The sequence below is a fragment of the Terrabacter lapilli genome (assembly GCF_039531305.1).
GTDB classification, from domain to species: Bacteria; Actinomycetota; Actinomycetes; order Actinomycetales; family Dermatophilaceae; genus Terrabacter; species Terrabacter lapilli.
On the sequence record NZ_BAAAPU010000011.1, the window covers coordinates 448313 to 503645 of the forward strand.

A 55333-nucleotide genomic window follows, 5' to 3' on the forward strand; every position below is an offset into this window, starting at 1 on the left:
CATGTCGAGGTCGACGAGCCACCGCGCGTCGTACTTCGACGACTTCGGGTAGCCGTCGCGGGTCAGGTGGTCGAGCGCAGGCATGACTCGATCGTGCGGGATCTGGGGCGCGCGCGTCGTCACGTTCCACCCGTCGGGCGACGGCCACTCGTGGCCACTCGACGGTCGGAGAGCGGCCGAACGTGGCCTCTCGACGGCCCGGGAGCGGCCGAACGTGGCCTCTCGACGGTCGGAGCCGGTGGTCAGCCGGCGGGAACGAGACGGTCCGGGGTGAGGTCGGCGAGCGACGTGCAGCCGGTGAGGGCCATCTGGAGGTCGAGCTCGGCGCGCAGGTTGCGCAGCACCTCCGAGACCCCTTCTGCTCCCGCGATCGCCAGGCCGTAGACGTGCGGTCGCCCGATGCCGACCGCGGTTGCGCCGAGGCACAGCGCGACGTACGCGTCCGCCCCGCACCGGATCCCGCTGTCGAAGAGGACCGGCACGTCCGAGCCGGTCCCGCGCACCGCCTCGACCACGCGGGGCAGCGCATCGAGCGCGGCCACCGAGCGGTCGACCTGCCGACCGCCGTGGTTGGAGACGTAGACGCCGTCCACCCCCGCGTCCACGGCACGGCGGGCGTCGTCGGGGTGGAGGATCCCCTTGAGCACGACCGGCAGCCGGGTCAGCTCGCGCAGGCGCGGCAGGTCGGCCCAGGTGAGCGAGGGCCGGCTGAAGACGTCGAGGAACGTCTCGACGGCCGCACGCGGCTCGGGCGCGCGCAGGTTGTGCCGCAGCTCGCCGGGGTGGTTGCGGCTCATCGAGAGCAGCGTCCCCACCGCCGCCGGCGTGGGCCGGGGCCGGGCCGACGCCGGCGCGTCGCCGCCGGCCGCCAGCCGCTCCGCGACGAGGCGCCGGAACACCGGGTCGCAGGTGTACTGCGCGATGCCCTCCCCGCGGGCGAAGGGCAGGTGCCCGAGGTCGAGGTCCCGCGGACGCCAGCCGAGGTATGCCGTGTCGAGCGTCACGACGATCGCCTCGCTCCCGCATGCCTCGGCACGCGAGACCAGGCTCTCGACGAGGTCGTCGTCGCTGCTCCAGTAGAGCTGGAACCAGTGGCCCGAACCGCCCAGCGCCCGGGCGACCTGCTCCATCGGCACGGACGCCTGGGTGCTGAGGATCGGGGTGACGTGCTGCTCGCGGGCAGCCCGGGCGACGGCGAGGTCCGCCTCGTCGTGCGCCATCGACAGGACGCCGATCGGCGCCACGAGGAAGGGGCTCTCGTGCCGGCGTCCGAAGAGCTCTACGGAGGTGTCGCGCGCGGTGGTGTCGACGAGCAGCCGCGGGACCACGCGCCACCGCGCGAAGGCGGCGGTGTTGGCCTCGGCGGCGGCCTCGGAGCCCGCCGACCCGGCCACGTAGGCAAACCCGCGCTTCGTCATGGCCTTGCGGGCGGTGGCCTCGAGCTGCGTGCCGTCGGTGGGCACCTCCGGTCGGCGGCCGAACGCGCCGGCGCGGTAGATCGCGGACTGCACGACCCGGCCGAACCCGGCCGCCGGCACACGTGCTCCTTCTCGTGCCACGCCGGCTACCACTTCACCGACACGGAGCGGCGCCACCAGTGCTGCAGCTCGTCGGCGGGCTCGGCGGGCCCCCGGTTCCACAGGCGCAGGTAGAGCTCCACCGGGGAGCCGGAGACGAGGTGGTCGGCGGCACCGGAGGAGGCGGGGTCGGCGCGCCGGGTCGTCACCTGACCTCCTGCGTCGACCGCCAGCAGCCAGGCGACGTCGGCGTCGTCGGGACGCACGAGCACCCGGGTCCCGCCGGACGGGGGAGGCGGCAGCGGGCGACGCGGCACGAAGCCGACGAGCAGCTCGTCGATGCCGTCGAGCGCGATGCGCGGACGGATCCACGTCTCCTCGGCCCGGGCCGGGCGCCGCAGCCGCGCGCCGAGGGCATCGACCGCGTGCATCGTCGTCTCGTGGCACTGCCGCCGGGCCCAGAAGCGGCGGGGTGCGGGTGCGTCGCGGAGGAAGACGAGGGCCTCGAGGTCGTCCGGGGCGTCGACGATCGCCTGCAACAGGGCGGTCGCGCCCTCGTCGAACCAGTCGAGCACGTCCCGAGCCTCGCGTCCGTCGCGCTCGAACAGCTCCGGTGGCTCCGGCGCCCCGGAGAGGTGGCTCGCGGCCCACCGGTGCACCATCCCCTGGTGGACCACGAGGTCGCGCACCGTCCACCCGGGGCAGGTGGGGACGGCCGAGCCGAGGTCGACGGCCATGGCGTTCGCGCGCAGCACCGTCGCGGCCGCCCCGAGCCCCTCACCGAGCTCGTCCAGGCTGGGCTCGTCCAGGCTGGGCTCGTCCGGGCTGGGCTCGTCCATGGGAGCGAGTCTGCCGCATGTCCTCCGGCCACGGACGGCCCGGCGCTGGCGCGGTCGGCACGGCGGTAGATTTGCGGCGGGACGCTGGCCACCGTCAGCCACCCGTGACCCAGCCACCCACCGTGCACCCCCGGAGGCCCCCGTGGACGCCAGCGACCTGCTGCGCAACTCGCTCCTGCAGCTGTCCAAGCAGGAGCGGATCCGAGACGTCATCGAGAAGGCGCCGGTCTCCCGCGCGGTCGTGCGGCGGTTCGTCCCCGGCCCGGAGCGCGCCGACGTGGTGGCCGCCGCCACCGAGATCGCCGGGTCCGGACGCCTGTCCACCATCGACTACCTCGGCGAGGACACCACCGACCTGGCGCAGGCCCAGCACACCCGCGACGCCTACCTCTCCCTGCTGACCGCCCTGCGCGACCAAGGACTCACCGAGGGCGGCACCGTCGAGGTGTCGCTCAAGCTGAGTGCCCTGGGCCAGGCGCTGCCCGGCGACGGCAACAAGATCGCCCTCGACCACGCCCGCGAGATCTGCGAGCTGGCCAAGGGCGCCGGCACCACCGTGACCCTCGACATGGAGGACCACACGACGACCGACCTCACGCTCGAGGCGCTGCGCGAGCTGCGCGCCGACTTCCCGACCGTCGGGGCGGTGCTGCAGGCGTACCTCTACCGCACCGAGGCGGACTGCCGCGACCTCGCCCACGCCGGTTCCCGCGTGCGTCTGTGCAAGGGCGCCTACAAGGAGCCGGAGTCGGTGGCGTTCCAGTCCGGCGCCGAGGTCGACAAGTCCTACGTCCGCTGCCTCAAGATCCTCATGCAGGGCGAGGGCTACCCGATGGTCGCCTCGCACGACCCGCGCCTGATCGAGATCGCCGGCGCGCTCGCCGGGCAGGCCGGCCGGGACCCGAAGTCGTTCGAGTACCAGATGCTCTACGGGATCCGGCCGGAGGAGCAGAAGCGGATCTCCGACCGCGGCGACCAGATGCGGGTCTACATCCCCTACGGGCAGGAGTGGTACGGCTACCTCATGCGCCGCATGGCGGAGAAGCCGGCCAACGTGATGTTCTTCCTGCGCGGCGTCGCGACCAAGAGCTGACACCCGGAGCGAGGGGAGCCACCCGATGACGACGACGGCCATCTTCGGTGCAGGCGTGATGGGCGAGACGCTCGTCTCGGGGCTGATCCGGTCCGGGCGCGAGCCCTCGGACCTCGTCGTCACGGGCCGCACCCCCGACAAGGTCAACGCGCTCGCCGAGCGCTACGGCGTACGCGTCCTGCCCAACGTCGAGGCGGCGGAGGTGGCCGACACGCTCGTGCTCTGCGTCAAGCCCCAGGACATGGGGGCGCTGCTCGAGGAGATCCACCACCACGTCTCGGCCGGCAACGCCGTCGTGTCGCTCGCGGCCGGCATCACCACCGAGTTCCTCGAGTCCCGGCTGCCCGGCGGCACGTCGGTCATCCGGGTCATGCCCAACACGCCGGCCCTCGTCGACCAGGGCATGGCCGGCATCTCGCCCGGCACCCACTGCACCGACGCCCATCTCGCCGAGGCCGAGGCGCTGCTCAGCTCGTGCGGCAAGGTGGTGCGGCTGCCCGAGAAGCACCTCGACGCCGTCACCGCCATCTCCGGCAGCGGCCCGGCCTACATCTTCTACGTCGTCGAGGCGATGATCGAGGCGGGCGTCGTGCTCGGGCTGCCCCGCGCGACGTCCACCGAGCTGGTCGTCCAGACGCTCTTTGGCGCCGCGACCATGCTCAAGGAGACCAAGGAGCACCCGACGGTGCTGCGCGAGCAGGTCAGCTCGCCCGGCGGCACGACCGTGGCAGCCCTCCGCCAGCTCGACGACCACAAGGTGCGCGCCGCGTTCGTCACGGCCATCGAGGCCGCCGCCGCCCGGTCCAAAGAGCTGGCGTCCGGGCAGGCCTGAGGGCACTGTGGGGTGATGGCCGAGCCCCACACGCCGACGAACCCGCCCCTGCACCTGCACCGCGTCTCACCCGACGACTGGGAGTCGCACCGTGACGTGCGACTGGCCATGCTGCGGGACGCCCCCGACGCGTTCTGGTTCACCTACGCCGACGAGGCGGTCTACGACGAGGCCGACTGGCGTCAGCGCATCGAGGGCGCCTGGCTGGTCCAGGCGCGCGACGCCGACGGGGTCCTCGGGAGCGCCGGGCTGGGGTCCCACTGGGAGCCCGAGCGGGCCACCACCGCAACGCTGTTCGGCCTGTACGTCGCGCCCCGGGCCCGAGGCCGTGGGGTCGGCGAGGCGCTCGTGCAGGCGGTCCTGGACGAGGCGCGCGGGCTCGGCAAGTCCGAGGTCGTCCTCGAGGTGACGCGCAGCAACGGCACCGCCGAGGCGTTGTACGCGCGGTGCGGGTTCGTGCGCACCGGCGCCGTCCACGACCACCCGCGCCGGCCCGATCTGCAGGAGATCGAGATGGTCCACCGGCTCTGACCGGCCGTCGCCGGCGGGTCGGCGGTCTCGGCACCTGATGTTCACCGGTCTGCGGATGCAGTCCGAGCACCTGACGTGCGATCGTGGGTCCCATGACCGACATCACCGTGCGTCCCCTCGGCGAGGACGACTGGGCGGACTACCGATCCGTCCGGCTCGCCGCACTGCGTGAGTCGCCCGAGGCGTTCGTGGCCACGGCCGAGGAGGAAGAGGCCTACGACGAGGCCCTGTGGCGCGAGCGGATGCGCCGTTCCGCGCGTCTCGTGGCCGAGCGGGAGGGCCAGGCCGTCGGCGTCGTCAGCGTCGGCACGGCGAAGACGAGCGAGGTGCCGGCCGGCGAGCTGTTCGGCCTCTGGGTCCGTCCCGAGGCGCGCGGGTCGGGGGTGGCCACCCGACTGGTCCAGGACGGCGCCTCCCTGGCCGCCAGGCGCGGCCAGACGCACCTCGTCTACTGGGTGGGCACCGAGAACGGCCGCGCCGTCGCCTTCGCCAGCGGGATGGGCTTCCGGCCCACCGACTACCGCCGCCCGATGGGCGTGGTCAGCGAGGAGGACGGCGAGGAGGAGGTCGCGATGGTCCTCCCGCTCGGCAGCGAGGTCGACCCCGCCCTGCGCCTCTGACGCACGCCCGCACCGATCCGACCAACCACGTATGCCGTCCCGCGAGCCTCGCGGGACGGCATACGCTCGCGTGCCGCCGGGTCAGGGGCGGGCGGCGAAGCGTTCGATGAGCTCGACCGGCCCGCTCACGATGAGCATGTGGTGCGCCGAGATCTTCGTCTGCGGGACGGCATACGTGAAGTCCTCGCCGGGGGCCTTGACGCCCACCACGGTGACGCCGTACTTGCGCCGGATCTGGCTCTGCTCGAGCGTGAAGCCGATCGTCTCGGCCGGTGGCCCCAGCTTGACGATGGCGAAGCCGTCGTCGAACTCGATGTAGTCGAGCAGCTTGCCGTTGACGAGGTGGGCCACGCGCCGGCCGGAGTCGGCCTCGGGGGAGATGACGTGGTGCACCCCGATGCGCTCGAGGATGCGCTTGTGCTCGGGCGAGAGCGCCTTGGCCCAGATGGAGGGGACCTCGGCGTCGACGAGGTTGGCCGCCGCCAGGACCGACGACTCGACCGACGAGCCGATGCCGACGATGGCGATCTTCGGCGCCGCGTGGCGGATCATCTCGAGCCCCGTCGAGTGCGCCATGTCGGCGTGCACCACCTTGGAGACCTTGTTGACGTAGCTCTCGGCGATGGCGTTGTCGCGCTCGACGGCGATCACCCGGTGGCCGAGCCTGGTCAGCTCGAGGGCGACGGCCGAGCCGAAGCGGCCGAGCCCGATGACGATCACGTCGTCACCGAAGAGCCGGTTGCGGCCCATGCGTGTTACCTCCGTCATCCGTGGCGCGTTTCCGCGATAGCGTCTCAATCATGCCAACTCAGGCCCGGGTCGTCTGGGACGCCTCCTTCACCGGCTACGACTTCGGCCCCACCCACCCGATGGCCCCGGCACGCCTCGACCTCACCGCCCGGCTCTGTGAGGCCCTCGGCGTCTTCGACTCCGACGGTGTCGAGGTCGTCGGCGCGGAGGTCGCGACCGACGAGCTGCTGCGGACCGTCCACGACGACGACTACGTGGCGGCCGTGAAGGTGGCCTCCGAGGACCCCAGCCGGGCCGACGAGGCCTACGGGCTCGGCACCGAGGACGATCCCGCGTTCGCCGGCATGCACGACGCGAGCGCCCGGGTGGTGTCCGGCACGGTCGACAGCGTGCGCGCCGTCTGGGAGGGCGCGGCCGAGCACGCCGTGAACTTCACGGGCGGCCTGCACCACGCGATGCCCGACAAGGCGAGCGGGTTCTGCGTCTACAACGACATCGCCGTCGGCATCCAGTGGCTGCTCGACCACGGCGCCCAGCGCGTCGCGTACGTCGACGTCGACGTCCACCACGGCGACGGGGTCGAGCGGATCTTCTGGGACGACCCCCGCGTCCTCACCATCTCCGTCCACGAGACGGGCCGCGCCCTCTTCCCCGGCACGGGCTGGCCGACGGACGTGGGCGGACCCCATGCCGAGGGCACCGCCGTCAACGTGGCGCTCCCGCCCGGGGTGAACGACGCCGGGTGGCTCCGCGCCGTCCACGCCGTCGCCATGCCCCTCGTCCGGGCGTTCAAGCCGGACGTCCTGGTGACCCAGCACGGCTGCGACACGCACACCGAGGACCCGCTCGCGCACTTCGCCGTCAGTGTCGACGCCCAGCGGGCGGTCGCCGACGCGCTGCACCGGCTCTCCCACGACGTCTGCGGCGGCCGGTGGGTCGCCCTGGGCGGCGGGGGCTACGAGGTCGTCGACGTCGTGCCGCGCACGTGGACCCACCTGACCGCCATCGCCGCCCATGCCCCGATCAAGACCTCCGTCGAGATCCCCGACGACTGGCGCGCCCACGTGGAGCACTTCTTCGGGCGGCCGGGTCCCCGGCGCATGGGCGACCTGACGGCCGAGGACGGCCCGCTGTGGTGGCGCTCGTGGGAGATGGGCTACGACCCGGCCAACGAGGTCGACCGCGCGGTGATGGCCACGCGGACTGCCGTCTTCCCGCTCCACGGCCTCGACGTCCACTTCGACTGAGTTGTCTGCGCCTCGCTTCGCTCCGGCGCGTGCCGCGGCGCCCTCCAGGCGTCGCCTTCCTCCGCTGCGCTCGCTCGTTCCTCGCTCGCTGCGCTGCGTCCAGGCGACGCCGGCGCCGCGGCCTGCTGGTGACTGGTGACGCATCGCTCCGCTCGCGCCGAAACCGGTTGGTGGGTGCCGGCCTGAGCGCCTAGCCTTGGCGCACGGCGACGACGGGCCTGACGATCCTGAGCCGAGCTCGACCAGAGGCCGACCGCGATCCGCGGCGGCGAAGGTGTGGTGGCACAGCGACAATCCCCATCGCCCACACCTCCGGGGCACGAAACCCACCGGAGGTGAACGGAATGCAACCAACCCCACCCACGACCCTCGCGCCGCGCGTGCTCGCGCGGGACCTCGCGTCCGTCGAGCCCGGCGAGCAGGCCACGCTCGCCGGCTGGATCCATCGACGCCGCGTCCTGGCGAGCGTCACGTTCCTCGTCCTGCGCGACCGCTCGGGCCTGGCGCAGGTCGTCGTCAGGGACCGTGAGACGGTCGAGCAGCTGGCCGGGCTCCCGGAGGAGACGGTCGTCCAGGTGTCCGGAACGGTCTCGGCCAACGGGTCCGCGCCCGGAGGCGCCGAGCTCGTCGAGCCGGTCATCACGGCCCTGACGGAGCCCGCGGTGCCGCCGCCGACCGAGCTGTGGCGCCCGACCTTCGGGGCGGGGCTGCCCACGCACCTCGACCACGCCGCGGTCACGCTGCGGCACCCACGCCACCGCGCCGCGTGGCAGCTGGCCAGTGCCTCGATGCGCGGATTCCGTTCTGCGTTGGGCGCGCTCGACTTCACCGAGATCGCGACACCCAAGCTCGTCGGCACTGCCACCGAGTCGGGTGCCAACGTCTTCACCGTCGACTACTTCGGCCGCACGGCCTACCTCGCGCAGAGCCCGCAGCTCTACAAGCAGATGCTCGTCGGGGTCTTCGAGCGGGTCTTCGAGGTGGGGCCGGTCTTCCGCGCCGAGCCGCACGACACGGTGCGCCACCTCGCGCAGTACACCTCCCTCGACGCCGAGCTCGGCTTCGTCCGGGACCACCGCGACGTGCTGGCCGTCCTGCGTGAGGCCGTCGCCGGGATGGTCGCGTCCATCGGGGAGTATGCCGCCGACGCCGCTGCGCTCCTGGGCGTCGAGCTGCCCATGGTGCCCGACGAGCTTCCCGTCATCCACTTCCGCGAGGCCCTCGCCCGGGTCGGCGCGGACCCCGACGAGCCGGACCTCAGTCCCGCGCACGAGCGAGCGCTCAGCGAGTGGGCCAGGGCGGCATACGGCTCGGACTTCCTTGCGGTGGAGGGGTATCCGATGGCGAAGCGCCCGTTCTACACCCACCCGCAGCCTGGCGACGAGCGCTGGAGCAACAGCTTCGACCTGCTCTTCCGCGGTCTCGAGCTGACGACCGGTGGCCAGCGCCTGCACCGGCCGTCGGACTACGCCGCCGCGATGCGTCGGACCGGCACGGACTCCTCGGTCCTGGCCGGCTACCTCGACGCGTTCGCCCACGGCATGCCGCCGCATGGTGGATTCGCGATCGGTCTGGAAAGGTGGGTCGGGCGCCTCACCGGCGCCGAGAACATCCGGGAGGTGGCCCTCTTCCCGCGCGACCTGCACCGGCTGGAGCCCTGAGGGCCGGCCGGAACAAGATCAATCCACAGGATCGCGACGGCGTGTCGAGTTGCGTGTGGCGGATTCGTTGATCCGATCGCTTCCCCTCCAGTCACAACTGCCCCTAGTGTTGCTTCTTGCACCTGCGTACAGTTTCGCCGGAGGGGAAGCCGTCGACGCGCGGGTGCACCCACCGAAGATCGGGGTCAATACATGTCGAACGAGCGCCAGCTCAACGAGGTGCGGTTCCTCACCGTCGCCGAAGTCGCCTCGATCATGCGCGTGTCGAAGATGACCGTCTACCGGCTCGTCCACGGCGGGGACCTCCCTGCCGTGCGGGTCGGCCGGTCCTTCCGGGTTCCGGAGGACGCGGTGCACAAGTACCTGCAGACGTCCTACATCGACACCGCGTGACGGCAGCGTCACCACGCACCGAGGGGGCGGCCACGACCACCGGGTCCGGCCGCCCCCTCGGTGCGACGCGGCCGGACGGCCGTCGGTGCAGGTCGGCGCAGGTCGGCGCAGGTCAGGCCGTTCCCGCGCTTTTGGGGTCGAGGCCCCGCACCCGCTAGGGTGGGGGTCCTGTTCGGCTCGTGAAGTTCGACCTACCCTTCTCCGAGGTGTGTCGACGCAGGTCGGCACCAGCTCAGTTCAAGGACACGTCTCACGACAAGGACAACCATGGGTTCTGTCATCAAGAAGCGCCGCAAGCGGATGGCGAAGAAGAAGCACCGCAAGCTGCTGCGCAAGACGCGCCACCAGCGTCGCAACAAGAAGTGACCTGACCAGCTCAGGAACCGGCGGCATCGCCCCGCACGCTCTCGACCCTCACCACCGGTGGGGGTCGTTCGCGTTTCCGGGGAGGGGTCCGAGCCGATGGGCACCGAGAGCCTCGCCACATCGGTGGTCTCGCACAGCGTGCGCCCGGGCACAGGCCGGACTCGCTCGGTAGGCTGCGACGTGCGGGGGTGTGAGACCTCTCCTCGACGGCTGGCCGGAGCGACCGGCGGGCGGCGGGAGCGAGGGCGTCGAGTCTCTCCGCACCCCCGACCGCGCACCGACCGACGACAGGAGGATCCGATGGCCAAGGTCGTCCTGGTCACCGGGGTGTCCCGGTATCTCGGTGGTCTCTTCGCCCGCCGGCTCTCGAACGACCCCTCGGTGGAGCGGATCCTCGGCGTCGACGTCGTGCCGCCGCGGCACTCGATCGGGCGCGCCGAGTTCGTGCGGGCCGACATCCGCAACCCGATGATCGGGCGCATCATGGCGCAGGCGGACGTCGACACCGTCGTGCACATGAACGTCATCGCCACTCCGCGTGACACCGGCGGCCGGGTGACGCAGAAGGAGATCAACGTCATCGGCACGATGCAGCTGCTCGCCGCGTGCCAGAAGTCCGAGTCGGTCAGCCGGCTCGTCGTGAAGTCCTCCGCCGCCGTCTACGGCTCCTCGCCGCGCGACCCCGCGATGTTCAGCGAGGACATGAACCCCAAGACCCTGCCTCGCACGGGCTTCGGCAAGGACTCCGTCGAGGTCGAGGGCTACGTGCGCGGCTTCTCCCGCCGCCGGCCGGACGTCGAGATCACCATGCTGCGCCTGGCCAACGTCGTCGGCCCCAACATCCGGACGGCCATCACCGACTACTTCGCCCTGCCGGTCGTGCCCATCCCGCTGGGCTACGACGCCCGCTTCCAGCTCGTCCACGAGGACGACGCCACGGCGGCACTGATCCTCGCGACCACCGGCCCTGCTGCCGGCATCGTCAACGTCGCCGGCGACGGCTTCGTCACGGTCACGCAGTGCACCGCGATCGCCCGGCGCCCCGTGCTCCCGGTGCCGTTGCCGGCGGCCGGCATGCTCGGCACCGTCGTGCGACGCAGCGGCCTCGCAGACTTCTCCTCCGACCAGCTGACCTTCCTCGCCTTCGGCCGAGGACTGGACACGAGCCGGATGCGCGCCGTCCTCGGCTTCGAGCCGCGCTTCACCACGCGCGAGGCGTTCGAGGACTTCGCCCGGCACCTGCACCCGTCCGTGCCGGGCGTCGACGGTGTCGGCGCCGCGGTCACGGAGGCTGCCGGCGGCACTGCCACCGCCCTTTCCCGCGTCTTCGACAGGATCCAGCCGTGACCGCCGAAACCCATGACGCCGCCGTGAACGCGACAGCCCGGACCGACGGCGACAGCTCGTCCGTGAGCCAGGAGGGCACGCCGGCCCCGGTGAAGGGGGCGACGGCGAAGAAGGCCGGCGCCACCAGGCCGCCGGCCAAGGGAGCCGCCGCCACGACGTCGACGCCTGACGAGCCTGCCGCGAAGAAGGCGGGAGCCAGGAAGCCGAAGGCCGAGAAGCCGGCTGCGAAGAAGGCGGCCGAGAAGACGACGGCGGCCGCGAAGACGACGGCCGAGAAGTCCATGGAGAAGAGGTCGACGGCCAAGAGGTCGACCGCGAAGAAGTCGACCGCGAAGAAGTCGGCGGCCGAGAAGTCGCCGGCCGAGAAGTCGCCGGCCGAGAAGTCGGTGGGAAAGCCCACGGTCGCAGCGGCGGACGAGCGCAGGACGGGGGAGCAGCCGGCGTCCAGGACCGAGGCATCCTCCCGCCCCACCCGCGGTGCCTTCGCCGCCGGGGCTGCCCGTGCGTCCGGCGAGCGTCGCCGGCGAAGTGGCACACCGCTGATGCCGACGGCGCCGGTCGAGGTCAGCGCGGCCCGTCGTGATGCGAGCGGCTCGACGTCCGACAGGACGCTGGACGAGGTCATCGAGGCCGCGGTGACCGAGGGTCCCACCGAACCGGAGTCGGTCGTGCCCACGGTGCCGCCGACCGAGCCGCCGGTCGAGCCGCCGGTCGAGCCACCGGTCGGGCCGGCCACGGAGGCGTCCACCGAGCTCGTCGAGGACCTGCCGGCCGAGCCCACTCCGCCCAAGAGCCGGCCGAGCCGCGCCTCCGTGCGCTCGCCTCGGCGCGCGGCGACCAGTGGCCCCACCAGGCTCCGGGCCGTGCCGCCGGTGCCGGACGCGCCCGCCGGCGCGGCTGCGGCGCGGGAGGCGGCCACACGGCATACGCAAGCAGGCGCCGGTGGCGGCTGGGAGCAGGCGCTGACCGCGGTGCAGTCCCGCGCCGAGAAGCTCGTCGGTGCCGTGCTCGAGGGCGCCGAGCTCACGTCCGAGGCCCGCCCGGGCCCGGCCGAGCTCGTGGAGCTCGCCGTCAACGTGCTCCGCGCGGCCGCGACCTCGGCGGGGGTGCCCGCCGAGGAGGTCGAGCGCCAGGTCGCCGAGACCCTCGCCTACCTGCGGCGCCGGCTCAGCGGTGACTACGTCGTCGACGAGTTCGGCTTCGACGAGGACTACACCGTCAACGTCCACCTCCCGCTGCTGCGGCCGCTCTACAAGAGCTGGTTCCGCGTCGAGGTGCGCGGCATCGAGAACATCCCCGACGAGGGCGGCGCGCTCGTCGTGGGCAACCACTCGGGCACGATCGCGCTCGACTCGCTCATGACGCAGGTCGCCGTCTACGACGAGCACCCCCGGCACCGGCACTTGCGGATGCTCGGCGCGGACCTCGTCTTCCAGCTGCCCTTCATCGGGACCATGGCGCGCCGGTCGGGCACCACCCTGGCGGCCAACACCGACGCCGAACGGCTGCTCGGCAGCGGGGCGCTCGTCGGCGTCTGGCCCGAGGGCTTCAAGGGCGTGGGCAAGCCCTTCAGCGAGCGCTACAAGCTCCAGCGCTTCGGCCGCGGCGGCTTCGTCTCGGCGGCGCTGCGCGCGGGCGTCCCGATCGTCCCCGTGTCGATCGTCGGGGCCGAGGAGATCTACCCCATCCTCGGCAACATGCCAGCGGTCGCCCGCCTGTTCGGCATGCCCTACGCACCCATCACGCCGACCTTCCCGCTCCTCGGACCGCTCGGCCTGGTGCCGCTGCCGAGCAAGTGGCTCATCGAGTTCGGGCCGCCCATCGACACGTCGAGCTTCGGGCCCGAGGCCGCGGACGACCCCATGCTCGTCTTCGACCTCACCGACCAGGTGCGCGAGACCATCCAGCAGACGCTCTACAGCCTGCTGATGCAGCGCAAGTCCGTCTTCCTCTGACCACCGCTTCCCCGTGGGGCGCGGCGCCGCCGTCAGGGCGGCCTGCACTCAGGGCAGCAGCCGTGTGGGCGCCAGCCCAGTCGGCAGGGTCACCGTCGGGACGCCCAGGGTCACCGACGGCACCGTGATCGTGGCGCCCGGCAGGGTCACGCCACCCCCGCCGACCGCCACGGTCGAGGAGGTCACGCCGGCTCCGGGAAGGTTCACGGTGGCCCCGGGCAGCGTCACGCCGCCACCGCCGACGCCCACCGAGGAGGTGTTGACGCCGACGGTCGGGAGGTTGACGGTGCTCCCCGGCAGGGGCGCCGCGTTCGTGACCGAGCCCCCTGGGAGGGGGAGTCCACCCGGCAGGGTCGCCGTCGACCCGGGTGGGCGAGCGGAGCTGCCGACGCCTCCGGGAGCGCTCGTGCCGGCCGTGGGGCCGGGAGCCGCCGTGGCGTTCACGCGGCTGCCACCGACCCCGGTGGCGCCGGCCGGCAGGGCGGCGAGGGCCACGCGGGCCCGGGCGGCACGGTCGCCGCAGGCGCCGCACGTGGCCAGCTCGCGCAGGGTCGCGATGTCGCCGGAGCCGAGGGCGTCGCGCAGGCGCTGCCAGGCCGGCAGCGACCCGGTCGGAACGCGCGTCCGCATCGCGTCGACCTGCGGGATCGCGCGAGCGTAGAAGTCGGCCAGCTCGGTGAGCGCCTCGGTGCGCCCCTCGGTGCGGTAGACCTCGACGAGGATCGTCTGGGCTCGCCGGACAGCGTCGGTGGCGGAGTCGTAGGCCGTGTCGAGGTCGTGGGTCGCCGGCTTGCCCTGGTCGAGCAGGTCGCGGGCGTCGCCGATGTGCTCCTGTGCCTGTGCCAGGTAGGTCAGGCCCTCGTCGTAGCGCGAGCCGGCGAGCTGCACGGCAGCCCGGTCGAGGAGCTGCTTGACGCCGTAGAGGACGTCGCCCGGCACCGCCGAGCGGGACGCCGCCCCGAGCGCGCCGGCGACCACGATGATGCCGGCGGCCACCGCGGCGACCAGCTTGAGCGGCCGCGCTGCGACGTGCAGCACCGAAACAGGGCCTCGTGGCCCGTCCGTGCGGGCCGGGCCGTCCGGGCCGTCAGTGCCGTCAGTGCCGAGGGCCACGACGGGGGCAGTCGGGATCTCGGCCGCCGGGTCGTCGGCGAGCAACCGGGCGCGGAGGTCGGACACGAACTCACGACGGGGGGCGAGGCCGGCCTGGTCGACCGCCTGGACGGCGTGGAGCACGGCGACGAGCTCGAGGATGCCCGGCTCGCTGACCTGCTCTCCGTCGAGGGCGCGCTGCAGCAGCACGCCGTCGGCGTCGGCACCGAGGTCCATCTCTCCTCCTCCTCTCGTCGGTCCGTCCGGTTGGTCCGTCAGGATGTCGTGTCGGTCGCTGCTGCTGCGCTCCGGGTGCCCGTCACCGCCTTCGCGGCATCGGTGCCCCGGTGCGCGAGCGGCACGGGTGCCTTTCGGCGCCCGGGACGACACGGCATACGGCGAGGGGTTCCACGGCCACGCTGGTCGGCGCGTCGCGGGCGGACCCGCGCCCGAGGGCGTCGGTCCTACGCCGTGAGAACGACGCGGGAGCCCGAAGGGTTACGGGGATCACAGCTCGACTCCTTCGAGCGCCTTGCGCAGCGCCCGGGTGGCGCGCAGCTGCAGCTGCTTGACGGCCCCCTCGGACTTGCCGAGGACCCGCGCGGTGTCGGCGAGGCTGAGGCCCTGGAGGAAGCGCAGCGTGATGCATTCCGCCTGGTCGGGCCCGAGCTCCTTGATCGCCGAGACCAGCCGCTCGTCGCGCAGCCGGGTCAGCACCTCGGTGTCGGGGGCGTCGACGCGCTCGTCGGCGTCGCGCATGTCGGCCGTCGCCACCTCGAAGCGGAAGCGCGCCGACTTCACGTGGTCGGCGATGAGGTTGCGCGCGATGGTGACGAACCACGCCGCGATGTCCTTGCCCTGCCAGGTGAAGGAGTCGATGCGCCGCATCGCGCGCACGAACGTCTCGGACGTCAGGTCCTCGGCCAGGGCCCGGTTGGCGACGCGGACGAGCACGTAGCGGAACACCGTGTCGACGTAGACGTCGTAGAGCTGTGCGAAGGCCTCCTTGTCACCGTCCTGCGCCAGCTGCACGAGCGCCGCGATGCGGAGCTGCTCGTCCGAGTCGCGCTCGAGGCGGCGCGGTCCCGGCCCGCCGGGTCCGGTGCGGGCGAGGTCGACGCCCTCGTCGGCGAGGGAGGCCCACAGCGCGTCGAGTGCCGAGCGCCAGGTCGGCAGGCCGGGCAGGACGGGGTCGTATGCCGGCACGCCGGCTCCCGCGACCGCCGGTCCGCCCGCGTGCGCGAGGACGAGAGCGGGGAGGCTGAGGCGGGTGCGCGTCAGCAGCCCCCGCGCCGGGGCCCTTCCCGGGGCGGGAACCGGTCGAGGCAGTGGTGCCGACGTCCTGTTCGCGCGCATTGTGGACAGTGTGACTGAAGGGCGCCCCCGATGGGACCCCCAGAAGGTTATGTGGCGGAGTCGACTCCCGCCCACTCCCCGTCGAGATCGGGCCTGCGGCGTGACGGAGGCGTGCCTACAGTGGTCGGTATGACGAGTGAGCACCCCTCGCAGGCCCCAGCCCCACGCGTCGTGCTGCTCGGCAGGCCCGGCTGCCACCTCTGCGAGGAGGCGCGGACCGTCGTCGAACGGGTCACCGCCGAGCTGGGGGTGGCCTGGGAGGAGCGGTCCGTCGACGACGACCCGGAGCTGCTGCGGCGCTACGCCGAGCAGATCCCCGTCACCTTCGTCGACGGGCGCCGGCACGACTTCTGGCGGGTCGACGAGGGGCGCCTGCGGGCGGCCCTACGGTGACCTGCCTGACCACCGTCCGCTATGCCGTGGTAGGCGGCCGAAGTCAACTTTGTGCATGGCTTCACAAACGTCTAGCCTGAACGGGTCCCCACGTGCTCCGCGTTCGGCAGAACGCCTCTTCGAGAGGAGCCGGTGAGCAAGAGTGTCCGCCGACCCTGCACTGCGTCGAGAGATCCCCGACGCAACCGTCGCGCGGCTTCCCGAGTACCTCCGAACGCTCTCCCGTCTCGCTGAGGACGGCGTCCTGTCGGTCTCCTCCGAGGAGCTCGCGGCCGAGGTCGGAGTGCGATCGGCCCAGCTGCGCAAGGACCTCAGCCACCTCGGCTCCTACGGCGTCCGCGGCGTCGGCTACGACGTCGAGACCCTCGCCCTCGAGATCTCGCGCGCCCTGGGCCTGACCCAGGACTGGCCGGTCGCCATCGTCGGGATGGGCAACCTCGGGCACGCGCTCGCCTCCTACTCCGGCTTCGTCACCAAGGGCTTCCGCATCGTCGGCCTCTACGACGACGACCCGGCCCTCACCGGCGAGCGCATCGTCGGCGTGCCCATCCGGCCACTGGCCGAGCTCGACGCCGACCACGCCGTCGACCCCATCGCCATCGGGGTCATCGCGACGCCTGCCCCCGCCGCGCAGGCCGTCTGCGACGCGCTCGTCGGGGCCGGCATCAGCTCGATCCTCAACTTCGCACCGGCCGTCCTGACGGTGCCCCACGGCGTGGACGTACGCCGCGTCGACCTTTCCACGGAGCTGCAGATCCTCGCCTTCCACGCCCAGCGCAAGTCCCTCGCCGCCGGCGACCTCAGTGCGGTGGCCGCACCGTGAGCCTGCTCGTCATCGGACTGTCCCACCACACGGCGCCGCTCTCGGTGCTCGAGGCGCTCTCGGAGCGCCCTGACCGCGCCGAGGCCATCGCCTCGTCCGTGCTCGGGTCGGCCACGGCCACCGAGACCGTCGTGCTCTCCACCTGCAACCGTCTGGAGGTCTACGCCTCCGTGCCGGCCTTCCACCCGGCCGTCGCCGCCATCGGCGAGGCGCTCGCCCTGGCTGCGGGGCTCGAGACACCCGACGGCGTACGCCCGGTGGCCGACCTGCCCCCGGGCGACCCCACCGCCGCGCTGGCGGTGCGCGCCGAGGCGCTCGCGGACCACCTCTACGTCCGCTACGACGACGCCGCGGTCGCCCACGCCTTCACGGTCGCCTGCGGGCTCGACTCGATGGCCGTGGGCGAGGCGCAGATCCTGGGCCAGATGCGCGACGCGCTCTCCGGCGCCCAGAGCCGCGGGCAGGTGGGCGAGTCGCTCAACTCCCTCTTCCAGGGCGCCTTGCGGGTCGGCAAGCGGGCCCACGCCGAGACCGACATCGACCAGCACAGCGTCTCGCTCGTGCAGATCGGCCTCGAGGAGGCCGCGGCCGTCCTCGGGCCCCTCGACGGGGCTGCGGCCGTCGTCGTGGGCGCGGGTGGCATGAGCGGCCTGGCGGCCGCCACCACCCGTCGGCAGGGGCTCGGGTCCCTGACGATCGTCAACCGCACCCCCGACCGGGCCGAGCGCCTCGCCGCCGCGACGTCCGGCGTCGCCCGCCCGTGGGCCGACCTGGCCGACGTCATCGCCGAGAGCGACCTCGTCATCTCGTGCACGGGCGCGGTGGGGCACGTCATCACGGCCGACCTGCTCGCCGCGAGCTCTGCCCGCCGTGGCGGCCGCCCGCAGGTCGTCGTCGACCTGGCACTGCCTCGCGACGTCGAGCCGGTCGACTCGTGGCAGCGCGAGATCCCGGGCGTCACGCTCGTGGACCTGCAGGCTCTCGGACTGCTCCTCGAGGGGCGTGCCGACACCACCGAGGTCGTCCGCGTCCGCGAGCTGGTCACCGGCGAGGTGGCCGACTACCTCACCCGGCGCATGGAGAAGTCCGTCGCGCCCACTGTCGCCGCCCTGCGGGCCCGGGCTGCTGCCCTGGTCGCGACGGAGATGGACCGGCTCGACCAGCGCCTGCCCGGCCTCGACGAGACGACCCGCGCCGAGGTGGCCCTGGCCGTCCACCGCATCGTCGAGAAGCTGCTGCACACCCCGACCATGCGGGTCAAGGAGTTCGCCATGGAGGGCAGCGGCGACGACTACGCCGCGGCCCTGCGTGAGCTGTTCGACCTCGAGCCGAAGGACGTCGCCAACGTCTCCGCCCCGCCGAAGCGAGCACAGTCGTGACCGCTCTGCGCCTCGGCACGCGCCGCTCCGCGCTGGCCACCACCCAGTCCGGCTGGGTGGCCGACCGGCTGCGCGCGGCAGGCCACGAGGTCGAGCTCGTCGAGATCACGACCGAGGGTGACGTCTCGGGTGAGCTGCTGACCGCGATCGGCGGCACCGGCGTGTTCGCCGCCGCGATCCGCCGTGCCCTGCTCGAGGGGCGCATCGACGTCGCCGTGCACTCGCTCAAGGACCTCCCCACGGCCCCCGAGCCGGGGCTCGTCGTGGCGGCCGTTCCGGTGCGCGAGGACAGCCGCGACGTGCTCGTCGCCCGGGACGGCCTGACCCTCGGGGAGCTGCCTGCCGGCTCGGTCGTCGGCACCGGTTCGCCGCGTCGCACCGCCCAGCTCGCGGCCCTCGGCCTCGGCGTGCAGGTCCGTCCCATCCGCGGCAACGTCGACACCAGGATCGGTCTCGTCACCTCCGGCGCCGTCGACGCCGTGGTGCTCGCCCGCGCCGGCCTGGCCCGGCTCGGCCGGCTCCACGAGGCCACCGAGGTCCTCGACCCGATCCAGGTGCTTCCCGCGCCCGGGCAGGGCGCCCTCGCCGTCGAGTGCCGCTCGGACCGCCACGACGTCGTCTCTGCCGTCTCGGTGCTCGACGACCCCGACACCCGGGCATGCGTCGTGGCCGAGCGGTCCCTCCTGGCGGCCCTCGAGGCCGGCTGCACCGCCCCGATCGGGGCGCTGGCCGAGGTCGTCGAGGGCGAGGACGGTCTCGAGCTGTCGCTGCGCGGCTTCGTCGGCAGCGAGGACGGCACCGTCGAGCTGCGCCGGTCGCTGGTCGGCCCGTATGCCGAGCCCGAGTCGCTCGGCCGGCGCCTGGCGCAGACCATGCTCGAGGACGGCGCCGCCGGGCTCGACCTGAACGACCATCCGACGAGCGGCACCGAGCCCGCCGCCGTCGACCCAGCACCCGCCCCACGCCAAGCCCCACACCAACCGGAGCAAGTTTCGTGACTCCTTCCTCGCAGCCGTCAGACCAGACGGCCTCGAACTCCACCACCGCGACGACACCGGCCCGCGTGGCCTTCGTCGGCTCGGGCCCCGGCGACCCCGGACTCATGACGCTGCGCGGCCGCGACCTGCTCGCCGTCGCCGACATCGTGGTCCTCGACCGCATCGCCCGCGACGACGTGGTCCTGCGGCACGCCCGCCCGGACGTCGAGATCATCGACGCCGGACACGGCGAGCAGGGCCAGGAGCTCACCCAGGCGATGCGGGCCAAGCTCGTCGTCAAGGCCGCGAAGTCGGTCGCCCCGGGCGGCCTCGTCGTGCGCCTCATGGACGGCGACCCCGCCACCTTCAACGGCCTCGTCGAGGAGGTGCGCGCCTGCCGCAAGGCCGGCATCACCTACGACGTCGTCCCCGGCGTCTCCGCGCTCACCGCCGGCCCGACGTATGCCGGCGTGCCGCTGACGTCGAAGTCCACCGGCGCCGTCCACGTCGTCGGCGTCGACAACTCCGGGGTCGACTATGCCGCGTACGCGACCGACTCCGACACGCTCGTGCTGCTGGGCACCAGCGAGGGCATCCGGTCCGCGCTGGAGGCGCTGCGCGCCGCCGGCCGGCCCGACGAGTCGCTGGCCGTGCTGAGCTCCCACAGCACCACGGTGCAGCAGTCCTCGGTGGCGACCACGCTCGGCGAGGCCGGTGCCGTCTTCACCGGCAAGGAGCCCCTCGAGGTGACGCTCGCGATCGTGTCGCCCAACGTCGAGCTGCGTGACGAGTTCTCCTGGTTCGAGTCCAAGCCGCTCTTCGGCTGGCGGGTCCTCGTGCCGCGCACGCAGGCGCAGGCCGGCACCATGGTCGAGCGTCTCGCCTCCTACGGTGCGACGGCCGACGTCGTCCCCACCATCTCGGTCGAGCCGCCGCGCACCCCGCAGCAGATGGAGAAGGCCGTCAAGGGCTTGGTGACGGGCCGCTACGAGTGGATCGGCTTCACGTCGGTCAACGCCGTCCGCGCCGTGCGTGAGCGCTTCGAGCAGTTCGGCCTCGACGCCCGCGCCTTCGCCGGCCTGAAGGTGGCCGCCGTCGGCGGTACCACCGCAGCCGCACTGCGCGAGTGGGGGATCAACCCCGACCTCGTGCCCGCCGGTGAGCAGTCCGCAGCGGGCCTGCTCGAGTCGTGGCCCGAGTTCGACGAGGTGCTCGACCCGATCAACCGCGTCCTGCTGCCCCGCGCCGACATCGCGACCGAGACACTCGTCGCGGGTCTGCGCGACATGGGCTGGGAGGTCGACGACGTCACCGCCTACCGCACGGTGCGCGCCGCCCCGCCGGCCGCCCACATCCGCGACGCGATCAAGGGCGGCGACTACGACGCGGTGCTCTTCACCTCCAGCTCCACGGTGCGCAACCTCGTCGGGATCGCCGGGAAGCCCCACGCCGCAACGGTCGTGGCGTGCATCGGACCGGCGACGGCCAAGACGGCCCAGGAGCACGGCCTGCGCGTCGACGTGCTCGCGCCGGAGGCCTCGGCCCTCAGCCTCGTGGACGCCCTCGCCGGCCACGGCGTCGGCCTGGCCGTCGCCGCGGCCGAGGCGGGCCAGCCGGTGCAGCGCCCCAGCGACAAGCGACCGGCCTCGCGCCGCCGCGCCCGCTGAGGCGGACCCTCGATGATCGAGCGTCCTCGCCGCCTGCGCCAGAACCCCGTCCTCCGCTCCCTCGTCGCCGAGACGCGCCTGCACCCACGAGACCTGGTGCTGCCCGTCTTCGTCGCCGAGGGGCTCACCGAGCCGCGGCCGATCACCAGCATGCCCGGCGTCGTGCAGCACACCCTCGAGAGCGTCGTCGAGGTGGCCCACCGCTGCGTGGCCGCCGGGCTCGGCGGCATCATGCTCTTCGGCGTGCCCCAGCACAAGGACGCGACCGGCACGGGCGCAGTCGACCCGGACGGCATACTCAACGTCGCGCTCCGCGCGGTCCGTGAGGCCGTCGGCGACGAGCTCGTCGTCATGGCCGACACGTGCCTCGACGAGTTCACCGACCACGGCCACTGCGGCGTCATCGACGAGCGCGGCCGCGTCGACAACGACGCGACCAACCTCCTCTACGCCGAGATGGCCGTGGCGCAGGCCCGCGCCGGCGCCCACGTCGTCGCCCCCTCCGGGATGATGGACGGCCAGGTCGCGGTCATCCGCGAGGCGCTCGACGCCGAGGGGTTCACCGACACCGTCATCCTCGCCTACTCCGCCAAGTACGCCTCGGCGTTCTTCGGGCCCTTCCGCGACGCGGTTCAGTCGAGCCTGCAGGGCGACCGCCGCACCTACCAGCAGGACGCGGCGAACATCGTCGAGTCCCTCCGCGAGATCGACCTCGACATCGCCGAGGGCGCCGACATGGTGATGGTCAAGCCCGCGATGTCCTACCTCGACGTGGTCGCCGCGGCCGCCGAGCGGTCGTCGGTGCCCGTGGCCGCCTACCAGGTGTCGGGCGAGTACTCGATGATCCACGCGGCCGCCGCCAACGGCTGGATCGACCTGCGGACGGCCGCCCTGGAGTCGCTCGTCTCGATCCGCCGGGCCGGCGCCCAGGTCGTGCTCACGTACTTCGCACTCGATGTGCCTGAGTGGCTTGCCTGACAGCAACTACCATCTGTGACGTCACAGGAGGTTGACATGTCAGGTTCAGGGGAAGACGGTCGCGACGGCGTGCGCTGGCTGAGCGACGCCGAGCAGGCGTCCTGGCGGGCCATCCTGCGGGGCACGCGCCTGCTCGAGCAGGCGCTCGACGACGCCTTGGGCGACGCCGGCCTGCAGCTGAGCGAGTACGAGATCATCTCGATGCTCTCGGAGAGCCCGAACCACCGGCTGCGCATGTCCGAGCTCGCCGCCATGGTCGTGCAGTCCCGCAGCCGCCTGACGCACACGGCCAAGCGCCTCGAGGAGCGCGGCTGGGTCACCCGCGAGCAGTGCGCCAACGACAAGCGCGGCGTCGAGCTCGTGCTGACACCCGGTGGGCTCGAGGCCGTGCAGACCATCGCCAAGGTCCACGTGCAGAGCGTGCGCGACAACCTCGTCGACATCATGACGCCCGAGCAGTTCACCGCGATCGGGGACGCCATGGGCATCGTGCGGGACCACCTCGACCCCCACGCCGCCAGCGGCCGCTGACCGGCGCCCCAACCCCCCTCTCCACCGTCGAGAGGCCACGTTCGGCCGCCTGGCACCCGTCGAGAGGCCACCGAGCCGACCCGGGGGAGCGTCGCGCGGCGGGAGGTTGACAGACTGGGGGCATGAGCTCGCAGCCCGTCCCCGTCCAGACCGACACCGACGCTCCCGCGTCCGCGGCGCTCCTCGCGCGCGCCAGCAAGGTCATCCCCGGGGGCGTCAACTCCCCGGTGCGGGCCTTCCGTGCGGTCGGTGGCACGCCGCGGTTCATGGCGAGTGGCTCCGGGCCGTGGCTCACCGACGCGGACGGCAAGCGCTACGTCGACCTCATCTGCTCGTGGGGCCCGATGATTCTCGGCCACGCGCACCCCGACGTGGTGGCCGCGGTCACCGAGGCCGCTGCCAAGGGCTTCTCCTTCGGCACGCCGAGCGAGAACGAGGTGAAGCTCGCCGAGGAGATCGTGCGCCGCGTCGAGCCGGTCGACCAGGTGCGCCTCGTCAACTCGGGAACCGAGGCCACGATGTCCGCCATCCGGCTGGCGCGCGGCTTCACCGGCCGCGACGTCATCGTGAAGTTCGCCGGCTGCTACCACGGTCACGTCGACGCGCTGCTCGCCTCGGCGGGCTCGGGCGTCGCGACGTTCGCGCTGCCCGACTCGGCCGGCGTCCCTCGCTCGAGCGCAGGCGAGACGATCGTGCTGCCCTACAACGACCTCAGCGCGGTCGAGGCCGCCTTCGCCGAGCGCGGGCACGAGATCGCCGCTGTCATCACCGAGGCGGCCGCCGGCAACATGGGCGTCGTCCCGCCGGCGCCCGGCTTCACCGAGGGCCTGCTGCGGATCACCAAGGAGCACGGGGCCCTGCTCGTCTCCGACGAGGTGATGACCGGGTTCCGCTGCAGCGCGTCGGGCTTCTACGGGCTCGAGGGGCCGTATGCCGCCGGGGCACCGGACCTCTTCACGTTCGGCAAGGTCATGGGTGGCGGATTCCCGACGGCCGCCTTCGGTGGTCGTGCCGACGTGATGGCGCTGCTGGCACCGCAGGGACCCGTCTACCAGGCGGGCACCCTCTCCGGTAACCCTGTCGCCTCCGCCGCCGGCCTGGCGACCCTGCTGGGCTGCACGCCCGAGGTCTACGCCCGGCTCGACGTGGTCTCGCACGCGATCGCCGACGCGGTCTCGAGCGAGCTCTCGGCGGCGTCGGTGCCGCACACCATCCAGTGGGCCGGCTCGATGTTCTCCGTCTTCTTCCGCGACGGAGCGGTGTCGGACTACACCGACGCCAAGGACCAGGACAGCGCCGCGTTCCGCCGCTTCTTCCACTCGATGCTGAGCCAGGGCGTGCACCTGCCGCCGAGCGCCTTCGAGTCGTGGTTCGTCTCCGCCTCCCACGACGACGAGGCCGTCGACCACGTCATCGCGGCCCTCCCCGCCGCGGCGCGTGCCGCCGCGACACCGGACTGACGTCGGGCTCGGCCCCTTCGTCGGGGGCCAGATCTGGCCACTCGACGGTTGGGGGTGGGCCGAACGTGGCCTCTCGACGGTCACGAGGCGGCCACACGTGGCCTCTCGACGGTTAGGAGGCGGCCACACGTGGCCTCTCGACGGTTTGGGGTGGGCCGGGGATCAGTGGACGCTGGCGAGCAGGACCCCGACGCCGACGAAGAGCCCGCCGAAGACCCGGTTCAGGGTGCGCTGGCCCGACTCGCGCTGGGTGAGGCGTCCGAGCCCACGAGCGGCCACCGCGAAGAAGAACCACATGACGATCACGTCGATCGCCATGATGGTCGCCGCCAGGACGACGTACTGCGGCAGCAGCGGCTGCTCGGGCCGGATGAACTGCGGCGTGAAGGCGAGGAAGAAGACCACGGCCTTGGGGTTGGTGAGGTTGACCAGCAGGCCGCGGCGGAACATCGACCACGCAGGCTCGCGGTGCACCTCGCCGACCCGCGCTGCCGCCGCACGTGACCGGAACTGCCGCACCCCGAGGAAGACGAGATATGCCGCGCCGGCGTAGCGGATCACGTTGAAGAGCACGGGAGAGCCCGCGACGAGCACCCCCAGGCCGGCCGCCACCACGGCGATGTGCGCGAGCAGCGCGACCTGCTGGCCGAGGATGCCCCAGATCGAGCGGGTCCACCCGGAGCCCAGCGAGTTGGCCATCGTGTTGACGGCGCCGGCACCCGGCGTGAGCGAGATGAGCGTCCCCGCAGCCACGAGGGTGAGCCAGATCGACCACGACACGAGACGGAGTGTAGGACCGCGCCGGGCCCGCCTGTCCGGGCGTCCCACGAGGACGCGACCGGCGGCCCCACGGCGGTCTGCGAAGGCCGGCGGACGGCATACGTCCTCGGCGGCGTCGTCGCACGTCACAGGGGGTGCACAGGCTCGGAGGCGGATTCGGTCCTGAGCCCGTCGTTTGAGAGACTGGCGACCATGGGTCAGAGCACGGGAGGAGCGGCGCCGACCGCCGGCGACCTCACGGTCGTGCACCTCATGCGGCACGGCGAGGTCCACAACCCCGAGGGCGTGCTCTACGGCCGGTTGGAGGGCTACCACCTCTCGGAGCTCGGCCGGGAGATGGCGCAGCTCGTCGCCACCCACCTGGCGGCCAACGACATCACGTACGTCGTCGCCTCGCCCCTCGAGCGCGCGCAGGAGACAGCCGCACCCATCGCCGCCGGCCACGGCGTCGAGATCGCCACCGACGAGCGGGTCATCGAGTCCGAGAACCGCTTCGAGGGCCGCACCGTCGACGTCAAGGACCTGCTCCACCCCCACAACTGGCACCTCTTCGGCAACGTCACCAAGCCGTCGTGGGGCGAGCCCTACGAGCAGATCGCCGCCCGGATGATCGCGGCCATCGTCGATGCGCGCGACGCGGCACGCGGCCACGAGGCCGTCGTCGTCAGTCACCAGCTGCCCGTGTGGACCGTCCGCAACAAGCTCGAGGGCCGGCGCCTGTGGCACGACCCGCGCAAGCGCGAGTGCACCCTCGCGTCGCTGACCTCCCTGACCTACCGCGACGACGAGCTCGTCTCGATCACCTACTCGGAGCCGGCCGGGTCGCTGCTGGCGCGCGCGAGCAGGAGCGTGGGCGCCTGATGCACCACCTCGACCGACGCACCGCGCTGCGGTGGGGGGCCGCCGCCGTGGCTGCAGGCCTCGCCACCTTCACCGCCGCCTGCTCGTCCGACCCGAACTCCGTTGCGGACCAGGCGCGCTCGGGTGACCGCAAGGGCTACGTCGCCGGCGACGGATCGATCGAGCAGCTCCCGGTCGCCGAGCGCAGCCAGCCGGTCAAGCTCGAGGGCACGACCCTCGAGGGCAAGCCGTGGAGCAGCGCCGACCGCGCCGGGACCGTGCTCGTGGTCAACGTCTGGGGCTCGTGGTGCCCACCGTGCATCGAGGAGACCCCTGCGTTGCAGAAGGCGTGGGAGACGGTGCAGGCCAAGGGCAAGAAGGTCGACTTCATCGGCCTCGACAAGCTCGAAGGGCCCGAGACCGGCCTGGCCTTCCTCAAGGCCAACAAGGTGACCTACCCCTCACTCGCCTACGACGGCGGGGTCCCCATCCTGGCCCTGCAGGGCAAGGCCTCGGCGACGCCGACGACCCTCGTGCTCGACGGCCAGGGACGCATCGCGGCCCGCGTCTCGGGTCCCGTCAACACGAGCACGCTGCTCGGCCTGATCGACGACGTCCTCGCCGAGAAGGCCTGAGGCCACCATGGGTTCGCAGCTCGCGACCGGATCGCTGCTCGCCGCCGGGCTCGTCGCCCTCGTGGCCGGCTTCGTCTCGTTCGCCTCGCCCTGCGTGCTCCCGCTCGTCCCGGGTTTCCTCGGCTACGTCACCGGCCTGTCCGACGTCTCCCTCGAGCGGCGTTCCCGCGGACGGCTCGTCCTCGGCGCGCTGCTCTTCGTCCTCGGCTTCACCGTCGTCTTCCTCGTCGCCGCCGCGGCCGTCTCTGCCGTCGGTCTCGCCTTCCGCGAGCACCAGAGCCTGCTGCTGCGCGTCGGCGGCGCCGTGGTGCTCGTCATGGGGGTGCTCTTCCTCGGCGTCGGGCGGTCGTATGCCGTCCCGGTGAGCTGGCGACCACGTGCGGGTCTCGCGGGCGCACCCCTGCTCGGGGCGGCGTTCGCAATCGGCTGGTCGCCGTGCATGGGGCCGACGCTGGGCGCCATCCAGGCGATGGCCGCCCCGATCTCCGCCGCATCCGGCTCGATCGGTCGGGGACTGGCGCTCGCCGCCGTCTACTCGATCGGGCTAGGCCTGCCGTTCGTCCTCATGGCGGCGCTGTGGGAGCGGGCCGGGAGCGCGAGCGACTGGCTGCGCCGGCACCGCCGGGCGTTGCAGACCGTCGGCGGCGTAATGCTCGTCGTCGTGGGCCTGCTCATGCTGACCGGCGTCTGGGAGGACGTCATCGTCTGGGTCCAGGTGCGGCTCGTCAACGGCTTCCAGGTGGCGATCTGACATGAGCACCGAGACCGATCCCACCGTCGGACCCACCACCGAGCGGGTCACGTCGGCGCCGAAGGACACCGACCGCGTACGCAAGGGCATGCGACCCGACCGGCAGGAGCCGACGCTCCCGACGCTCGGCGCGGTCGGCATGCTGCGATGGGGCTGGCGCCAGCTGACGAGCATGCGTACGGCCCTCTTCCTGCTCCTGCTGCTGTCGATCGCAGCGGTGCCCGGGTCGATCTTCCCGCAGCGCAACATCGACTCCGGACGGGTCGCCGACTACATCGCGCAGCACCAGACGAGTGCGCCGTGGCTCGACCGGTTCGGCTTCTTCGACGTCTACTCCTCGCCGTGGTTCTCGGCGATCTACCTGCTGCTGTTCGTCTCGCTCGTCGGGTGCATCATCCCGCGCACCAAGGTGCACCTGTCGGCACTGCGCTCCACGCCGCCGCGCGCCCCGGCGCGCCTCGCCCGCCTCGACGAGCACGCCGAGGTCACGACCAGCCTCTCGCCCGACGAGGCCCTGGCCGCGGCGCGAGAGGTGCTGAAGCGCAAGCGGTTCCGTCTGCACTCGCACGACGCCACCACGGTCAGCGCGGAGTCCGGCTACCTCCGCGAGACCGGCAACCTGCTCTTCCACCTGGCCCTGACCGGCATCATCGTCGGCATGGCCGTCGGGCACCTGCTCGGCTGGCGCGGCGACGTCATCCTCGCCGAGGGCGACAAGTTCGCGTCCTCGGCCGGGACGTACAACACCATCGCGCCCGGGCCGTGGGTGGACAGCGAGACCCTGCCGCCGTTCGTCCTGTCCCTGGACAAGCTGCACGTCGAGTTCGACGACACCCCGGGCCGCAACTTCGGCAAGCCGAAGTTCTTCGACGCGCAGACGACTCTGAGCAGCTCGCCCGGCGCACCGGCCACGAACGAGACCGTCTCGGTCAACCACCCGATCAGCGTCGACGGCGCCGACATCTTCCTGCTCGGCAACGGCTACACGCCCGTCATCACCGTGCGCGACGCCAAGGGGACCGTGCTCTACCACGAGGCGACGCCCTTCCTTCCGCAGGACCCGAACTACCGCTCCGTCGGGGTCATCAAGGTCCCGTCGGCCGCGCCGAAGCAGCTGGGCTTCACCGGGTTCTTCCTGCCCACGGCCGAGCCGACCTTCAGCAACGGGCCGATGTCGCTCTTCCCCGATGCCAACAACCCGGAGGTCGCGCTCTCGGTGTGGGAGGGCAACCTGTTCCCGGGCGGCGCGCCCCAGTCGGTCTACACGCTCAACACCGAGCAGATGAAGCAGGTGATGAAGGCCGACGGCTCGCCGATGCTGATCCGCCTCAAGCCGGGGGAGACCAAGCAGCTGCCCGGTGGGCGCGGCTCGATCACCTTCGACGCCGTCAAGCGCTTCGCCGGCCTGTCGGTGCGCACCGACCCCGGGGCCCCGATCAGCCTCGTCAGCGCCGTCCTCGCCACCCTCGGGCTCATCCTCGGCCTGACCATCAAGCGCCGCCGCGTCTTCGTACGCGTTCGCCCCGCTGCCGCGGGTGCCGCGGGTGCCGCGGGTGGCGCGGGTGGCGCGGGGAGCACCCTCGACAGCACCCTTGACAGCCCTGCCGGCGCCGCCGGGCGACCGGCTACCGTGGTCACCATCGGTGGCCTCTCGAAGGACTCCGACCCCGGGCTCGCCGCGATCGTCTCCGCGATCTCCACCGGCGTGCACGACCGCCATGCAGAACGGACCGACCGATCGTGAACCTCGCAGCCAACGCCAATGCGGCGCTCTACGCCTCGATGATCGTCTACACCCTCGCCATGCTGGCCTTCACCTGGCACCTGGCCGCGCGAGCGCCCAAGGTGGTCGACTCGAAGGCTGCAGCAGAGGTGCCCGCCAAGGAGCGTGAGCTCGTGGGCGCGGGCGGACCGTCCTCCACCGAGCGCCGGCCGGCGACGCCCTACGCGGCCGGGCCGGGCTTCGAGGAGAGCCTGAAGAGCCGCCAGCGCGGCAACATCGCGCTGATGCTCACCTACCTGGCCTCGGCGCTGCTCGTGGCGTCGGTGCTCATGCGGGGCCTGGCCGTGAGCCGCCCGCCGTGGGGCAACATGTTCGAGTTCGCGACCGCTGCGGCCGCCGCGGTCGGTGCCGCCTACAGCGTGCTGGCCAAGCGCAACCGCTGGCAGTGGCTCGGCGTCTTCATCGTCACGCCGATCCTGCTCGTGCTGGGCCTCGCGCTCACCGTGCTCTACACCGAGGCCGGCGAGCTCATGCCGGCCCTGAAGTCCTACTGGCTCGGCATCCACGTGTCGGTGGCCTTCCTCGCCGTCGCCTTCTTCACCCTTGCCTGCGCCGTCGGGCTGCTCTACCTCGTCCGGCTTCGCCGGGAGGAGAAGCCGCCGGCGAAGGCGAACTTCATCGAGTCGCTGCCCAGCTCTGCATCGCTCGAGCGCACGGCCTACAGCCTCAACATGGTCGCCTTCATCCTCTGGACCTTCACGCTCATCGCGGGCGCCATCTGGGCCAAGCAGGCGTGGGGCTCCTACTGGCAGTGGGACCCGAAGGAGGTCTGGACCTTCGTGATCTGGACGGTCTACGCCGCCTACATGCACGGGCGCGCCACGGCGGGTGTCGACCACCGCAAGTCGATGTACATCGCCCTCGCCGGCTACGTCGCCGTGATCATCAACTTCACGCTGGTCAACCTCGTGTCGACCTTCGTGGGCATGCACAACTACTCGGGCATGTGACGGTGGTCTGAGATGGTCCGCTACTCCCTGCTCCGGATCCTGATCTTCTTCGGGTTCCTGCTGCTCTTCTGGCTCATCGGCCTGCGCGACAACCCCGTGCTCCTGCTCGGGGCGTCCGCCATCGCCTCTGCCGCCGCCTCCTACATCCTGCTGCGCGGCATGCGCGACGAGGTCACCGCGCGCCTCATGGCGCGCCACGAGGCCAAGCTCGAGGCCAAGCAGCAGGTCGACCCCACCAGCGACGAGTTCGCCGAGGACGCCGAGGACGAGGGGGTCGCGGGCTCCACGGACGCGCCCCCGGAACCTCACCGCAACGACCGGTGACCCTGGGATCCTGCTCCCGAAAGCGGAGCAGGATCCGACAGGGAGGCTCCCGGACAGATCCCGCGCCCGCTCGGGAGCTGCTCCCCAAAGCGGAGCAGGTTCCGGGTATGCCGTGGCGCCAGTCGAGACGCATCGCCTTGCCCCGCGCACACGCCGGTCCAGACCCCGGCTGCGGTCAGGCCCGGCCGAGCCCCAGCCCCACAGCCAGCAGCAGCGACCACGCCAGCAGGAACTGCCCCGTCCCGGCGAGCGCGGGGATGAGTCCCCGCCCGGTGGCGCGACCGACCACGGCCTGGATCGGGCGCACGACCAGCGGCGCAGCCAACAGGGCCAGCAGCGCCCACGGCGACGTGAACGACGCGAGGCCGGTCATCACGAACGCGACGGCAACCAGGGCGACGTAGAACAGGCGGGTCGCCGGTTCACCCATGCGGACCGCCAGGGTGCGCTTGCCGTGCTCGCGGTCGGTGGGCACGTCCCGCAGGTTGTTCGCGACGAGGATGGCCGACGAGAGCGAGCCGACGCCGATGGCGCCCCACCACCCGGCAGCGGTGGGGGGCGTCATGGTCGCCATGGTGCCGAGCGTGGCCACGAGCCCGAAGAAGACGAAGACGAACAGCTCGCCCAGGCCCAGGTAGCCGTAGGGCCGGGAGCCGCCGGTGTAGTACCACGCCGCCACGATCGCGGCTGCCCCGATCGGGATCATGATCCACAGGCCCGAGAGCCCGACCAGCGCGAGGCCCATGAGGCCGGCGAAGAAGAAGCACGCGAAGGCGGCGAACTTCACCGACCGCGGGTCGGCGAGGCGCTGGCCGACGAGGCGGACGGGCCCGACACGCACCTCGTCGGTGCCCCGGACGCCGTCGGAGTAGTCGTTCGCGTAGTTGACCCCGACCTGGAGGGAGAGGGCCACGACGAGGGCGAGCACGGCATACGCCCAGACGACGTGACCGGTCTGGTAGGCGGCGCCGGTGCCGACGAGGATGGGGGAGACGGCGGCGGGCAGGGTGCGAGGGCGGGCGCCCTCGATCCACTGGGACAAGGTGGCCATGGAGTTCTGGGGCGTCCTTCTACAGCTTGCGGAGGAAGTCGGGGTCGTCGTCGGGCCCGCGGGGTCCGGGCGGCTGCCGGCCCGGCCCGCGCGGTGCGCGCCTGGGACGGCGGCGGGGGTCGCTGCGCCCGGCCACGAGCCAGAAGACGGGCCCGACCACCGGCACGAGGACGGCGAGGAGCCACACGGCCTTCGGCATGATGCTGACCCGGCGGCGGTCGGTCTGCAGGCAGTCGACGATCGCGTAGATCGACGCGAAGACCACGAGGGCGGCGAACGCGACGCGCAGCACGGTGATCTCCTTCGGCAGGTGGGGCACCCCCATCTTGCCACCGGTCAGGCGCGCTCTCCGACGCTGCGTCGGATGGCGGTGCGGTCGGGCTTGCCGGGCCCGCGCTGCGGGATGGCGTCGAGGACCATGACGCGCCGCGGGAGCGCCGCGTCGGGGAGTATGCCGCGCAGGCGCTCACGCACCTCGCGCGTCGTCAGGCGGCGGCTCGGGTCGACCAGGGTGACGGCCGCGCAGACCGACTCGCCCCACTCGGGATCGGGCACGCCGAGCACGACGACGTCGAGCACGTCCTCGAGGTGGCGGCTGATGGCGTCCTCGACCACGCCGGGGTTGATCTTGAGGCCGCCGGTGTTGATGACGTCGTCGGCGCGGCCGTCGATGACGAGCAGGCCGTCGTCGTCGAAGTGGCCGAGGTCGTCGGTGCGGAACCAGCGCACACCGTCGGGGTCGGTGGTGAACGCGTCGCGGCTCAGCTGCGGCTCCCCGAGGTAGCCGTGGGCGACGGTGTCGCCGCCGAGGACGACGTGGCGGTCGTTGTCGACGTGGACGCGGCTGACCGGCAGGGGTGCCCCGTCGTAGACGCAGCCGCCGGCGGTCTCGCTCATGCCGTAGGTGAGGCTGAGCACGACCCCCAGCTCGGAGGCCCGCTCGACGAGCGCCCGCGGCGTGGCCGCGCCGCCGACGAGCACGCCGTCGAAACCGCGCAGGGCCGCGGTGCCCGCCGGGTCGTCGACGAGACGGGAGAGCTGGGTCGGGACGAGGGCGGTGTAGCGGCGGGTTGCGGCCTGGGTGGGCCGCACCTGCGCGGCCGCCTCGGCGAAGGCCTCCACCGAGAACCCACCTCGCAGGTCGAGCACCGTCGGGACGACGCCCGAGGCGAGCGAGCGCAGCAGCACCTGCAGGCCGGCGATGTGGTGCGCGGGCATGGCGAGCAGCCACGCACCGCTGCCACCGAGAACCTGGTGGGTGGCCCACGCGGACCGCTCGAGCGCCTCGGCCGTCAGCAGCGCGCGCTTGGGTCGCCCGGTGGACCCCGAGGTCCCGATGGCGACGGCGAGACCGTCGGGCAGCTCGCCAGGGTCGTGGGAGGGCACGGAAGGCGACGGGTCGCCGGCGGCATACGGCAGCACGGGGGCGTGGCCGCTCAGCGCCGCCTCGAGCGCGGGGAGTACGTCCAGGACGTCGGGTCCGGCGGGGATCGCCAGGGGGCGGGGGGACTGCGCGGACATCAGGCGGGTCTCGCTCTCGGGGGTGCGGTGTGCTCGCCGCGCCGGCGCTGCCGGGCGGCCATGACGACGGTCCAGACCAGGGCGGCAGCGCAGACCGGGAAGCCGATGTGGGGATCGAGCGGCAGCACGATCCCGAGGGCGCCACCGAGCACCCACAGCACCTGCAGCATCGTCTCGGACCAGGCGAAGACCGACGTGCGGACGTTCTCGGGCACCTCGCGCTGCACGAGCGCGTCGAAGCACAGCTTGGACAGCTGCGCCGAGAGCCCCTCGACGAGACCGAGCAGGACCAGGGTCCACACGCCGTACCAGATGCCGGTCGCGACGCAGCAGATCGTCGCGGCCAGCAGCGAGACCAGCGCGACGCGTTCGGGCCGCTGGTCCCGCACGACGTTGCCCAGGACGCTGCCGAGCGCGTTGCCCACGCCGATGGCGATGGCGATGAGCACGAGGACCACCTCGCCGCGGATGCCGTCGATCGGGTGCTCCTTGGCGAGGAACGCCATGAACGTGATGAGGAAGCCCGTCAGCACCCGGGTGCCGCCGGTCGACCACAGGGCGTGCATGACCGGCCAGGGGATCGCCTGCTTGCGCCGGCGGAAACGGCCGATCGGCCCGAGCGAGTCGACCGTCAGGTCCTCGGGAGCGCCGGCGACGCGGATGGGCACGGTGTCGTCGATCGAGACCTCACCGGCGGAGGAGTCGACGCGGGCGGGCAGGCGGATCGCCTGCACCGTGGCGAAGACGAACACGACGAAGGCCATGCGCAGGGCCCAGGCAGGGCCGGCCAGCATCGCCAGGCCGCCGAGCGCGCCACCGACCACGGCTCCCACGACGCCGGCCATGGACACCCGCGAGTTGGCGCGGACCAGCGTCGTGCCGGGCGGAAGGAGGCGCGGGACGGCCGCTGCGCGCGTGATCGTGTAGGCCCTCGAGGCCACCAGGCAGCCGAGCGCCGCCGGGAAGAGCCAGCCGCTGTCGGTGCTGATCGCCTCGGCGAGCACCCAGCAGAGGAAGGCCCGGACGGCGAGCGTCGTGCCGATCGCCCAGCGCCGCCCGTGCGAGAAGCGGTCGAGCAGCGGGCCGATGAGCGGCGCGACCAGCACGAACGGCACCATCGTCAGCAGCAGGAAGGTGGCGACGTCGGTGCGGGCCTGCGCGGTCTGCGGGTTGAAGAAGAGGGTGCCGGCGAGGGCCAGCGTCATGATCGTGTCGCCGGCGGTGTGGCTGCCGTGCAGCTCCGTCAGCCGGGCGAGGCCGCTCTCGCCGGCGCCGCCGGAGTGGGTGTATGCGTGGGTCTTCGCCGCCGCGAAGCGCCCGGTGCGCGCGGTGGCGCGCGCCGTGCTCGACGCCGCGCGCTGCAGCCCTCGACCGAGGCCGCGGGCCATGCCCCGGCCTCGCCCTCGACGGCCCGCGTGAGCGCGGCGACCGGCCGAGGCGCGGCGGTCGTCGCTGGGAGGCACGACAACATCCTGCCTTGTCCCGGTGTCACCGGTGCCGTGGACCGGCCCCGACGGCGCTGGGGCTCCTCTGGCTGGTCGTGCCGCTCGTGCTCTTCCTCCTCGACCGCCCGGTGCCGCTCGCCGGCCACCCTGCCCAGGTGGTGGCGCTGGGGAGCTACGCGCTCATCGGTGTGCTCCTGATCGTGCTCAGCCGCGCGCGCCAAGGCAGGACCCAGCCACTGCGGTCGTCCTCGGCGTCCTAGCCGATGCTGCTGGGGTCACCGCCATCCGTCCCCAGTCGGCGGGCTCGGATGCGCAGCCTCTCCGCTGCCACCGCGGGGTGGCGAACGGGGGGAGCGGGCCAGGGACGGACCCACCTCGGCGTCCACGTCTCCTTGTCCGCGATCGACGAAATCCGTTGCCACGGTGAAGAGGTGATCGGTGCTGGAGAAGCCCGTGGAGTGCGGATCGACGCCTGAGTCGGGACCTTCGGCAGTTACCGCCTGGCGACCTGCGGCATACGGTGAAGGTGTCGGGGATGGACGAGCCCCGGAGACACCGGGGCGGGCATGCCGACCGAGGCCATGGGTGCCCAGGTCGATGCGCAGGGGGCGAGCCCTCATCCCCAAGGAGGGAACTCCCATGCGAAAGGTCATGACATTCCTGTCGGCCTTCCTGCTTGGTCTGAGCGGCCTCTTCATGGCACCCACCATGGCGATGGCCGCCTCCGCTCCAGGCTCCGGGCCGACGATCGGATACGCGGTCGGTGATGCCGTGCTCGGCACGGGAGGGTCGGCTCAGCACCTGACCTTCTCGATGATCGACAGGAGCAGCGGCGACCGGGGCACGGTCTCGTACGCCAACCCTGCGGCCGCGGTCGCCTACGAGGCCAGTGTGATGGCCGTCAGGGCCACCAACACCGAAGCCCGCTTCGCCTACACGATCCCGTCCACGGCCCCCGCCTCGGTCGCCGGACTGATCATCGTCTGGCAGGTCAAGGACAGCTCGCCTGACACCGCCGCCTTCTCGGTGGCGGCCACGCCGAGCCAGGCCCTGACCATGGTGGCCAACGGCTTCACGCCGTCCAACAGCTACACCGTGAGCCGCGGTGGGCTGGACACCGCCATGATGAGCGCGACCGGGTTGCACGGCTACGCCTTCGGCAACGCCGCCTTCGGCACGAGCCCCCGTCAGCACCTCGCCTTCGCGGTGCTCGACTTCGGCGCCACGAGGGACAACGGCGTCGCCTTCTACGCGAACCTCGGCGCGGCGCTGCTCTACCAGGCAGCGACCCCGGTCGTGGCCGTCGCGTACGGACAGGCGCGGTTCGCGTACACCATCCCAGCCGGGTTCCCCGGGCTGAGTGGGCTACCGCTGGCTTGGAAGGTTGCGAACGGGACGCCTGACTTCGTGGGCTTCTCGGTCGCGTCGTCGGCCACCGCCGCCGCCGCGATGGTGAACGCCGGCTTCACGCCCGCGTACGCCTTCCGCACCACTGCAGGTGACCTCACCGTCGTGCAGCTCTACCTGCTGCTCGGCCACGCCAATGGTGGCGTGTGGTTCGGTCCTGCCGGTGCCAGCCAGCAGATGACCTTCCAGGTCTCGGACTACGCGTGGACCGCTGACCAGGGCTACGTGTCGTACCGGAACCTCAGCGCCGGTGTCGCCTACCGGGCGTCGGTTCACCGCGTCAGGGTCACACCTCATGTGGCCTACTTCGACTACGTGATCCCGTCCGGGTCGCTGCGGGGCACCGTCGTGGTCTGGAAGGTCGTCGACGTTCTCGGCCGCCCCGACCAGGTCGGCTTCTCGGTCGCGCCGTCCCTCACGGCGGCCGACTCGATGGTCGTGCGCGGCTTCACGCCGACGAACCAGTACACCGTGACGCGCGGCAACCTGACGGTCCACATGCCATAGGACCCAAGGCTGCTCGCCTCACCGCGCTGCCCGCCCCGGTTCGCCGGGGCGGGCAGTCCTGTGGCCACCGGCCAGCGCACCTCGCGGTGCGCGGCCCGGGGTGAGCCGTCCCGTTCACGGATTAGGCCGCTGACCTGCACGGACTCAGAAGTTCAGAAGTACCAGGGGAAGGGTGATCGCATGAGACGCCGAGCGTCAAAGACGGAGTGCGTGCTACCTGACCTGCACAGACAGCATTGATGAACGTTGGCAAGCGTTGGCTTGATTCGATCATCCTGCGGACTTTTCGCGGACTGACGGGTGCGTGCTCTCGGTCAACGTGTCGCCACGCTCAGCCCTCGAACTCCTGGTGACTCAACGCCACCAGTTCGAGGTACTTCTTGGGACCGTCGGTCCGGACCGTGACCTGGTGGACGAAGCGTCGGTAGCGGAAAGAGAACTTTGACCCGCTTGGGACCTCTGGCGGGCCCTCTTGAAGCTTCCCGGGTTGGGCCCTACGACAGTCAGCAAGCTCATGGCCACGCTGCATGCCGCACTCCAGGCACACGATCGTGCCCTGCACGAGCGGCTGGTGAGGATGCGAGACGCTGTCGAACTGGATGCCTCGGTCAGCCCGCGCCCATCTTCGATGTTCGGGACTGCATGCATGGAATGGACAACTCGGACAAGGTCCTCGCATGCTAAGCGGCCCACTGTGCTACCGCGACCACGACCGACCCCTAAAGGGGATCGGTCGTGGTCGCGGCGTGCCTGGTCGATCCTGCAACGGAGCGGTGCGAGCCAAGGTGGGCACATGGCGGTTTCGTCGGCGTCATGCTTGGTGGCGACGTCAGTCCGCTAGCCTATGGCCGTGCCCGCGCCCACCAGATGGAACTACTCCGCGAATGTTCACTGGAAGCCGATTCTTCCCTTTGCTAGCCGGCGTGACCGTCTCCTGGAATGGGCTGCGGAGAACGTCCGATACACAAGTTTCCTTGATGAAGGAGCCGAGGTAGGCCTCGAGCTGCCTGATGGCGTGCGGCTCCGATTCGATCGTCGGTCCGTCGTGCTCGATGTGCTGCGCCCGGACGCCGAACTCACATCGGCAAGGGACGTCCTGGCGGGCATCCAAGAGCACCTGGTTCCAGCGGGAAGCCACTTGAGCTTTCTGTCGGCGGCTTGGTCGGCGCCTCTTCAGGGTGACTACGAGACCTTGCGCAAGGGCCTCGCTCTCCGGAGCACACCCGCCACCTTCCCTGATGGCATCGAACTCGACGACTGTGCCGTTTTGATCACGTTTGCACTTGAAGAACCGCGCGCTGACGTAGCCCTCGAGTACGGCGTTGTGACGGCCGAAGAACTGGCCAACCGCGTGAGCGACCCTCACATGGGGATGTTGGGGCCCCGTTCAATGCGACCGGAGACCATGGCTCCCGCGGTTGAGACACTCCCTCCTGTCTCTGTGTTCGCGAACTTCACCATCTCTACCGCCAGCCTCACTGAACTCACGGCTACGGTCGACGTTGCCGAGAGGATCTTGCATCGGCTGGACAGCGTTATGCTGTCTGTACGAGACTCCGTCGAAGAGTTGGCAACCCCTGAGGAAGGCTGAGGACCATGGCTGGCTGCCCCGCCACGATGGGTGCATCGCTCACAACGAGCCGTAGTGAGGGCGAGTGGGTGTCGGTTCGTGAGGGCTTCCCTCCGGAGATCAGCATGAAGGAAGCGCTGGAGGTTCTCAGCCGCCCTCGGCCGCCCCGATTCCAGGTCCCGGCAGGCACGCCGCGCATCATTCTGTAACCGTTGCTTATCCCGCGCGAGGCGGATAGCGAGGATTATAAGTCGCTGCGGAGCTTCGACTGCAGTCCGCTCACGGCGATGTGGCAACTTGAGGTTCGCTCCCTTCTTAGGGACCTTGAGTTATGGCGTGAGACGGTTGATCGGCACGTACTGGTCTTCAGGGAGCCGGACAGTGAAGACATCGCGGCGGTCTTGGCGTACCGCGACCTATTGCCGGGATACTCGAATTCCGGCTTCTTTGTATACGCCCTTGCGGTGGACGCGCGCTTCCGCCGCAAGGGCTATGGCACGACGGTCTTGGCAGCCGCACTGGAGTCCTTCTCCTGCAAGTGTCCAGGGTGCCGCGTCACTTGGCTGGTACATCAAGACAACGAGCCCTGCATCGCACTGTCCGAACGATTTGGAGTCGCGGCGGAGCCCAGTTCTGAGCATCCCGACTACCTAGTGCTCAGTACGACGGTCTAGGCCATCATCACCATCCATCGGCGTCTCGCCAGCAACGGCCGGGTCGTGTCAACCGGCCCGATTTGAGTTTGCCCTATAACGCTGCCAACCCTGATGGTTGTCGCGGTCGGAGTCGTCACGGTCCTCACCGCAGCGCTGGTCCAACCGTGCAACCTAAGACATGCAACACGGCCACCTCAGAGCCCGAACCCCGCACGGTCTTAGGGCGACAGGACTACCGTGCGCGCGCCGGATCTCGAACACCCGCAGCCGACACCGAGCCATGATGAGGGCGCGTGCCTCACGGGCAGCCTCCAACCACCTGCCGGAGCCTTACCGAACGGTGCTATCTGGAGCGCGTCCAGGCGTGCCAACTCAAACTGCTGGTGGTTCTTGACGGTGAGGGGCTACCACGCGCTCAGGCTGGCGGGAGCGCTGCCGCCAGATGGCGGTGGAGGGAGCGACGCCGGCTCGCCGTGATATCCCCGGGCCGCCGAACAAGCTTGCTGGTGCCGCGCGGGCCGAGTAGCCGCACGCCCCGCATTTCTTGGTCACCCCACAGCGGTAGGTCGGCGTCGATGAAGCACAGCACCGCGGTGACCGGCACGGCGTTCGCCTCGGAGTCGTCACCGAGCGCGGTGAGCACTGCGGCAAGCTGCTTGAGGCTGCCGTCGATGAGCTTGCTCCGGTCACGCCCGCCGACCATCAGTTGCTCCCGGGCCGGGGAGAACAGCCCGCCGGTCCGGCGCACCCGCACCGCGGCGTTGCGGTATCGCTTCGCGTCGATGATGTAGATGCCGGACGGGGCGATGGCGATGTGGTCAACGTCGCCATCACGGCGCCCGTGGCCGAGCCTGCGGTTGTGCAGGAACAGCACGTCGGTGCCGCAGTCCTTCTCCAGCCTGTCGGCGATGCGTCGCTCGCCCTCGGCTCCGGTCGCGAATGCCCTTGTGGACGCTGGCTCTTCGCTCAGGGCCAGGATGAGCCCACCGAGCCGGGGGTGCTTGCCGCGGATGCGCTCCTCGCGCGCCTGCTTGCGCCTGCGGTACTCGCCATCCAGTGAGGCGCCCGGGCGACCAACCTCGACTGGCGCCTCGTCCGCCACCTCCGGAACCCCTCCCACTGTTGGAGCACCATCAGAAGTGTCCTCCGCTGGGTAGCCCTCGGGAGGAGATGGGGACGGCCCAGCTGCTGGGTCTCCGGGGTCGAGCGTCATGTCGACCACCGTGTCGCGCTTCCCGGCCCGCGCCGCATCCCTAGGGATGCCAAGGCAGTCCGTGCAGAGGACCTGGCGCGCGGCCTTGTCCCATCCCGCGCGAGTGCCGGCTGCGAGCTCGCGCCCACACGCGCACACGCCGGCGTAGCGGAGCTTCATGACCTTCACCGACCGAGCGGGCGGTGGACCCACGATCCCTGCTCCGGCGTCACCATCGTCCAGCGTCACGTTTGCTCCCCTCTGCCCTGCTTCCGGACCCTACGGCGGAGCGGCCGTCGAGGTCCCTTGAACCGACAACTTGGGCACCCCCGCAGGCTGGGCGGCTCGAAGGTCCGTTGATCCGTTGTCGCAAACCGTGCAAACAAGGAGCAGCCGCCGGTACCGTCCACCTTGCAGATCACAGACCAGACCACACAGGGGGAACGATGGCCGAGGAGAGCTGGCACGAAGCCCGCCTCATCCCGACGTCCGGGATCAACGGTGCCGAAGAGCAGGAACGCCGCGCCACATCCGCGCTGCTCGCCGTCGTCTCGGCAGTACGGGAGTTCGGCCGCGCGCTCGTCAAGCCCCTCGGTGCCCCTGCCGGGACGATCGAGACCTACATCGAGGTGCCGTTCCTGCTCGGCGATAGGAAGCTCTACCCAGACGGCCTCATCCGTGTCAGCCGCGGCGCCCGTTCCTGGACCGCGCTGGTGGAGGTCAAGACCGGCTCCAACGCGCTGCAGGTCGAGCAGCTTGAGAACTACCTCGACATCGCCAAGGAACAGGGCTACGACGCCGTCGTCACCATCTCCAACGAGATCCCGGCGGTGGCCGGCCAGCACCCGACCAAGGTCGACAAGCGCAAGCTGCGCAAGGTCGCTCTACATCACCTGTCTTGGACCCAGGTGCTGGCCGAGGCCGTGATGCAGAAGGAGTTCCGCGGGGTCGCCGACCCGGACCAGGCGTGGATCCTCGGCGAGCTCATCCGCTACCTGGAGCACAGCCGCTCCGGAGCCCTCGAGTTCGACGACATGGGCGAGACCTGGGTGTCCGTGCGCGACGCGGTGGCCGCCGGCACCCTGCGCGCCACCGACAAGGGCATCGCCGACGTCGTCGCCCGCTTCGACGCCCTGCTGCGGTTCACCAGCCTGCGCCTCGGACGGCAGCTCGGCACCGAGGTCGTCCCCGTGCTCTCCCGCAAGGAGCAGGCCGACCCGGCCCTGCGCGCGCAGGCGCTGACGACGATGCTGTGCCAGACCGGTCAGCTTTCCGGCACCATCCGCATCCCCGACACTGTTGGCCAGCTTGTCGTGACCGCGGACCTGCGGGCCTCGAAGATCACCTGCCACGTCGACGTGGACGCGCCCCGCGAGGGTCGTCCCACGACCCGGGTGAACTGGCTGGTGCGGCAGCTCAAGGCCGCTCCCGACTCGGTCCGGGTCGAGACCTTCACCGCGCACGGGCGCGGCTCGAGCGCCGCCGAGCTGCTCGGCGCCGTCCGCCAGGACCCGTCAGTGCTCGTGGTGGATGCAGCCAAGGAGATCCGCTCCTTCCGCCTCGCCCTGTCCGCAGGCATGGGCCTCAAGCGGGGCCGCGGCCGGGGCTCGTTCATCGACTCGGTGCTCGGTGCGACGGACACCTTCTACGCAGACGTCCTGCAGTCCCTGAAGGCGTGGTCCGCCGCGCCGCCCCAGCTGCGCCAGGCTGGGCCGACCCCGCCGGACGCGGAGGAGACGACGCCGCACAGCCTGAGCTCGACCGAGTACTCCTCGCAGGACGGTACGGAGCGTGTGGAAGTCGATGGTGTTGGGGACTCCGACCGGTCCGACGATGCTCGGCCGGCTGAACCTCTGGCTGATGTCGCATCGGAGCAGCACTGAGAGGTAGGTCCAGCTATTTCGCCCAGGGGCAGGTTGACGAGCTCCGGCCCCGGCCGGAGCGGTCTTGCTTCTCGACCCGAGGCCAAGTGCTCACTGGACGCGCACCGCCGATCCGCCTCTGCCACAGTTCTGCCCGCTCTGCGGGTTGGCCTGAGCGCCGGGCTGTCGGTGGGCTCTGGCACGCTGCTCGCATGCGCGTGGAACGACCTCGGTGCCCCATCTGTCGTACACCGATGACCGAGGACGATGGCACGAGGACGAAGAAGGGCGACCCGGTCCACGCCTTCTGCCTCGAGCAGGCCCGCGCCGCGGGTGCCGGCTCGCCAGCATCCAACCGCGCGGCCAAGGCTGGGCCCCGGCCCACGACCGCAGGCCTCACCGCCACGCGGCCCGGGCGCTGTCCCATCTGCCTTCGTCTCTTCGCGGTCGGCACGCCGATCGGCAAGTGCGTCGACGGGCAGTGGGGCCATGCCTCATGTGCCGGCGCGCAGCAGGCCGCTGCCCGGAATAAGGCAGAGGTCCTCGCCGGCGAGACGTACCGCTCGCGGCGGAAGAGCACCTGGCACCGCGGCGCGTCGCCCAGCAGCTCTCGTCGGAAGACCTGACGAAGCGGGGCGGTGGCGGGTGCACTCAGGCGCCCGGTGCGCGGAAGCGGTGCCCAACGTGCCGCCTTGCTCGGTCCGTCGCCTCGCTGTCGCTTCCCGCTCAGCTCCCCGGACCTGGCCCTGTCGCTCCTCGTCCTTGGCCTCCTCTTCGACCGAGCATCACCATGCCAACCAGCAGGGCCGACAGTCGAGGCCAAGCGACAGGGCGTTGTGTCGCTTCAGCCGTCACCCGCCGCTGCCGTGCCGCCTCCTCGGACTCCTCGGCGGCGCGTGCTTCATCTACGGCGACGTCATCTTTGAGCAGCGGCGGCAGCACGTTGTTCATCCCGTGGCGGGTGTACGTGATGACGAAGCCGAGGACGGATAAGGCCGCAGCCACGACGCCCCACGCAGCCACAAAGCCCGGCACCGCGTCCGGCGTCGACGAAGCGGCCGCTGTCAATACGACCAGCGTGTAGCCGACGAGACAGACCGCAACGGAGAAGGACCACTTCTCGGCCAGCCGAAGGGAGCGCCACGTCTCCAACGCCTCCGCTTCGCCAAGGTGCGCTCTGACGTACCGGACACGAGAGACGGCCCGTCGGCTCCAAGAGTGCTGAAACCCGAGCCAAGTAGTCAGGATGCTGGCGACACCGATCCACATCGGGAAGCCGGCCGTCAGGGGATCGAGGCCAGTGAGGATACGCAGCACCGGTTGAGTCGAAGCCGAGGCCATCCACCACGCGGTGGCTGTCAGCGACCAGGCGATCACGCCCAGCCAGGCGAGCACGTCGAGTTTCGTCGCCGCGGGGAAGTGAATCATCGACACGAGGTGCAGCGTGCGTGACTGAACGGCCGCGGCCAGTTCGGTGTGCTCCTTGGTGCCCGGCTGCAGACGACCGAGGAGCTCCGTGTCGGAGGCGAGGTCCTGACGCACCCGGCGAGTGGTGAGGAAGGCGGGCCCGAGCGTGACGCCAAAGAACGCGATCACGGCCGGAACCACGTACGGGATCAGGTCTTTCAACACGTCGACGTCCACTGCCATGCCTCCCTGTGACCTGCGCTGTCCCCGGCATCCTGCCGCATGAGGAGCGTTCACCCATCAGAAGAGCAGCGGCGAGGCGGCACGCGAGACAGGCCAGCCCTGCAACCCACGACATGCAACGCCGGGGTCTCAGACCCCGAGCGCCTCACGGTCCTCGGCCGACAAGACAACTGTTCGCGGCGCCCAGGCCTTCGGCCGCTTGGGCCTCTCGTCTAGGCCCAGAAGCCGGCACCGAGCCATGATGACTGCGCGCACCTCACGGGCCGCTTCGACGTCGCCGGCCATCGCTTTGTCCCAGAGCGCGGCCTGCAGGGCGTCCAGCCGCGCGAGCTCGAGCTGCTGGTGATCCTCGACGGCCTCCTTGCGGTCCCGGGCCAGTGCGTCGTGAACGATGTGGTGCACGGTGCCGCGGTTGGCGTAGCCGAGCTCGTTAGCGATCTGCTGGTAGGTGAGCCCTTCGGTCGCCAGCTGGACGGCTCGGGCCTGGCGGGCCGCTGCGAGGGCGCGGTTGCGGTGCTTGCCGCTGACCAGAGGGATGGCTGCCGGGACGCTCATGATGACCATTTTCGCTACGGCCGACCCCGTTGCGGCTCACCGGCGCACAGGTCTCTTGATGCCCCACAGCGGGAAGGGTGGCGGGTGTGGCACGGACGTCGTATGACTCGTCTTGTGCGCGCGTGTAGGACGAACCCGCAGACGCGCCACACGCGCCACCTCCGGCTGGGACCCTGTGCTCGAAGGTAGGGCTGGAGGTCAGCCTCCGGCGCGCGTCACCGGAGTCTCTACGCAGGTCGACGCCTTTCGGCCTACGCCTGCCCAGCAGCTTGGTGCATGACGAAGGGTCACTCGCGCGTGTTGCCATGTACTTGCGTGGAGCACGGTAGGGCTGACCACAAGCGCGGGCACTGCAACCTTCGCGCAGCGCCTCGTGTAGGCACGTACTCCACAAGAGGCGCTGCGAGGTCAGCGAAGGGGAAGGTCAGCCCGGGAAACTGCCGTTCGATGTGGGAGGAAGCGCGAGCGCCCCTCGCGCCCGGTGGGTCACTTGCTGGTGAAGATGGCGTTCTCGTGCGAGAAGTCCGGGCCGTACTGAAGGACAATGTCCTTCGGGTCATCGACTCCGAACGCGGCGTTATAGGACACCTTGCGGCCCGGGAGGAGCGGCGTCATCGGCGCGGACTCGACACCCTTGCCGCTGTCGAACACCGGGCTGGCCTCGCCGCTTCCGGACTGTGCGGTGGCGGAGCCGACGAGATCGATCTTCTGCTTCGAGCCGTTCTTGACGGTGATCGTGAACAGAACGAACTTGGTCTGCTTGCCCATCACGGCGGCGTATTGCGACGGCTTGAAGTTCTGGGGCTTGGAGACGGTGACCTGCATGCCGTCGTCCCAGGTGTAGGTGGAGCCGAATAGGGCGGTGTCGGCCTTCTCCGGTGCGGCCGGCGCGTCGGCGGCCTGCGACTTGGAGTCGCCAGCGGGGGCCGCCGAGGAGGAGGAGACCTTCGACGTCGCGCAGCTGGTGAGGGTCAGGGCGGACAGGGCGGCGACGGCGATGGTGGTGCTGAGCTTCTTCACGGGTTTCGGTGCTTCCTGATTCTTGGTGGTGGGTTGCTGTGCGGGTGGGTCAGTCTTTGAGCGTGATGGTGAGGTTCATCCCGTTGTCGGGGTGGTAGTTCCAGCGGGCGTTGAAGTCGCCCCACGAGTCGTTCTGCATGCCGTCGAGGGCGCGCGTCTGGCCGATGTGGTCCTTGACGGAGGAGGGGATCTTGAGTTCGGCGAGGAAGCAGTCGACCTTGTCCATCGGCTCGGGGCCGGGGTTCTCCTTGGCGAGGACGTTGCGGAACGAGATCGACTTGCCCTCGTCGGTGACGCTGGTGAACGTCGAGCACTTGGCCTTGGCTGCCTCGAGCGGCGTCTGACGGTTGGACGTCAGGGCGAAGATGCCTGCGGCCAAGGCGAGGACGCCGACGACTGCGGCGATGACGAGCGGCTTGCGCCTGGACTTCTTCGGGGCCGGCTGCGGCGGCGTCATGAGGTCGCTGTGGTCGAGGGCCGGGCCGGTGGTCGGGGCGGCGCTGCGCGGCGGCAGGTCTGACGAGACCGGCTCGGCGGGCGGATAGGAGCCGTACTGCGGGGTGTCCATGGGTTGCGGTGTTCCTGTTCTGGCGTGTCGGGTTGGTCGTGCGGGGATGGCTGCTACTCGTAGAGGCACTTGCTGGTGAAGTACGCGCGGACGTCATAGCGATCGAACGAGGGCGCGCTCGACATGAAGGCGTCGAGGTATGCGTCTTGTAGTGCGCCGTTCTTGTTCCAGCCTCGGCACATCTCCCTGCGCATGCTGTCCGGGATGTTGTCCCACATCTGGTTCATGGCCATGCGCTGAATGTCCGCGTCGTTGGGCGGGTTGATCGGGTCGGCGATGGCCGGAGCGTCGTACTGCGACGTGTTGGTCGTGGTTGTGGTCGTGGTCGGCGTCGCTGCGGGAGTGGGCGCCGCGCGGCCGGGGCCGAAGGCCAGAGCGATGGCAATCATGGCGAGGACTGCGCCGCCGCCGATGAGGAGGCCCTTGCCCTTCTTCTCGGGTGGCTCCTGCTGCTGTTCGGACATGGGTGTTTTTTCCCCTTTGCGGGTGTCGGGATTCGTGAGTGAGCACGCTGACTCAGGTGAGGCGCCTGTGCGGCGCACACTGAAGGGCCCGCACCACTCCGGTGCGGGCCCCTGCGGCTTCCGTCAGCGGTTGCGGCTGCTGAGCCTCACAACAGCCCAGATGATCACCATGAAGAAGTCGACCACGGCCCACAGACCGACGATGAGCATGACCCCGATGCCGGTGCCCACCGCGGTCGCGGCATCGCAGTTCTCCTTGGAGAGGCCACCGGTGCACGGGGTGGAGCTCGCACTGTTGGCGCCAGCGATGATCCAGAGCAGGAAGATCGCCTGGACGGCCAGGAACACCCACATGAAGATGCGCTTCTTCTTCTTGGGCGGGGCCGGCGGGGGCGGCGGGGCCGCGGTGGCGCCAGTGGTGGGCTGGTAGCTCTGGTAATGGTCAGGCTGCTGTGTCATGGCTTTCTCCCTGTCGGAAATGGGGCTCTTCGCCCCAACCGGACACAGTACGAGCCTGAGAGCCTCCTGTACGGAGAACGCGGAAGGCCGTCCAGGCCGTCGCGGACGCGCAGAGACGGCAGCGCAGCGAGCAAAAGGCGCTCATGTCGAAATGCCCGATCGAGACCGCCCTCCACGTCGCCCTCACTTGCCTTGCGACGTCCTGCGACAAGGGCGCTCCGGCAGTCGAGCTATGCGAAGCTGAACGACCGGCACGCTTCACGCCACGTCAGCAACTCGGACCGGTGAACCGCGACGCTCCTTCGGCTCCTTCGCGTCAGCCGACTTTCGTCAGCAGTTCGGCCGAGAGCCACTGCTGCACTAGGACGCGGTCAGCCTCGATGACGTAGGCGACGAGGGCGAACCAGGCGCCGTCACGCTGCTGCCACTCGAGCACGATGCCTGGGTGAGGCCCGGGCGCGTCCTGCCCACCACGGACCCAGCAGTGCCGGCGGCTGGGCGGGACCGGAGGGATGGGGTGCTAGTGCCCTCGTCCTGACCCTCCTGCCATGGCACCAGTGTGGCGCGATATCGAACACACGTTCGGTTTCGCTTGCGCGAAGTGCTCCGTGCTCCGCCGATGCTGCAGCCGCTTTCGGCGAATCAGGCTGAGTTCGTCGGCGCGCTGGCGCCCATGGGTGGGTCTGATGGACTCGATGACGCCCGGGGCACGTCCTCGAAGGCGTAGGGCCAGTGCTTCTGCACCGCATCTTCGTGCCAGCCGCCTTGCAGACGGTTGTAAGCCCGGCTCGCCAGGATGCGCAGGGACCGGACGACCTCGGGGGGCGGGTTCGGGTCCTTGCCGGCGATGTAGCTGATGAGGACGTTGACCGCGGCGGCCTCAGAGGGTGTCATGCGTGCCATGCGCTCACGGTAGGCGGGCGGCACGATTCGACGGGGGCGAATTCCTGGGGGCTCCTGGGAAGACGAGACCGCGGTATCGCACTTCCTGTGCCTCGCGACGTCAGTGCCGACGATGACACCCGCCGCGCAACGTGGGTCAACGACGAAGGGCGATGAGTTCATCCAACGCCTGGGCAAACCTCCGCTTGACCTCGTCCGCCTGATCTAGGCCTTCGGGTCGAAGATACTTCTGAATCAAGACTTCCGGGACATTCTCCCGCGTGTTTGTGACGGCGTGCTCCTTGACCTGCCCAGCTATTAGGTCAGTGGTTCGCTGGCCCGGGTAGCGCTGATGGAAGTACAGCAACGTGAGCAGGTCGAGCACGCAATGCCACACCCAACGCGACGTGACCTGTTCGTCCCCCTGCTCGGGAACTCGCAGGCGCGCCTCTATCGTGCGTCCAGCGACCCGAAACTCTTGAAAGGCTGAATCCAGTACTTCAGATGCAGGTTCCGGCGTCCCGTACCGAACACGCCTTCGAGCGTCTTCGACCGGTATATAGAAGCCATAGGCGATCTGAAACATTTCAACCGTCAGGTTTTGACGATCAAGCCGAGACTCTCGGCGTCGCTGCAACCACGAGACCAGGCCGCCCACGGCGACCGTCCCGACGACTATCGTCAGCGCAGGGCCGACGAGGTTCAGAAGCACCTGTTGCGAAAAGGAGAATGCGGAACTCACGGCAGCATCATGCTCGATCACGGCCGTCGGTGGGGGATCAAGTCAAGCTACGACGATGCGGGCCGCCCCGGTCCGCGGTCGTGTTCGATGAGCGAGCAAGCGACCGGGCTTAGCATCAGACCCGTCATGTGGCGCCCACTGGGTCGAGTCAAGCGGCGGCCGGAATGCTTCGCGCGCTACGCACGCGATGGCCCCACGTGCTTCAACGCAGTTCAGCGACGTCCTCAGCCGGGGGCGGCACGACAAACGACACGAGCGCGTGCACAGCATGGTCGTCGAGCTGGGTGCGGTTGCGGTCGTACCGCATGGTGGTGCGCGGCTCGCTGTGACGGGCCAGGTCCATGACCTTTCTGAGCGACGCGCCTGCCTCTAAAGCGTTAGTAATGGCGCTGTGCCGGAGGACGTGGGAGTTGAAAGGGAGCTCGATGCCCGCCCGCCGCCCGATCGTGTGCACGATGGTGTTCAAGCCTGATCGGCCCAGGGGCAGACCATCGAGGCGAAGCAAGATCGAGCCGTCGGTACGGTCGCCCACAGCGGCATCGAGAGCACGCAGCACGGGCACCGGGAGCGGCATCTGGGCAGGCAATCCAGCCTTGCCGATGAACTCGAGCACGCGGTGCCCGCGAACCGTCTGCTGGTAGTCGCCCACCTCCAGGGAGCACGCTTCGCTGGCGCGAAGGGCCATGCAGCCGAGCAGAAAGGCGGCGGCGTAGTAGCGCCCGCCCATGGCGGTTCCCGCCGCCAGGAACGCGGTCAGTTGGCTACGGTCGAGCCCCAGGGTGTCACTGGGGCGGAAGTAGTAGCGGGGCCTTCGCGCGTGGACGGCCGGGTCCCGGTCGATGGCGCCCTCGTGATACCCGAAGCGGTAGAAGCCACGCACCGGACACAGGGCCGTAGCCACGCTCGAGGGGCGCATGCCCAGCTCGATGTGGAGATGGTGGACGTAGCGCTCGACATCTGCGCGGGTGACGGTCAGAGGCTCGTACGCCTGGAGCGCACACCAGTCGAGGTACCGGTCCAAGTAGTAGGTGTAGAGGTCGCGTGTGTGGCCGACGTAGGGCATCAGGTACTCGTCGCGGATCACTTGAACATCTGGGTGGAGGATCATCCACCCGATGCAACTCCCGCTGACGTCGGGCGCGCCAGAGCCCGCAGCCCCCTATTACGCGAACCCATGACGGGAACTCGTCAAGTCGAGCCGGGTCGTCGTTCATAAGGTGAACAACAAGAAGATCCTCCACGGAGGAGTTCTTCGTCGTTCACCTTGTGACGCTTCATCCTGGGCGTGGAGGCAGAAGCGTTGAACCACGCCCAGCCGGACCCCTCGCGCGGCTGCAGCTCAGGACTCCCGGGATCGCTCAAGGCGACCCAGGCCTAGCAGCCACTCCCTCAGGTCCCACAGTCGGGACGGCCCGGCTCACCATGCGGTGAATAGGTCAAAACCCCTGAGCCGCAAGCAAATTCGCTAGTACACTAGGACCACGAGGCATTGGGATAACCAGGTCCGACGACGGACTGGAGAAACCCCCTCCCACGATGTTTTCGAAGGGCCCGCCACCGGTGGCGGGCCCTTTCGCATGCCCGGACCCACCGGGCTCCGACGAAAGGAAGACCATGACCGCACCACCCATCAAGCTGCGCAGCCCCGCAGAGCTGCTTGCCGTCATCCCACACCTGCTCGGCTTCCAGCCGCAGCACGCCATCGTCGTGATGGCCCTACGCGACAACAAGATCAACCTGACCGAGCGGATCGACCTGCCCACCCCGGACCGCGTCGAGGAGGTCGCCGAAGCCCTCGTCCGGCATGTGCGCCGGGAGACTGCCGAAGCCGCACTGCTCGTCGGCTACGAGGACACTGCCGGCCAGAGCCGGCCCCTCATCGAGGCCCTCACCGAGAGACTCCGGGCCCAGGGGGTTTCCATCCGGGACCGGCTTGTGGTCCACGACGGACGGTGGCGTTCCCTGGACTGCGACCGCCCATCATGCTGCCCACTCGAGGGCAGTCCGCTGCCGCCGCCCGCGGACGTGGCATCGACCATCGCCGAGTTCATCGGGCAGGGCAGCTCGCCGCTGCCCGATCGCCAGACACTCGCTGCCCAGCTCGAGGAAGGCTCAGCGGCGCAGGACGTCGCCGACCTGATCAGGCGCAGCGGTGAGGTGCCAGCTACCGTCGCGGACAGTCGAGCCCGTCACCGTCTCGCCGACGTTTGGGCGCGAGTCCTGACCCGGTCCGACGGCAGGCTCGCCGTCGCCGACGCCGCGGTCGCCCTGCAGTCGCTCAAGGAGGCCTCCACCCGTGACGGGCTCGCCGCCGTGCTCATCCCCAATGGGCTCGACCTCAACGTCCTGCCTGAGGAGACGCAAGCGCTGGTCGACGCGTGCAGCGGTGCCATCCGCACAGCCGAGGAGGAGCACGAGGTCGACACGACACCTGGCGCGGTCAAGTCCCGGCTCATTGACCTGTGCCGACACGCGACCGACGAGCACGCCGCACCGGTGCTGACCCTGCTGGCGACCTACTCGTGGTGGCACGGCGACGGAGCCCTGGCCCGCGTCGCCCTCGACCGGGCGCTGCGGTGCGACCGCAACTACCGCCTCGCTCAGCTGCTCACCCTGATGCTCGACGAAGGCATCCGACCCGACCGTCCCTGACGGTCGTCATCCGCTGGGGCAGCGGGGGCAGAAACGAGCCGACACTCCTCACTGGTTCACGCGTCGGGGGAAAGCACGCCGAACCTGCCCCACGCTCCACAAGCACGCAGAGCACCACACCGAACGCCAGGCCCGCCGCACCACGCGGTGGGCCTTTCTCATGCCCGAAGCAGCCTGCCGCCGGGCGTCAACCACGAAGGAGATCCACCATGTCCACTGCAGCACCCATCAACCCCGGTCTCTACGCCGTCCCAGCCCCGCCCCAGCAGGAACGGTTCGCCCTCCTGCTTCGCCTCCGCAGGGCGGCCCGACAGGCCCTCGACACCCTCCTCGCCCTGCCTCGGGGCGCCGCCGGCTGGGTCCTGACACGGGCCCGCACCGTACTGACCGCCATCGGTGGCAGCCCCGTCTGGTCTCGCGTCGCCACAGGCCTCACCCGGGTCCGTGACCTCTTCCGGTCCGTTGGGCCAGTGACGGCAGCCGCCGCAGTCCTCAGCATCCCGGCGGTGTGGAAGACCACGGTCCGGGTCGGCCGCTGGCTCGGCTCGAAGATCGCCGCCGGCGCGAAGGCCCTCTGGCAGCAGACACGCTCGCTACTCGGCAGGTGCGGACCGACCGGCAACCGCATCGCGGCCGGGCTGGCCAACACTGGCACCGCGATCCAGCTCGTCTTCGTCGCAGTAGCCGCCCACCCGGTGACGCAGGCCCTCGTCGAAGGCGCTCGGTCTCTTGCCGTCCTGGTTCGCCCGGTCAGCCAGTCCACCGTCGTTCACCGGCTCCTGGGCCGGCTCGTCGGCGGCTCGTGGCTGCGCTGGGGCCTTGAGCTGGTGCTGCTGCCGCTGGTGATCGCCCCGAACCTGCTCGTGGACCTCGTCGCCAGCTGGTGGACCCCTGGGACACCAGCAGCGGCATCCGCCGCGCGGGGGGCTCAGCCGTCGGGGTGTTTCGTCAACGTGACCGAGCCCGGGATAGGCGACGAGGCAGTTGAGCCTGCGTACTCCATGGGGTCGGACGAGTGGACCGAGCCACACGGACCCAGCAACCGGGCCGAACGCCGCGCCCAGCAGGCGCAGGCACGCGCCCGTCGCGCCCGCGCCCGTTACTGACCCACCAGCCGCTCGCAGGAGGCCCGTCACATGGTGGCGGGCTTCCTGCCCTCTACAGAGGAGAACCCATGATCATCGTCATGTCCGTGGCCGCCGCAGCGGCCCTCACCGTCGTCGCCTACGCCAAGCTCCGAGAACACGAGCCCGAGACCGCGGCGGCGGGCCTACGCGCCGTCCGCGACCTCGCCGACGTCGTCCTCGTCTGCGTCAAGGCGGTCGAAGGCGTCGTGGCCGTGCTGTCACGGTCCTCGAGCCCTACCAGCGGAACCCCTTCTCGTCGTTGGGGCTACGGCGCCGAGTACGGCAGCAGCTACGACCTCGAGGACGAGCCATTGTGAACGCCACCGGGCTCAGCGGGGACGTGTCCAACGGGGTAGACCCCACCGAGACACCACGGCGCCACGTCGCGACACGTCCAGACGGGGTCCTTGTCCCGTTGTGGGACACATTCGGAAGGGGTCTAGAGATGCCCAGATAGGCGGCCTCCGCCAAGAATCACTCTTCGTACGTCCTCTGATCGAACCAGTTACCGCGGTCGGTCAGCGGGTGCGAGGGGAGTTGGCTCAAGCTCCAACGAGGATCCGACGCCAGCTTGGGACCGCTGGCACTTGGGAAAAGGAGAAGAACGGGACGGCCCATCGCGTCCTGAACTCCAGTCTGGCGATTTGACGCTCCCGAGCCACCCCTTGTGTGGCCAGACGAAAGAGGAGAGCGTGTACGAACGGTGGACACGCGGCGACAAGCTCAGCTCTGTCTTTGGTCATCGCTGTCACCGAGCACCGCGCGGGCGCCGACTTTTGGCAGAGGCAAGAGCGCAGAAGAATGGCACCAAGCGGCTTAGTGGCGTCTTGCCGCGCGAGAATGGTGACGTGCCAGGGGTCCTGCGGGCCCCTTCGACCCGCCTGAAACCACGGGTAGCGGTCGCCATCTCGGGTGAAGCCAGCGATGCTCCGTACACCGGGGAGGTCCGCCGCGGCGCACGCCGCAGAGGCTCGGGCTTTTCGCGCGGAGGGCATCCGACCAAAGAGCTCAAGGAGTTGACTCCTTGTCCCGTGGCCTCGTGTCCTATCGCGTTTCATGCGCAGACGCTAATCCACGCTTCCCGTGGCGCGCGTGGCTTTGGAGAAAAGCTTGTGGTCAACCGCGTGCATCCTTGTCGCTGGAAGTTCGTGCCGCAAATTGCCAGCAGCCATGCCCCCGGAAACGCCAGACGCCGAAGGACTGGGGGAGGCGAACGGGCCAGTGCAGCGGCCCCGTTCACAAGCGAGCGTTTCTGAACACCCAGACGCCCCCGCCTCCAAACGAGGCGGGGGCGTCTGTCCTTTGCCCATGTCCAAAATCAAGGTCTCAGAAGGAGGCCCACGCATGAGTAATGAGACAACGACCGCTGGCTACCTTGTCGGGTACGCCCGCGTGTCCACCCTCGAGCAGGACGCGGCCCTGCAGCGCGATGCCCTCCAGAGCGCCGGATGCCAACGCATCTTTACCGACACGGCGTCCGGCAAGCTCGAGCACCGGCCGGCTCTCGACGCCATGCTCGACCAGCTGCGGCCGGGAGACACGGTGGTGGTGTGGAGACTCGACCGGCTCGGCCGCAGCCTGCGGCACCTCATCGACACGGTGCAGACGCTCGAAAGCCGCGGCGTGGCCTTTCACAGCCTCACCGAGAACATCGACACCTCCACTCCGGGCGGGAAGCTCATCTTCCACGTCTTCGGCGCCCTGGCCGAGTTCGAGCGTGACCTGATTCGGGAGCGCACGATGGCCGGGCTCGCGGCGGCTCGTGCTCGTGGACGCAGCGGTGGTCGACCCACCGTTTGGACACCAGAGAAGCTAAGGGTTGCCCGGGACATGTACGAGAGCAAGGAGCACGACATCGCTGCCATCGCTCGCGTAGTCGGCGTCAGCCGGGCCTCGGTGTATCGGGCCCTGAGGCAGTCCTACCCGAAGGCGCTCGACCGATGAGAGGGCCAGCCGCCACGCCCGCTCGCACGGGTGCCATGCGCACCAGCAAGGGGCGGAGTCCGACACTGTGGCTGCCTACCTTCAGTTGCCACCCGTGCCGTTCGCGCTTTCCCTTCGGCCCGCTTAGTCCAGTCGCGAGCAGTACACCGTCGCGTCACCAAAGGCCGCCTTTGGCGCGGCATGGCTCTCGGCCAAGGCGACCAGCCGCAATCGCAGTGTGCGCGGTAGCAAAATGGACCGGTGCATGTCATGCCCGAATGGAATGGACAACTGGGCAAGTAGGACATCGTCGGAGTAGACGCGGAACTGAGCAGCCGTGTCGGCTGGGGCGTCGTCGGCGATGCCGGCGGTGAAGGTCAAAGCGGAGCAACGTCTCTCGAGGTTGTACTCGCCTTGAGACGCTTGGCCTTGGGCGTCGGCGAGCCCTGCCCAGTCGATCACGATGCTGTTAGCGAATAGCACGCCGTTGATCGTTGTGCTGGCCTTCGCCCAGTTCCCCATGGACGACACGGGTTGTAGATCGGCAAGTCGGTAGGCGATCTGACCCGCCACCCCGGCAGTGGGGGTAGCGGAGGACGTGGCACTCTCTTCCGCTGAGCTCACGGCATCTGAGGTGGGCGAGGGGCCGCCGAATTGCGTGCCGCTGTCAGCTGCAGTTGGCGTCGTGGAGGCGGGTTTCGTACCCGTCGCGGCAGGATTCGGCTGGCTCGCTGTAGTGCAAGCACCGACCGTGAACAGCATGAGCAGGAACAAGAGCGCTGATACCAGAGTTGGCCGTGACCGTCCTCCGGCACGCCATACGGTGGCGTCAGCCCCGCAAACGGCCAAGCCAAACAGGTCCACCATGGGATGGCCGGACTCATGCGGCCCGATCAACCGACGCTGCTGAGTTCGCATTGCCCGTATATCGTGGTCGAGGCGAGCTTTATCTCATTTGCAGACGGCTGAGTGACAACATACGAGCGTGTGGGATCGATCACCGCGTTAGGTATCCGTACGGTTAGCGTGTCGCCTTGCAGGCTGTAGGTCATCGTCCAGGCGCCACTTTGATTAGGGTTTGGCGGGTCATAGGTGTCCTGCGCGTATATTGCGTCAGGCGCGAATGCAAAGGTGCGGTCCACGATTCCTTGGCCCTGATCGCCTTGCGTGATTGCCCATGGCTGGTACGGGCACTGTGGACTAGGCTTGGTCCTCCATGTGTGACCCACAAGGCTCGACCCAATCCCTGCTGCAGATGGTGGTTGAGGCACTGACACGGCGACCGAGGCTGTGGCTGGGGCCGAGGCCGTGGCTGGGGCAGACACCGAGGCGGCCGGCTCGGATCTGCTTGCCGTCCCTCCTGACTGGCAGGATCCTGCGCTGATCGCGAGAACGCCCAATGCGACGAAAGTTCCGAGAGTCCGAAACGCGCAATACTTCATCGCACCTCCAAACGATTGCGATGCCGTTACCACCAGTCTAGGTTCACTCCCCAAGCGCCGTACCTACCCGAGAAAATTGGATGAAGGTGGGTACACACGAGTGTCCACGCTTGAGCAGGACGCCGCCTGGCAGCGAGATGCCCTCGAAACCGCCGGCTGCCGGCGCATCTTCACGGACAAGGCTTCCGGGAAGATCGAACATCGACCCGCGCTCGATCAACTACGACCAGGGGACACCGTCGTGGTGTGGCGACTCGACCGTCTGGGCCGCAGCCTGCGTCACCTCATCGACACCGTCCAGGAACTCGAGGGCCGGGGCGTCGCCTTTCGCAGCCTGACCGAAAGCATCGACACCTCCACGCCCGGCGGGAAGCTCATCTTCCACGTCTTCGGCGCCTTGGCCGAGTTCGAGCGTGACCTGATCCGGGAACGAACCTTGGCCGGCCTGGCGGCGGCTCGCGCCCGTGGCCGCAACGGTGGCAGGCCCACCGTCTGGACGCCCGAGAAGCTGAAGGTCGCCCGGAGCATGTACGACAGCCGTGAGCATGACGTCGCCTCCATCGCTCGGGTAGTGGGCGTCAGCCGCGCATCGGTGTATCGGGCCCTCGCCCACTCCGATCCTCAAGAACCCACCACTTGACCACCTCCGCCGGCTCCTCTCGTCCTTGTGACGGGCGGAGCCGGCCAGGCAGGCTTTTCTTGCGTTCAGGAGCGGTTCCTGGGGCGTGCCCGAGCAGGGGCCAGCTCGACCCTGGAGACAACTGCGAC

General features: G+C 70.4%; 59 protein-coding genes (1 of these 59 only partly in view). 36 read left to right on the forward strand and 23 right to left on the reverse strand.

The window, feature by feature from the left end:
* The 3 genes from ABD241_RS19625 to ABD241_RS19635 all read right to left on the reverse strand — a co-directional run.
* Positions 1–84 carry the 5' end (the start) of an SAM-dependent methyltransferase gene (locus tag ABD241_RS19625; RefSeq protein WP_344066827.1) on the reverse strand. 669 nt of this gene lie to the left of the window's left edge, so the window shows 84 of its 753 coding nt (coding positions 1–84); it begins with the start codon at positions 82–84; its stop codon lies off the left edge, out of view.
* A gap of 158 nt (positions 85–242) precedes the next feature.
* Positions 243–1538: an alpha-hydroxy-acid oxidizing protein gene (locus tag ABD241_RS19630; RefSeq protein ID WP_344066830.1), complete on the reverse strand. Its 1296-nt coding sequence runs from the start codon at positions 1536–1538 to the stop codon at positions 243–245.
* Between the two features lie 26 nt (positions 1539–1564).
* Positions 1565–2356, reverse strand: a complete 792-nt coding sequence (locus ABD241_RS19635) for a maleylpyruvate isomerase N-terminal domain-containing protein (RefSeq protein ID WP_344066833.1) — start codon at positions 2354–2356, stop codon at positions 1565–1567.
* Positions 2357–2498: 142 nt separating this feature from the next.
* On the opposite strand from ABD241_RS19635, the gene ABD241_RS19640 reads away from it, so the two are divergent.
* The 4 genes from ABD241_RS19640 to ABD241_RS19655 all read left to right on the forward strand — a co-directional run bounded on the left by ABD241_RS19640 (position 2499) and on the right by ABD241_RS19655 (position 5432).
* Positions 2499–3449, forward strand: coding sequence for a proline dehydrogenase family protein (locus ABD241_RS19640; RefSeq protein ID WP_344066836.1), 951 nt, complete (start codon positions 2499–2501; stop codon positions 3447–3449).
* Between the two features lie 25 nt (positions 3450–3474).
* Positions 3475–4281: a pyrroline-5-carboxylate reductase gene (gene proC / locus ABD241_RS19645; RefSeq protein WP_344066839.1), complete on the forward strand. Its 807-nt coding sequence runs from the start codon at positions 3475–3477 to the stop codon at positions 4279–4281.
* Positions 4282–4296: 15 nt separating this feature from the next.
* Positions 4297–4812: a GNAT family N-acetyltransferase gene (locus ABD241_RS19650; RefSeq protein WP_344066842.1), complete on the forward strand. Its 516-nt coding sequence runs from the start codon at positions 4297–4299 to the stop codon at positions 4810–4812.
* Positions 4813–4904: 92 nt separating this feature from the next.
* Complete coding sequence (locus ABD241_RS19655) at positions 4905–5432, forward strand: GNAT family N-acetyltransferase (RefSeq protein ID WP_344066845.1); 528 nt, start codon at positions 4905–4907, stop codon at positions 5430–5432.
* An 81-nt stretch (positions 5433–5513) separates the two neighbouring features.
* Here the strand turns inward: ABD241_RS19655 and ABD241_RS19660 are convergent, their stop codons facing one another.
* Positions 5514–6182, reverse strand: coding sequence for a potassium channel family protein (locus ABD241_RS19660; RefSeq protein ID WP_344067015.1), 669 nt, complete (start codon positions 6180–6182; stop codon positions 5514–5516).
* A gap of 50 nt (positions 6183–6232) precedes the next feature.
* Here ABD241_RS19660 and ABD241_RS19665 point away from each other — a divergent pair, with 50 nt between their 5' ends.
* The 5 genes from ABD241_RS19665 (at position 6233) to ABD241_RS19685 (ending at position 11196) form a co-directional block, all read left to right on the forward strand.
* A complete protein-coding gene (locus ABD241_RS19665; RefSeq protein ID WP_344066848.1) occupies positions 6233–7429 on the forward strand; it encodes an acetoin utilization protein AcuC in 1197 nt (398 codons plus the stop codon).
* 344 nt (positions 7430–7773) lie between these two features.
* The gene (aspS, locus tag ABD241_RS19670) at positions 7774–9090 is read left to right on the forward strand and encodes an aspartate--tRNA(Asn) ligase (protein ID WP_344066851.1); all 1317 of its coding nucleotides are present in this window, start codon (positions 7774–7776) and stop codon (positions 9088–9090) included.
* A 192-nt stretch (positions 9091–9282) separates the two neighbouring features.
* On the forward strand, positions 9283–9483 hold the full coding sequence (locus ABD241_RS19675) for an excisionase family DNA-binding protein (RefSeq protein ID WP_142182521.1): 201 nt from the start codon (positions 9283–9285) through the stop codon (positions 9481–9483).
* A gap of 267 nt (positions 9484–9750) precedes the next feature.
* Complete coding sequence (locus ABD241_RS19680) at positions 9751–9849, forward strand: 30S ribosomal protein bS22 (RefSeq protein WP_003792170.1); 99 nt, start codon at positions 9751–9753, stop codon at positions 9847–9849.
* A gap of 300 nt (positions 9850–10149) precedes the next feature.
* Positions 10150–11196 carry an NAD-dependent epimerase/dehydratase family protein gene (locus tag ABD241_RS19685; RefSeq protein ID WP_344066854.1) on the forward strand — a complete coding sequence of 349 codons (1047 nt, stop codon included), beginning with the start codon at positions 10150–10152 and terminating at the stop codon, positions 11194–11196.
* On the opposite strand, the gene ABD241_RS19690 is transcribed toward ABD241_RS19685, so the two are convergent.
* Positions 11132–11668: a hypothetical protein gene (locus ABD241_RS19690; protein WP_344066857.1), complete on the reverse strand. Its 537-nt coding sequence runs from the start codon at positions 11666–11668 to the stop codon at positions 11132–11134. The genes ABD241_RS19685 and ABD241_RS19690 overlap by 65 nt on opposite strands.
* Positions 11669–11738: 70 nt before the next feature.
* On the opposite strand from ABD241_RS19690, the gene ABD241_RS19695 reads away from it, so the two are divergent.
* Entirely contained in the window at positions 11739–13151 is a 1413-nt protein-coding gene (locus ABD241_RS19695; RefSeq protein WP_344066860.1) for a lysophospholipid acyltransferase family protein, read from the forward strand.
* Between the two features lie 48 nt (positions 13152–13199).
* Here the strand turns inward: ABD241_RS19695 and ABD241_RS19700 are convergent, their stop codons facing one another.
* Together ABD241_RS19700 and ABD241_RS19705 are read right to left on the reverse strand one after the other, a co-directional pair.
* Positions 13200–14480: a DUF5667 domain-containing protein gene (locus ABD241_RS19700; protein ID WP_344066863.1), complete on the reverse strand. Its 1281-nt coding sequence runs from the start codon at positions 14478–14480 to the stop codon at positions 13200–13202.
* A 270-nt stretch (positions 14481–14750) separates the two neighbouring features.
* Positions 14751–15599, reverse strand: a complete 849-nt coding sequence (locus tag ABD241_RS19705; RefSeq protein WP_344066866.1) for an RNA polymerase sigma factor — start codon at positions 15597–15599, stop codon at positions 14751–14753.
* A 129-nt stretch (positions 15600–15728) separates the two neighbouring features.
* On the opposite strand from ABD241_RS19705, the gene ABD241_RS19710 reads away from it, so the two are divergent.
* From ABD241_RS19710 to hemL, 8 genes are all read left to right on the forward strand, one after another.
* The gene (locus tag ABD241_RS19710) at positions 15729–15992 is read left to right on the forward strand and encodes a glutaredoxin family protein (protein WP_344066869.1); all 264 of its coding nucleotides are present in this window, start codon (positions 15729–15731) and stop codon (positions 15990–15992) included.
* A 142-nt stretch (positions 15993–16134) separates the two neighbouring features.
* Positions 16135–16815, forward strand: a complete 681-nt coding sequence (locus ABD241_RS19715; protein ID WP_344066872.1) for a redox-sensing transcriptional repressor Rex — start codon at positions 16135–16137, stop codon at positions 16813–16815.
* Complete coding sequence (gene hemA / locus ABD241_RS19720; protein WP_344066875.1) at positions 16812–18194, forward strand: glutamyl-tRNA reductase; 1383 nt, start codon at positions 16812–16814, stop codon at positions 18192–18194. Before ABD241_RS19715 ends, hemA begins: the two co-directional genes overlap by 4 nt.
* Positions 18191–19192, forward strand: a complete 1002-nt coding sequence (gene hemC / locus ABD241_RS19725; RefSeq protein WP_344066879.1) for a hydroxymethylbilane synthase — start codon at positions 18191–18193, stop codon at positions 19190–19192. The genes hemA and hemC overlap by 4 nt, the downstream gene beginning before the upstream one ends.
* Positions 19189–20838 carry a bifunctional uroporphyrinogen-III C-methyltransferase/uroporphyrinogen-III synthase gene (locus ABD241_RS19730; RefSeq protein ID WP_344066882.1) on the forward strand — a complete coding sequence of 550 codons (1650 nt, stop codon included), beginning with the start codon at positions 19189–19191 and terminating at the stop codon, positions 20836–20838. Before hemC ends, ABD241_RS19730 begins: the two co-directional genes overlap by 4 nt.
* Positions 20839–20850: 12 nt before the next feature.
* On the forward strand, positions 20851–21816 hold the full coding sequence (gene hemB / locus ABD241_RS19735; protein WP_344066885.1) for a porphobilinogen synthase: 966 nt from the start codon (positions 20851–20853) through the stop codon (positions 21814–21816).
* Between the two features lie 36 nt (positions 21817–21852).
* Entirely contained in the window at positions 21853–22347 is a 495-nt protein-coding gene (locus ABD241_RS19740; RefSeq protein ID WP_344066888.1) for a MarR family winged helix-turn-helix transcriptional regulator, read from the forward strand.
* A gap of 122 nt (positions 22348–22469) precedes the next feature.
* Positions 22470–23807, forward strand: coding sequence for a glutamate-1-semialdehyde 2,1-aminomutase (gene hemL, locus ABD241_RS19745; protein ID WP_344066891.1), 1338 nt, complete (start codon positions 22470–22472; stop codon positions 23805–23807).
* 162 nt (positions 23808–23969) lie between these two features.
* Here the strand turns inward: hemL and ABD241_RS19750 are convergent, their stop codons facing one another.
* Positions 23970–24587, reverse strand: coding sequence for a LysE family transporter (locus ABD241_RS19750; RefSeq protein ID WP_344066894.1), 618 nt, complete (start codon positions 24585–24587; stop codon positions 23970–23972).
* A 192-nt stretch (positions 24588–24779) separates the two neighbouring features.
* On the opposite strand from ABD241_RS19750, the gene ABD241_RS19755 reads away from it, so the two are divergent.
* The 6 genes from ABD241_RS19755 to ABD241_RS19780 are packed head-to-tail and all read left to right on the forward strand — an operon-like array spanning position 24780 to position 29870.
* Positions 24780–25448: a histidine phosphatase family protein gene (locus ABD241_RS19755; protein ID WP_344066897.1), complete on the forward strand. Its 669-nt coding sequence runs from the start codon at positions 24780–24782 to the stop codon at positions 25446–25448.
* Positions 25448–26062, forward strand: coding sequence for a TlpA family protein disulfide reductase (locus ABD241_RS19760; RefSeq protein ID WP_344066899.1), 615 nt, complete (start codon positions 25448–25450; stop codon positions 26060–26062). The genes ABD241_RS19755 and ABD241_RS19760 overlap by 1 nt, the downstream gene beginning before the upstream one ends.
* Positions 26063–26069: 7 nt before the next feature.
* Positions 26070–26813 (forward strand): cytochrome c biogenesis CcdA family protein, encoded by a 744-nt coding sequence (locus tag ABD241_RS19765; protein ID WP_344066901.1) that lies wholly within the window; start codon positions 26070–26072, stop codon positions 26811–26813.
* A 1-nt stretch (position 26814) separates the two neighbouring features.
* On the forward strand, positions 26815–28557 hold the full coding sequence (gene resB, locus ABD241_RS19770) for a cytochrome c biogenesis protein ResB (protein WP_344066903.1): 1743 nt from the start codon (positions 26815–26817) through the stop codon (positions 28555–28557).
* A complete protein-coding gene (gene ccsB / locus ABD241_RS19775) occupies positions 28554–29546 on the forward strand; it encodes a c-type cytochrome biogenesis protein CcsB (protein ID WP_344066905.1) in 993 nt (330 codons plus the stop codon). The genes resB and ccsB overlap by 4 nt, the downstream gene beginning before the upstream one ends.
* A 12-nt stretch (positions 29547–29558) precedes the next feature.
* Positions 29559–29870: a DUF4229 domain-containing protein gene (locus ABD241_RS19780; protein ID WP_344066907.1), complete on the forward strand. Its 312-nt coding sequence runs from the start codon at positions 29559–29561 to the stop codon at positions 29868–29870.
* 175 nt (positions 29871–30045) lie between these two features.
* Here the strand turns inward: ABD241_RS19780 and ABD241_RS19785 are convergent, their stop codons facing one another.
* Genes ABD241_RS19785 through ABD241_RS19800 form a run of 4 tightly spaced genes read right to left on the reverse strand, consistent with a single transcriptional unit; the run spans position 30046 to position 33830 of the window.
* Positions 30046–30921, reverse strand: coding sequence for a 1,4-dihydroxy-2-naphthoate polyprenyltransferase (locus ABD241_RS19785; RefSeq protein ID WP_344066909.1), 876 nt, complete (start codon positions 30919–30921; stop codon positions 30046–30048).
* 19 nt (positions 30922–30940) lie between these two features.
* Positions 30941–31246 carry a PLD nuclease N-terminal domain-containing protein gene (locus ABD241_RS19790; RefSeq protein ID WP_344066911.1) on the reverse strand — a complete coding sequence of 102 codons (306 nt, stop codon included), beginning with the start codon at positions 31244–31246 and terminating at the stop codon, positions 30941–30943.
* Positions 31247–31257: 11 nt separating this feature from the next.
* Positions 31258–32442 carry an o-succinylbenzoate--CoA ligase gene (gene menE, locus ABD241_RS19795; protein WP_344066914.1) on the reverse strand — a complete coding sequence of 395 codons (1185 nt, stop codon included), beginning with the start codon at positions 32440–32442 and terminating at the stop codon, positions 31258–31260.
* On the reverse strand, positions 32442–33830 hold the full coding sequence (locus tag ABD241_RS19800; RefSeq protein ID WP_344066916.1) for an MFS transporter: 1389 nt from the start codon (positions 33828–33830) through the stop codon (positions 32442–32444). Before ABD241_RS19800 ends, menE begins: the two co-directional genes overlap by 1 nt.
* An 89-nt stretch (positions 33831–33919) precedes the next feature.
* Here ABD241_RS19800 and ABD241_RS19805 point away from each other — a divergent pair, with 89 nt between their 5' ends.
* The 5 genes from ABD241_RS19805 to ABD241_RS20725 all read left to right on the forward strand — a co-directional run bounded on the left by ABD241_RS19805 (position 33920) and on the right by ABD241_RS20725 (position 38045).
* Positions 33920–34147: a hypothetical protein gene (locus tag ABD241_RS19805; RefSeq protein WP_344066918.1), complete on the forward strand. Its 228-nt coding sequence runs from the start codon at positions 33920–33922 to the stop codon at positions 34145–34147.
* A gap of 391 nt (positions 34148–34538) precedes the next feature.
* On the forward strand, positions 34539–35801 hold the full coding sequence (locus ABD241_RS19810; RefSeq protein ID WP_344066920.1) for a hypothetical protein: 1263 nt from the start codon (positions 34539–34541) through the stop codon (positions 35799–35801).
* A gap of 304 nt (positions 35802–36105) precedes the next feature.
* Positions 36106–36246: a DUF6308 family protein gene (locus ABD241_RS20720; RefSeq protein WP_425580839.1), complete on the forward strand. Its 141-nt coding sequence runs from the start codon at positions 36106–36108 to the stop codon at positions 36244–36246.
* Between the two features lie 405 nt (positions 36247–36651).
* Positions 36652–37392 carry a hypothetical protein gene (locus ABD241_RS19815; protein WP_344066922.1) on the forward strand — a complete coding sequence of 247 codons (741 nt, stop codon included), beginning with the start codon at positions 36652–36654 and terminating at the stop codon, positions 37390–37392.
* A gap of 266 nt (positions 37393–37658) precedes the next feature.
* Complete coding sequence (locus tag ABD241_RS20725; RefSeq protein WP_425580848.1) at positions 37659–38045, forward strand: GNAT family N-acetyltransferase; 387 nt, start codon at positions 37659–37661, stop codon at positions 38043–38045.
* 397 nt (positions 38046–38442) lie between these two features.
* On the opposite strand, the gene ABD241_RS19820 is transcribed toward ABD241_RS20725, so the two are convergent.
* Complete coding sequence (locus ABD241_RS19820) at positions 38443–39129, reverse strand: nuclease-related domain-containing protein (protein WP_344066924.1); 687 nt, start codon at positions 39127–39129, stop codon at positions 38443–38445.
* A gap of 536 nt (positions 39130–39665) precedes the next feature.
* On the opposite strand from ABD241_RS19820, the gene ABD241_RS19825 reads away from it, so the two are divergent.
* Both ABD241_RS19825 and ABD241_RS19830 read left to right on the forward strand, forming a co-directional pair.
* Positions 39666–41102, forward strand: a complete 1437-nt coding sequence (locus tag ABD241_RS19825) for a hypothetical protein (RefSeq protein ID WP_344066926.1) — start codon at positions 39666–39668, stop codon at positions 41100–41102.
* Between the two features lie 233 nt (positions 41103–41335).
* Positions 41336–41707, forward strand: a complete 372-nt coding sequence (locus tag ABD241_RS19830; RefSeq protein WP_344066928.1) for a hypothetical protein — start codon at positions 41336–41338, stop codon at positions 41705–41707.
* Between the two features lie 100 nt (positions 41708–41807).
* On the opposite strand, the gene ABD241_RS19835 is transcribed toward ABD241_RS19830, so the two are convergent.
* The 9 genes from ABD241_RS19835 to ABD241_RS19875 form a co-directional block, all read right to left on the reverse strand.
* Positions 41808–42725: a hypothetical protein gene (locus ABD241_RS19835; protein ID WP_344066930.1), complete on the reverse strand. Its 918-nt coding sequence runs from the start codon at positions 42723–42725 to the stop codon at positions 41808–41810.
* A 135-nt stretch (positions 42726–42860) separates the two neighbouring features.
* Positions 42861–43286, reverse strand: a complete 426-nt coding sequence (locus ABD241_RS19840; protein WP_344066932.1) for a hypothetical protein — start codon at positions 43284–43286, stop codon at positions 42861–42863.
* A gap of 486 nt (positions 43287–43772) precedes the next feature.
* On the reverse strand, positions 43773–44306 hold the full coding sequence (locus ABD241_RS19845) for a hypothetical protein (RefSeq protein WP_344066934.1): 534 nt from the start codon (positions 44304–44306) through the stop codon (positions 43773–43775).
* 49 nt (positions 44307–44355) lie between these two features.
* A complete protein-coding gene (locus tag ABD241_RS19850) occupies positions 44356–44874 on the reverse strand; it encodes a hypothetical protein (protein ID WP_344066936.1) in 519 nt (172 codons plus the stop codon).
* Positions 44875–44927: 53 nt separating this feature from the next.
* Positions 44928–45338, reverse strand: a complete 411-nt coding sequence (locus tag ABD241_RS19855) for a hypothetical protein (RefSeq protein ID WP_344066938.1) — start codon at positions 45336–45338, stop codon at positions 44928–44930.
* A gap of 123 nt (positions 45339–45461) precedes the next feature.
* Positions 45462–45797 carry a hypothetical protein gene (locus ABD241_RS19860; RefSeq protein WP_344066940.1) on the reverse strand — a complete coding sequence of 112 codons (336 nt, stop codon included), beginning with the start codon at positions 45795–45797 and terminating at the stop codon, positions 45462–45464.
* Between the two features lie 642 nt (positions 45798–46439).
* Positions 46440–46700, reverse strand: a complete 261-nt coding sequence (locus ABD241_RS19865; protein ID WP_344066942.1) for a hypothetical protein — start codon at positions 46698–46700, stop codon at positions 46440–46442.
* 136 nt (positions 46701–46836) lie between these two features.
* Positions 46837–47421: a hypothetical protein gene (locus tag ABD241_RS19870; RefSeq protein WP_344066944.1), complete on the reverse strand. Its 585-nt coding sequence runs from the start codon at positions 47419–47421 to the stop codon at positions 46837–46839.
* Between the two features lie 202 nt (positions 47422–47623).
* Entirely contained in the window at positions 47624–48529 is a 906-nt protein-coding gene (locus ABD241_RS19875) for a tyrosine-type recombinase/integrase (RefSeq protein ID WP_344066946.1), read from the reverse strand.
* 506 nt (positions 48530–49035) lie between these two features.
* On the opposite strand from ABD241_RS19875, the gene ABD241_RS19880 reads away from it, so the two are divergent.
* The 4 genes from ABD241_RS19880 (at position 49036) to ABD241_RS19895 (ending at position 53144) form a co-directional block, all read left to right on the forward strand.
* Positions 49036–50073: a DUF4192 domain-containing protein gene (locus ABD241_RS19880; RefSeq protein WP_344066948.1), complete on the forward strand. Its 1038-nt coding sequence runs from the start codon at positions 49036–49038 to the stop codon at positions 50071–50073.
* A 209-nt stretch (positions 50074–50282) separates the two neighbouring features.
* The gene (locus ABD241_RS19885; protein WP_344066950.1) at positions 50283–51179 is read left to right on the forward strand and encodes a hypothetical protein; all 897 of its coding nucleotides are present in this window, start codon (positions 50283–50285) and stop codon (positions 51177–51179) included.
* A 68-nt stretch (positions 51180–51247) separates the two neighbouring features.
* Positions 51248–51517, forward strand: coding sequence for a hypothetical protein (locus ABD241_RS19890; RefSeq protein WP_344066951.1), 270 nt, complete (start codon positions 51248–51250; stop codon positions 51515–51517).
* Positions 51518–52508: 991 nt separating this feature from the next.
* Positions 52509–53144, forward strand: coding sequence for a recombinase family protein (locus ABD241_RS19895; protein WP_425580841.1), 636 nt, complete (start codon positions 52509–52511; stop codon positions 53142–53144).
* Positions 53145–53267: 123 nt separating this feature from the next.
* Here ABD241_RS19895 and ABD241_RS19900 read toward each other — a convergent pair whose 3' ends face one another.
* Entirely contained in the window at positions 53268–53696 is a 429-nt protein-coding gene (locus tag ABD241_RS19900) for a hypothetical protein (RefSeq protein WP_344066953.1), read from the reverse strand.
* 969 nt (positions 53697–54665) lie between these two features.
* Between ABD241_RS19900 and ABD241_RS19905 the strand changes: the two genes are divergently transcribed.
* Entirely contained in the window at positions 54666–55205 is a 540-nt protein-coding gene (locus ABD241_RS19905; protein ID WP_425580842.1) for a recombinase family protein, read from the forward strand.
* Positions 55206–55333: the final 128 nt, after the last annotated feature.

What these genes read in the sequence shown, in the direction of transcription:
- ABD241_RS19880 (WP_344066948.1), top strand. Translation starts at nt 49,036, where the DNA reads ATGACCGCACCACCCATCAAGCTGCGCAGCCCCGCAGAGCTGCTTGCC.
- ABD241_RS19760 (WP_344066899.1), top strand. Translation starts at nt 25,448, where the DNA reads ATGCACCACCTCGACCGACGCACCGCGCTGCGGTGGGGGGCCGCCGCC.
- ABD241_RS19785 (WP_344066909.1), bottom strand. Translation starts at nt 30,921, where the DNA reads ATGGCCACCTTGTCCCAGTGGATCGAGGGCGCCCGCCCTCGCACCCTG.
- ABD241_RS19895 (WP_425580841.1), top strand. Translation starts at nt 52,509, where the DNA reads ATGTCCAAAATCAAGGTCTCAGAAGGAGGCCCACGCATGAGTAATGAG.
- ABD241_RS19685 (WP_344066854.1), top strand. Translation starts at nt 10,150, where the DNA reads ATGGCCAAGGTCGTCCTGGTCACCGGGGTGTCCCGGTATCTCGGTGGT.
- ABD241_RS19740 (WP_344066888.1), top strand. Translation starts at nt 21,853, where the DNA reads ATGTCAGGTTCAGGGGAAGACGGTCGCGACGGCGTGCGCTGGCTGAGC.
- ABD241_RS19875 (WP_344066946.1), bottom strand. Translation starts at nt 48,529, where the DNA reads ATGATCCTCCACCCAGATGTTCAAGTGATCCGCGACGAGTACCTGATG.
- ABD241_RS19855 (WP_344066938.1), bottom strand. Translation starts at nt 45,338, where the DNA reads ATGTCCGAACAGCAGCAGGAGCCACCCGAGAAGAAGGGCAAGGGCCTC.
- ABD241_RS19655 (WP_344066845.1), top strand. Translation starts at nt 4,905, where the DNA reads ATGACCGACATCACCGTGCGTCCCCTCGGCGAGGACGACTGGGCGGAC.
- ABD241_RS19710 (WP_344066869.1), top strand. Translation starts at nt 15,729, where the DNA reads ATGACGAGTGAGCACCCCTCGCAGGCCCCAGCCCCACGCGTCGTGCTG.
- ABD241_RS19680 (WP_003792170.1), top strand. Translation starts at nt 9,751, where the DNA reads ATGGGTTCTGTCATCAAGAAGCGCCGCAAGCGGATGGCGAAGAAGAAG.
- ABD241_RS19800 (WP_344066916.1), bottom strand. Translation starts at nt 33,830, where the DNA reads ATGGCCCGCGGCCTCGGTCGAGGGCTGCAGCGCGCGGCGTCGAGCACG.
- ABD241_RS19755 (WP_344066897.1), top strand. Translation starts at nt 24,780, where the DNA reads ATGGGTCAGAGCACGGGAGGAGCGGCGCCGACCGCCGGCGACCTCACG.
- ABD241_RS19635 (WP_344066833.1), bottom strand. Translation starts at nt 2,356, where the DNA reads ATGGACGAGCCCAGCCCGGACGAGCCCAGCCTGGACGAGCCCAGCCTG.
- ABD241_RS19830 (WP_344066928.1), top strand. Translation starts at nt 41,336, where the DNA reads ATGACCGAGGACGATGGCACGAGGACGAAGAAGGGCGACCCGGTCCAC.
- proC (WP_344066839.1), top strand. Translation starts at nt 3,475, where the DNA reads ATGACGACGACGGCCATCTTCGGTGCAGGCGTGATGGGCGAGACGCTC.
- ABD241_RS20725 (WP_425580848.1), top strand. Translation starts at nt 37,659, where the DNA reads ATGTGGCAACTTGAGGTTCGCTCCCTTCTTAGGGACCTTGAGTTATGG.
- ABD241_RS19840 (WP_344066932.1), bottom strand. Translation starts at nt 43,286, where the DNA reads ATGAGCGTCCCGGCAGCCATCCCTCTGGTCAGCGGCAAGCACCGCAAC.
- ABD241_RS19765 (WP_344066901.1), top strand. Translation starts at nt 26,070, where the DNA reads ATGGGTTCGCAGCTCGCGACCGGATCGCTGCTCGCCGCCGGGCTCGTC.
- ABD241_RS19660 (WP_344067015.1), bottom strand. Translation starts at nt 6,182, where the DNA reads ATGGGCCGCAACCGGCTCTTCGGTGACGACGTGATCGTCATCGGGCTC.
- ABD241_RS19890 (WP_344066951.1), top strand. Translation starts at nt 51,248, where the DNA reads ATGATCATCGTCATGTCCGTGGCCGCCGCAGCGGCCCTCACCGTCGTC.
- ABD241_RS19860 (WP_344066940.1), bottom strand. Translation starts at nt 45,797, where the DNA reads ATGACACAGCAGCCTGACCATTACCAGAGCTACCAGCCCACCACTGGC.
- menE (WP_344066914.1), bottom strand. Translation starts at nt 32,442, where the DNA reads ATGTCCGCGCAGTCCCCCCGCCCCCTGGCGATCCCCGCCGGACCCGAC.
- ABD241_RS19780 (WP_344066907.1), top strand. Translation starts at nt 29,559, where the DNA reads ATGGTCCGCTACTCCCTGCTCCGGATCCTGATCTTCTTCGGGTTCCTG.
- ABD241_RS19825 (WP_344066926.1), top strand. Translation starts at nt 39,666, where the DNA reads ATGGCCGAGGAGAGCTGGCACGAAGCCCGCCTCATCCCGACGTCCGGG.
- hemB (WP_344066885.1), top strand. Translation starts at nt 20,851, where the DNA reads ATGATCGAGCGTCCTCGCCGCCTGCGCCAGAACCCCGTCCTCCGCTCC.
- ABD241_RS19675 (WP_142182521.1), top strand. Translation starts at nt 9,283, where the DNA reads ATGTCGAACGAGCGCCAGCTCAACGAGGTGCGGTTCCTCACCGTCGCC.
- ABD241_RS19885 (WP_344066950.1), top strand. Translation starts at nt 50,283, where the DNA reads ATGTCCACTGCAGCACCCATCAACCCCGGTCTCTACGCCGTCCCAGCC.
- ABD241_RS19665 (WP_344066848.1), top strand. Translation starts at nt 6,233, where the DNA reads ATGCCAACTCAGGCCCGGGTCGTCTGGGACGCCTCCTTCACCGGCTAC.
- ABD241_RS19705 (WP_344066866.1), bottom strand. Translation starts at nt 15,599, where the DNA reads ATGCGCGCGAACAGGACGTCGGCACCACTGCCTCGACCGGTTCCCGCC.
- ABD241_RS19865 (WP_344066942.1), bottom strand. Translation starts at nt 46,700, where the DNA reads ATGGCACGCATGACACCCTCTGAGGCCGCCGCGGTCAACGTCCTCATC.
- ABD241_RS19810 (WP_344066920.1), top strand. Translation starts at nt 34,539, where the DNA reads ATGACATTCCTGTCGGCCTTCCTGCTTGGTCTGAGCGGCCTCTTCATG.
- ABD241_RS19695 (WP_344066860.1), top strand. Translation starts at nt 11,739, where the DNA reads ATGCCGACGGCGCCGGTCGAGGTCAGCGCGGCCCGTCGTGATGCGAGC.
- ABD241_RS19790 (WP_344066911.1), bottom strand. Translation starts at nt 31,246, where the DNA reads ATGGGGGTGCCCCACCTGCCGAAGGAGATCACCGTGCTGCGCGTCGCG.
- resB (WP_344066903.1), top strand. Translation starts at nt 26,815, where the DNA reads ATGAGCACCGAGACCGATCCCACCGTCGGACCCACCACCGAGCGGGTC.
- ABD241_RS19650 (WP_344066842.1), top strand. Translation starts at nt 4,297, where the DNA reads ATGGCCGAGCCCCACACGCCGACGAACCCGCCCCTGCACCTGCACCGC.
- ABD241_RS19700 (WP_344066863.1), bottom strand. Translation starts at nt 14,480, where the DNA reads ATGGACCTCGGTGCCGACGCCGACGGCGTGCTGCTGCAGCGCGCCCTC.
- ABD241_RS19850 (WP_344066936.1), bottom strand. Translation starts at nt 44,874, where the DNA reads ATGGACACCCCGCAGTACGGCTCCTATCCGCCCGCCGAGCCGGTCTCG.
- hemL (WP_344066891.1), top strand. Translation starts at nt 22,470, where the DNA reads ATGAGCTCGCAGCCCGTCCCCGTCCAGACCGACACCGACGCTCCCGCG.
- aspS (WP_344066851.1), top strand. Translation starts at nt 7,774, where the DNA reads ATGCAACCAACCCCACCCACGACCCTCGCGCCGCGCGTGCTCGCGCGG.